Annotated in this window: 48 protein-coding genes and 2 riboswitches (1 of these 50 running past the window's edge); of the genes, 33 read left to right on the top strand and 15 right to left on the bottom strand. The window is 68.4% G+C overall.

What is annotated here, in order from left to right; all coding sequences use genetic code 11:
- From DIE12_RS33340 to DIE12_RS33390, 11 genes are all read right to left on the bottom strand, one after another.
- Positions 1-179 (bottom strand): ATP-binding cassette domain-containing protein (locus DIE12_RS33340; protein ID WP_124529840.1); only part of this gene is annotated, 179 nt, incomplete at its 3' end.
- 40 nt (positions 180-219) lie between these two features.
- On the bottom strand, positions 220-876 hold the full coding sequence (locus DIE12_RS33345) for an amino acid ABC transporter permease (protein WP_124522730.1): 657 nt from the start codon (positions 874-876) through the stop codon (positions 220-222).
- Entirely contained in the window at positions 873-1637 is a 765-nt protein-coding gene (locus DIE12_RS33350; RefSeq protein WP_124522732.1) for an amino acid ABC transporter permease, read from the bottom strand. The genes DIE12_RS33345 and DIE12_RS33350 overlap by 4 nt, the downstream gene beginning before the upstream one ends.
- 43 nt (positions 1638-1680) lie before the next feature.
- A complete protein-coding gene (locus DIE12_RS33355) occupies positions 1681-2499 on the bottom strand; it encodes a transporter substrate-binding domain-containing protein (protein WP_124522734.1) in 819 nt (272 codons plus the stop codon).
- A gap of 40 nt (positions 2500-2539) precedes the next feature.
- Complete coding sequence (locus DIE12_RS33360; protein ID WP_124522736.1) at positions 2540-3613, bottom strand: ABC transporter ATP-binding protein; 1074 nt, start codon at positions 3611-3613, stop codon at positions 2540-2542.
- Positions 3614-3653: 40 nt separating this feature from the next.
- The gene (locus DIE12_RS33365; protein WP_124489563.1) at positions 3654-4496 is read right to left on the bottom strand and encodes an ABC transporter permease; all 843 of its coding nucleotides are present in this window, start codon (positions 4494-4496) and stop codon (positions 3654-3656) included.
- Complete coding sequence (locus tag DIE12_RS33370; RefSeq protein ID WP_124551508.1) at positions 4493-5419, bottom strand: ABC transporter permease; 927 nt, start codon at positions 5417-5419, stop codon at positions 4493-4495. Before DIE12_RS33370 ends, DIE12_RS33365 begins: the two co-directional genes overlap by 4 nt.
- A 4-nt stretch (positions 5420-5423) precedes the next feature.
- Complete coding sequence (locus tag DIE12_RS33375; RefSeq protein ID WP_124522739.1) at positions 5424-6521, bottom strand: PotD/PotF family extracellular solute-binding protein; 1098 nt, start codon at positions 6519-6521, stop codon at positions 5424-5426.
- A gap of 148 nt (positions 6522-6669) precedes the next feature.
- Positions 6670-8142, bottom strand: a complete 1473-nt coding sequence (locus tag DIE12_RS33380; protein WP_124522741.1) for an aldehyde dehydrogenase family protein — start codon at positions 8140-8142, stop codon at positions 6670-6672.
- Positions 8139-9833 (bottom strand): 5-guanidino-2-oxopentanoate decarboxylase, encoded by a 1695-nt coding sequence (locus tag DIE12_RS33385; RefSeq protein WP_221623424.1) that lies wholly within the window; start codon positions 9831-9833, stop codon positions 8139-8141. Before DIE12_RS33385 ends, DIE12_RS33380 begins: the two co-directional genes overlap by 4 nt.
- 331 nt (positions 9834-10164) lie before the next feature.
- Complete coding sequence (locus DIE12_RS33390; RefSeq protein ID WP_124522743.1) at positions 10165-11187, bottom strand: ABC transporter substrate-binding protein; 1023 nt, start codon at positions 11185-11187, stop codon at positions 10165-10167.
- Positions 11188-11325: 138 nt separating this feature from the next.
- A riboswitch (guanidine-I (ykkC/yxkD leader) is annotated at positions 11326-11447 on the bottom strand.
- Between the two features lie 457 nt (positions 11448-11904).
- A riboswitch (guanidine-I (ykkC/yxkD leader) is annotated at positions 11905-12038 on the top strand.
- Between the two features lie 57 nt (positions 12039-12095).
- Here DIE12_RS33390 and DIE12_RS33400 point away from each other — a divergent pair.
- The 22 genes from DIE12_RS33400 (at position 12096) to DIE12_RS33505 (ending at position 39890) form a co-directional block, all read left to right on the top strand.
- Positions 12096-12851 carry an urea amidolyase associated protein UAAP1 gene (locus DIE12_RS33400; protein ID WP_124489568.1) on the top strand — a complete coding sequence of 252 codons (756 nt, stop codon included), beginning with the start codon at positions 12096-12098 and terminating at the stop codon, positions 12849-12851.
- Between the two features lie 11 nt (positions 12852-12862).
- The gene (locus DIE12_RS33405; RefSeq protein ID WP_044848699.1) at positions 12863-13519 is read left to right on the top strand and encodes an urea amidolyase associated protein UAAP2; all 657 of its coding nucleotides are present in this window, start codon (positions 12863-12865) and stop codon (positions 13517-13519) included.
- Between the two features lie 37 nt (positions 13520-13556).
- Positions 13557-17147 (top strand): urea carboxylase, encoded by a 3591-nt coding sequence (gene uca, locus DIE12_RS33410; RefSeq protein WP_124522745.1) that lies wholly within the window; start codon positions 13557-13559, stop codon positions 17145-17147.
- A complete protein-coding gene (gene atzF / locus DIE12_RS33415; protein ID WP_124522747.1) occupies positions 17144-19141 on the top strand; it encodes an allophanate hydrolase in 1998 nt (665 codons plus the stop codon). Before uca ends, atzF begins: the two co-directional genes overlap by 4 nt.
- A 65-nt stretch (positions 19142-19206) precedes the next feature.
- Positions 19207-20181: an ABC transporter permease gene (locus DIE12_RS33420; protein WP_044848741.1), complete on the top strand. Its 975-nt coding sequence runs from the start codon at positions 19207-19209 to the stop codon at positions 20179-20181.
- A 45-nt stretch (positions 20182-20226) separates the two neighbouring features.
- Positions 20227-21138 carry an ABC transporter ATP-binding protein gene (locus tag DIE12_RS33425; protein ID WP_044848696.1) on the top strand — a complete coding sequence of 304 codons (912 nt, stop codon included), beginning with the start codon at positions 20227-20229 and terminating at the stop codon, positions 21136-21138.
- Between the two features lie 690 nt (positions 21139-21828).
- Positions 21829-22332 (top strand): inclusion body family protein, encoded by a 504-nt coding sequence (locus tag DIE12_RS33430; protein ID WP_124489572.1) that lies wholly within the window; start codon positions 21829-21831, stop codon positions 22330-22332.
- A 64-nt stretch (positions 22333-22396) separates the two neighbouring features.
- Entirely contained in the window at positions 22397-22915 is a 519-nt protein-coding gene (locus DIE12_RS33435) for an AidA/PixA family protein (RefSeq protein ID WP_124489573.1), read from the top strand.
- 509 nt (positions 22916-23424) lie between these two features.
- Positions 23425-24285 (top strand): transporter substrate-binding domain-containing protein, encoded by an 861-nt coding sequence (locus DIE12_RS33440; protein WP_044845555.1) that lies wholly within the window; start codon positions 23425-23427, stop codon positions 24283-24285.
- An 85-nt stretch (positions 24286-24370) separates the two neighbouring features.
- The gene (locus DIE12_RS33445; protein ID WP_044845491.1) at positions 24371-25093 is read left to right on the top strand and encodes an ABC transporter permease; all 723 of its coding nucleotides are present in this window, start codon (positions 24371-24373) and stop codon (positions 25091-25093) included.
- Between the two features lie 12 nt (positions 25094-25105).
- Complete coding sequence (locus tag DIE12_RS33450; RefSeq protein WP_124489575.1) at positions 25106-25852, top strand: ABC transporter permease; 747 nt, start codon at positions 25106-25108, stop codon at positions 25850-25852.
- 28 nt (positions 25853-25880) lie between these two features.
- Complete coding sequence (locus tag DIE12_RS33455; RefSeq protein ID WP_124489576.1) at positions 25881-26672, top strand: ABC transporter ATP-binding protein; 792 nt, start codon at positions 25881-25883, stop codon at positions 26670-26672.
- 7 nt (positions 26673-26679) lie between these two features.
- A complete protein-coding gene (gene hutH / locus DIE12_RS33460; RefSeq protein WP_124522749.1) occupies positions 26680-28173 on the top strand; it encodes a histidine ammonia-lyase in 1494 nt (497 codons plus the stop codon).
- Positions 28174-28223: 50 nt separating this feature from the next.
- Complete coding sequence (hutC, locus tag DIE12_RS33465) at positions 28224-28979, top strand: histidine utilization repressor (RefSeq protein WP_124522751.1); 756 nt, start codon at positions 28224-28226, stop codon at positions 28977-28979.
- A 212-nt stretch (positions 28980-29191) separates the two neighbouring features.
- Positions 29192-32695, top strand: coding sequence for an adenylate/guanylate cyclase domain-containing protein (locus DIE12_RS33470; protein WP_124522753.1), 3504 nt, complete (start codon positions 29192-29194; stop codon positions 32693-32695).
- Between the two features lie 93 nt (positions 32696-32788).
- Positions 32789-33838 (top strand): patatin-like phospholipase family protein, encoded by a 1050-nt coding sequence (locus tag DIE12_RS33475; RefSeq protein WP_124489580.1) that lies wholly within the window; start codon positions 32789-32791, stop codon positions 33836-33838.
- Between the two features lie 63 nt (positions 33839-33901).
- Positions 33902-34522, top strand: coding sequence for a hypothetical protein (locus DIE12_RS33480; RefSeq protein WP_124522755.1), 621 nt, complete (start codon positions 33902-33904; stop codon positions 34520-34522).
- 265 nt (positions 34523-34787) lie between these two features.
- Positions 34788-35687, top strand: a complete 900-nt coding sequence (locus DIE12_RS33485) for a LysR substrate-binding domain-containing protein (RefSeq protein WP_124522783.1) — start codon at positions 34788-34790, stop codon at positions 35685-35687.
- 162 nt (positions 35688-35849) lie between these two features.
- On the top strand, positions 35850-36599 hold the full coding sequence (locus DIE12_RS33490; RefSeq protein ID WP_124522757.1) for an SDR family NAD(P)-dependent oxidoreductase: 750 nt from the start codon (positions 35850-35852) through the stop codon (positions 36597-36599).
- A gap of 74 nt (positions 36600-36673) precedes the next feature.
- Complete coding sequence (locus DIE12_RS33495) at positions 36674-37999, top strand: MFS transporter (protein ID WP_124522759.1); 1326 nt, start codon at positions 36674-36676, stop codon at positions 37997-37999.
- Between the two features lie 50 nt (positions 38000-38049).
- Positions 38050-38895 (top strand): transketolase, encoded by an 846-nt coding sequence (locus DIE12_RS33500; protein WP_124522761.1) that lies wholly within the window; start codon positions 38050-38052, stop codon positions 38893-38895.
- Complete coding sequence (locus tag DIE12_RS33505; protein ID WP_124522762.1) at positions 38892-39890, top strand: transketolase family protein; 999 nt, start codon at positions 38892-38894, stop codon at positions 39888-39890. Before DIE12_RS33500 ends, DIE12_RS33505 begins: the two co-directional genes overlap by 4 nt.
- A gap of 160 nt (positions 39891-40050) precedes the next feature.
- Here the strand turns inward: DIE12_RS33505 and DIE12_RS33510 are convergent, their stop codons facing one another.
- Both DIE12_RS33510 and DIE12_RS33515 read right to left on the bottom strand, forming a co-directional pair.
- Positions 40051-42459 carry a hypothetical protein gene (locus tag DIE12_RS33510; protein WP_124522764.1) on the bottom strand — a complete coding sequence of 803 codons (2409 nt, stop codon included), beginning with the start codon at positions 42457-42459 and terminating at the stop codon, positions 40051-40053.
- A 38-nt stretch (positions 42460-42497) separates the two neighbouring features.
- A complete protein-coding gene (locus tag DIE12_RS33515) occupies positions 42498-44060 on the bottom strand; it encodes an anion permease (protein ID WP_260427362.1) in 1563 nt (520 codons plus the stop codon).
- A gap of 158 nt (positions 44061-44218) precedes the next feature.
- Between DIE12_RS33515 and DIE12_RS33520 the strand changes: the two genes are divergently transcribed.
- The 11 genes from DIE12_RS33520 (at position 44219) to DIE12_RS33575 (ending at position 55959) form a co-directional block, all read left to right on the top strand.
- Positions 44219-44959, top strand: a complete 741-nt coding sequence (locus DIE12_RS33520) for a GntR family transcriptional regulator (protein ID WP_124522766.1) — start codon at positions 44219-44221, stop codon at positions 44957-44959.
- Positions 44960-45143: 184 nt separating this feature from the next.
- Positions 45144-45947, top strand: a complete 804-nt coding sequence (locus DIE12_RS33530) for a transporter substrate-binding domain-containing protein (RefSeq protein WP_059496937.1) — start codon at positions 45144-45146, stop codon at positions 45945-45947.
- Positions 45948-45951: 4 nt separating this feature from the next.
- Positions 45952-46686, top strand: a complete 735-nt coding sequence (locus DIE12_RS33535) for an ABC transporter permease (protein ID WP_124522768.1) — start codon at positions 45952-45954, stop codon at positions 46684-46686.
- Complete coding sequence (locus DIE12_RS33540; RefSeq protein ID WP_044848614.1) at positions 46683-47450, top strand: ABC transporter permease subunit; 768 nt, start codon at positions 46683-46685, stop codon at positions 47448-47450. The genes DIE12_RS33535 and DIE12_RS33540 overlap by 4 nt, the downstream gene beginning before the upstream one ends.
- A 21-nt stretch (positions 47451-47471) precedes the next feature.
- Positions 47472-48851, top strand: coding sequence for an LLM class flavin-dependent oxidoreductase (locus DIE12_RS33545; protein WP_124522770.1), 1380 nt, complete (start codon positions 47472-47474; stop codon positions 48849-48851).
- Between the two features lie 112 nt (positions 48852-48963).
- Positions 48964-50517 carry a sugar ABC transporter ATP-binding protein gene (locus DIE12_RS33550; RefSeq protein ID WP_124522771.1) on the top strand — a complete coding sequence of 518 codons (1554 nt, stop codon included), beginning with the start codon at positions 48964-48966 and terminating at the stop codon, positions 50515-50517.
- Complete coding sequence (locus tag DIE12_RS33555) at positions 50514-51569, top strand: ABC transporter permease (protein ID WP_124522772.1); 1056 nt, start codon at positions 50514-50516, stop codon at positions 51567-51569. Before DIE12_RS33550 ends, DIE12_RS33555 begins: the two co-directional genes overlap by 4 nt.
- Before the next feature lie 166 nt (positions 51570-51735).
- Positions 51736-52806 carry a substrate-binding domain-containing protein gene (locus DIE12_RS33560; protein ID WP_044848611.1) on the top strand — a complete coding sequence of 357 codons (1071 nt, stop codon included), beginning with the start codon at positions 51736-51738 and terminating at the stop codon, positions 52804-52806.
- Positions 52807-52866: 60 nt separating this feature from the next.
- Positions 52867-53397, top strand: a complete 531-nt coding sequence (locus DIE12_RS33565; protein ID WP_124522773.1) for an OsmC family protein — start codon at positions 52867-52869, stop codon at positions 53395-53397.
- A 349-nt stretch (positions 53398-53746) separates the two neighbouring features.
- Positions 53747-54466, top strand: a complete 720-nt coding sequence (locus DIE12_RS33570) for a response regulator transcription factor (RefSeq protein WP_124489193.1) — start codon at positions 53747-53749, stop codon at positions 54464-54466.
- Positions 54466-55959 (top strand): HAMP domain-containing sensor histidine kinase, encoded by a 1494-nt coding sequence (locus tag DIE12_RS33575; RefSeq protein ID WP_124522776.1) that lies wholly within the window; start codon positions 54466-54468, stop codon positions 55957-55959. The genes DIE12_RS33570 and DIE12_RS33575 overlap by 1 nt, the downstream gene beginning before the upstream one ends.
- A 221-nt stretch (positions 55960-56180) precedes the next feature.
- On the opposite strand, the gene DIE12_RS33580 is transcribed toward DIE12_RS33575, so the two are convergent.
- Positions 56181-56570, bottom strand: coding sequence for a hypothetical protein (locus DIE12_RS33580; protein ID WP_124522777.1), 390 nt, complete (start codon positions 56568-56570; stop codon positions 56181-56183).
- Between the two features lie 145 nt (positions 56571-56715).
- Positions 56716-57671 carry the 3' portion of an AraC family transcriptional regulator gene (locus tag DIE12_RS33585; RefSeq protein WP_124489190.1) on the bottom strand. The gene runs 145 nt beyond the window's last position, so 956 of the gene's 1101 nt are visible here — the last part of the coding sequence; the start codon falls outside the window, past its right edge — the gene reads right to left on this strand; its stop codon occupies positions 56716-56718.

Genomic DNA, 57671 nt, shown 5'->3' on the forward strand with positions numbered 1-57671 from the left:
ACGAGGATCTCGCCCTGCTGGAACGGCTCGAGGCCGTTCACGGTCTTGATCAGCGTCGACTTGCCCGAGCCGGACGGGCCGCAGACGACGACCACCTCGCCTTTCTTGACCTCGGTCGTGCACTCGGCGAGAACCTGAAACTGGCCGTACCACTTGGAAACGTTGCTGATGGAAATCATGAAAGTCCCTGCATCGTAATGAGGCGCGCGCGGCGCCGGTTCAGCGCGCCTTCGCGACGCGATAGCGGCGCTCGAGCGTGCGCGCATACCACGTCAGCGGGAAGCACATCGCGAAGTACAGCAGCGCGACCATCGCGTAGATCGGAAACGGCTTGAATACCGCGTTGGTGATGATGTTGCCGGTCTTGGTCAGTTCGGTCAGCCCGATGATCGACGTGAGCGCGGTGCTCTTCACCGCCTGCACGAGGAAGCCGACGGTCGGCGCGAGCGCGATCTTCCACGCCTGCGGCCACACCACGTAGCGCAGCCGCTGGGTCCACGTCATGCCGAGGCTGGCCGCCGCGTGCCACTGGCCGTGCGAGACCGCGTCGACGCAGCCGCGCCAGATGTCGGCCAGACAGGCGCTGGCGTTCAGCGTCAGCACGACCGACGCCGCGACCCACGGCGTCACGTCGATGCCGACCAGCGGCAATCCGAAGAAGCCGAGGAACAGTTGCATCAGCAACGGCGTGCCCTGGAACAGTTCGATGTACAGGATCACGAAGCGGCGCAGCGCCGGCACGGGCGAGATGCGCATCGCCAGCAGCGCGAACCCGGCGAGGCCGCCGCCGGCGAACGTGATCAGCGACAGCAGCACGGTCCAGCGCGCGGCGAGCAGCAGGTTCCATGCAATGTCCTGGAAGGTGAATTCGATCATCGCGCACGTTCCGTCGGCAGGTGCGTTTCAGGGGAGCGGGCGCGCCACGTGAAGCGGGCAACCCGCGTGCGCCGCGGTGCGGCAGCCGCGCCGTGGCGCGTGCGACCGGCGAACAGCCGCCGGCCGACGCGATTGAGCAGCATGCGCAGCGCGATCGACAGCAGCAGGTAGATCGCGGTCACGACGATGTAGATCTCGAACGCGCGGAAGTTGCGCGACTGGATGAAGTTGGCCGCGTAGGTCAGGTCGGGCACCGAGATCTGCGACACGACCGCCGAGCCGAGCATCACGATCAGGACCTGCCCGAGCAGCGCGGGGTACACGTTCGCGAGCGCCTGCGGCAGCACGACGTGGCCGAACACCTGCCGGCCGTGCAGCCCGAGCGCCCGCGCGGCCTGCACTTGCCCGTGCGGCACCGATTCGATCCCGGCGCGCAGGATCTCGACCGCATAGGCACCCAGGTTGACTGTCATCGCGAGCACGGCCGCCTGCGCTTCGTCGAGGTGTACGCCGAGTGCGGGCAGCCCGAAGAAGATGAAGAACAACTGGACCAGGAACGGCGTATTGCGGATCAGCTCGACGTAGGACGCGACGAGCGCGCGCGCCCAGCGCGGGCCGGCGAGCGCGATCCACGCGCCGCCGGTGCCGAGCAGGCCGCCGAGCACGGTCGCGGCCGCGGTCAGGGCGAGCGTCACGCCGACGCCGCGCGCGAGCATGCCGGCGTAGAGACCGAAATCGCTGAAGTCGAACACGTAGCTCATCGCGATGCCTTGGGTCGAGCGTGCGGGGCGAAGGCGCTGCGCATCACAGATCGGCCGGCAGGGCAGCGTGCAGCCACTTCTGCGACAGGGTGTTCAGCGTGCCGTTCTTCTTTGCGCCGGCGATCGCGTCGTTGACCTTCTGCATCAGGCGCGGCTCGTTCTTGTTCAGGCCGACGTGGTCGGGCGAGCTGAACAGCGAGAACTTCTGTTCCGGATCGATCGACGGATGACGCGCGATGATCGTGGCGCCCACGTCGTTGCCCACCACCAGCAGTTGCGCCTGTCCCGACAGGAACGCCGCGATCGCGCCGTTCGGGTCGTCGAAGCGCTTGATCGTCGCGCTCGGCGGCGCGACCTTGCTGATGCTCAGGTCCTCGAGCGTGCCGCGCGCGACCGCGACCGATTTGCCGGCGAGATCCGCGTTGCCCTTCACGGCGAGCGACTTCGGGCCGAATACCGCGAGGTAGTACGGCGCATACGCGTTCGAGAAGTCGATCACCTTCGCGCGCTCCGGCGTCTGTCCGACCGACAGCAGCATGTCGGTCTTGCGGTCGGCGAGATACGCCATCCGGTTGTCGCCGGTGACCTGCACGAGTTCGACCTTCGCGTTGAGCGCCTTGCCGATCAGGTTCGCCATGTCGATGTCGTAGCCCTGCGGCTTCATGTCGGGGCCGATCGAACCGAACGGCGGGTAGTCCTCGAACACGCCGATGCGCACGACGCCCGATTTGGCGATCGTGTCGAGCGCGTCGGCGTGCGCGAGCGGCGCGACGGCGGCCACGCCGGCGGCGCAGGCGCAGAGGAGGGCGGTGCGGGCGAGCAGGCGTCGCACGAGGCGGTTGGCTTGGGTCGATGCGTTCATGGCGGGATCCTTGTTGCTGCGTTGGGGAACGAAAGGAAAATCAGACGCCGCGTGCGGCGATCAGCTTGCATGCGTGTGCCGGCAGTTCGGCGGCAACCGGCATGCCGACGTGCAGGTCGGGTGTCTCGCGCGGCGTGGTCGCGGCCGTCAGCGTGAAGCCGCGGCAATCGATGGTCGCCTCGATCGACGCGCCGACGTCGCGCACGAACGTGATCGTGCCGGCGAGCGTGTTCGGCGCGCCCGACGCCGTCGCGCCCGGCCGCACGCATACGTCCTCGGGACGAATCAGCAGGCGCACGGCGTCGGGCGCGCGTGGCGTGTCGGGCGCGCGCCCGATCGAGAGGCGCTGTCCGCCCGGCAGGACGATCGCGTCGTCGCCGTCGCGCGCGACCGGCAGGATGTTGCCGAGGCCGATGAAGTCGGCGACGAATTCGTTGACCGGGTCGCGATAGATGTCGAGCGGCCGGCCGACCTGCTGGATGCGGCCTTTCTCCATCACGACGATCTCGTCGGCCATCGTCATCGCTTCGCGCTGGTCGTGCGTGACCATGATGGTCGTGATGCCGAGCCGTTGCTGCAGCAGCCGGATCTCGACCTGCATCGCCTCGCGCAGCTTCGCGTCGAGCGCCGACAGCGGCTCGTCGAGCAGCAGCAGGCGCGGCGACGACGCGATCGCGCGCGCGATCGCGACGCGCTGGCGCTGCCCGCCCGACAACTGCGTGACGAGCCGGTCGGCCATGTGCGGCAGCTGGATCAGCTCCAGCAGCTCGGCGACGCGCCGCGCCTGCGCGGCCCGGTCCGTCTTGCGCAGCCGCAGCGGGTACGCGATGTTCTGCGCGACCGTCATGTGCGGAAACAGCGCGAGCGACTGGAACACCATGCCGAAGTCGCGCCGGTTGGCGGGCACGTGCGTGAGGTCGCGGCCGGCGAACGTCACCGTGCCGGAGGTCGGCGTGTCGAGGCCGGCGATGATCCGCATCAGCGTGGTCTTGCCGCAGCCGGACGGGCCGAGAAAGCAGACGAGCTTGCCGTCCGGCACCGACAGGTCGACGTGATCGACCGCATACGCCTGGTGGAAGCGCTTGGTCACGTTCTGGAGGATGAGCTGGGTCATGACGGTTCCTTGCATGGTCGAGGGCGGGGCCGTGCGCGCATTAGAGCGCGACGCCCTTGTCGCCGACGAGTTTTTCGAGCATCCAGATCAGCGCGAAGTCGATCGCGACCGTGAACACGGCGAAGCAGAACACGGTCGGGTCGAGCGACGACACGGTGCGGCTGTAGAGCCAGACCGGCAGGGTCATCGTGTCGATGCTGTACAGGAAGAACGTCACCGTGAATTCGTTGAACGACACGATGAACGCGAACAGCATCCCGGCGAGAATCCCGGGCCGCATCAGCGGCAGCACGACGTCGACGAGCGCGCGCCGCGGGCTCGCGCCCATCACGCACGCGGCTTCCTCGAAGTCCGGGCCGATCGACGCAACCGAGGCGGCGCAGTTCTTCACGGTGAACGGCAGCGTCAGGATCACGTGCGCGACCACGAGCCGCACGATGCCGAGCTCGACCGGCAGCGCGTTGAACACGATCAGTAGCGCGAGGCCGAGCATCACGAGCGGATAGACGATCGGCAACGCGACGAGCTGCTCGACGAGCGCCTTGCCGCGGAAGCGGCAGCGCGACAGCGCGTAGGCCGCGGGCACCGACACGGCGGTCGCGATCAGCATCGTCGCGACCGCGACGACGAGGCTGGTCGTCAACGCGGCGCCCATCGACTGCGCGCTGCCCGCATCGGACGACACGAACGTCTGCCAGGCGGCGCGATACCAATGCAGGCTGAACTCGCGCGGCGGGAATTCGAGCGTGCCCGATGCGCCGAACGACATCGTGATCATCGTCAGGATCGGCAGTGCGGCGAGCAACAGCACGAGCGTCGCGAGCGTGCCCGTCGCGCGACCGAGGCGGCCGGGCAGGGGCGTACGCAAGAGCAGGGTATTCATCGGCTCACCTCGCCGGCACCTTGCAGGGTGCGCACGAGGCGCTGGGACACCGCCATCACGACGAGCGTCGCGGCCATCAGCACGACGCCCGATGCCGACGCGGCGGGCCAGTTGAGCAGCGGCGCGACCTGGTCGTGCACGAGCACCGCGAGCATCGGCACGCGTCGGCCGCCGAGCAGCAGCGGCACCGCGAATGCGCTGGCGTTGTATGCGAACACGAGCAGCGCGCCGGCGACGAGGCCGGGCATCGCGAGCGGCAGCGTCACGTGCCGCAGCGTCTGCCAGCGGCTCGCGCCGAGCGTCGCGGCGGCTTCGTCGTATGCGCGGGACACCGCACGCAGCGCGCTCGACAGTGGCAGCACGGCGAGCGGGAACGCGGTCTGGATCAGCCCGAGCAGCACGCCGTGCTCGCGGTACAGCAGTTGCAGCGGCCGGTCGACGACGCCCGAGGCCAGCAGCGCGCGATTGAGCAATCCCGCCGGGCCGAGCATCACGAGCCAGCCATAACCTTGCAGCAGCAGGTTCACGAGCAGCGGCAGCAAGACGCCGGCGAGCATCAGCCGGCGCGCGAGCCGCGATTCGGTGCGCGCCATCGCGAGTGCGACCGGGATCGCGAGCAGCACCGCGCACACCATGCTCTGGAACGCGAGGCGCAGCGTGAGCCACAGCGATTTCGTGAAGTACGGGTCCGCGAGATCGGCGTAGTTCTGCAGCGTGAAGGTCTGCCATTCGTCGCCGGATACGCCGACGCTCATGCGCAACACGGTGAGCGTCGCGGCGGCGAGCACCGCGAGGAACGCGAGGATCGGCGCGAGCAGCAGCCACGGCGGCACGCCGGCCAGCGCGGGCCCGGCGTCCGAGCCGGCGCCGGCCGGTGTGCCGGCGGCCGGCGCCGCGTCGCGGGGGGAGGACAGGGAGGCCATGTCGTTACGCCGCGAAGAGGGCCGTGTAGCGCTTGATCCACGCCGGCTGGACGACGGCGAGCGCCTTGTCGTCGTGCAGCACGGCCTTCTCCGCGATCTGCTGCGGCGACGGCACGAACGCGCGGCTTTCCGCGGGAATCACGGCCTTCCCGTTCACGGGCCCGTTCAGCACGTCGGCCGCCATCCGGCCCTGCACGCCCGCGTCGAGCGAATGGTTGATGAACGCGTGGATCAGGTCGAGGTCGCCCGGATGCGCCTTCGGGATCACCGTGAACATCAGTTGCGTCGCGAAGCCTTCCTTCATTCCGTACGTCACGCCCATCTTGTAGTCGGGCTTGCGGATCTGGTCCGGGAAGAACGCCGGCGAATAGATGCCGCCGATGTCGAGCGAGCCGGTGCGGAACAGGTCGGCGACCTGGTTCGGGTTCTCGCCGAGGGTCATCACGCGATCCTTGAGCTGCGCGAGCTTCCTGAACCCCGGATCGATGTTCTGCTGCGAGCCGCCGGCCAGCTTCGCGGCGATGATCGCGAGGTCGACCGCTTCGGCCCACTCCGGCGGCGGCAGGAACAGCCGCCCGGCATATTTCGGATCCCACAGTGCCTCGTAGCTCGACGGCGCGCTCTTCACGGTCGCCGTGTTGTAGATCAGCCCGTCCGACCACAGCAGGTAGCCGATGCCGAAGCCGTTCGCGCCCGTGCGGTATTGCGGCGCGACGTCCTTCAGGTTCGGCAGCCGGTTCAGGTCGGGCTTCGCGAGCAGGCCGGCGTCGGCGAGGCCGGCCGCGCCGACGCCCGCGAGCGTGATGACGTCGTAGGTCGGCCGCTCGCCCGCGGCCTTGACCTTCGCGACCATCCCCGACGTGCCGTCTGCGCGATCGGCGATCACGCGCGCGCCGGTCTGCTTGCTGAAGGTTTCCGCGATGTTGCGCAGCGCGGCCGCGCCGGTATCGTCGGACCAGGTGAGCAGGCGCAGCGTCTTGCCCGCGAAGCTTCCCGACTGAGCCTTCGCAGTCCTGATGAACGGCATCGGAATGGCGGATGCGGCGAGTGCCGTGCCGAGGGTTTTGATCACCTGCCTTCTGCCCGCCTTGAAGTGTTGCATGGCCGTCTCCTGATGAACGATGCCGGGTGGTTCGATGCCGGTCGCCGGATGGCGGCGCGGGTGTGGATGAACTGTAGGGAGGTCAAATTTCCGCAACAAACGAAATATCCGCATGCGCGCCATGACATAAACGCATGGGTCGCCGGCCTCAGCGGGCCGCCGTCATGACCTGCTTGATCTCCTGGAAGGCGGCCAGTCCGAACGGGCCGAGCTCGCGCCCGACGCTGCTGCGCTTGTAGCCGCCCCATGAGGTTTGCGGATAGATCAGTTGCGGCGTGTTGATCCACACGACGCCCGCCTCGAGCGCATTGGCGACCCGCCTGCCGCGCGCCGCGTCGCGCGTGACGACAGTTGCGACGAGCCCGTATTCGGTATCGTTGGCGGCCGCGATCGCGTCGTCCTCGGCGTCGAACGCGCGCACGCACAGCACCGGCCCGAAAATTTCGTCGCGCCATAGCGCGCAGCCGGCCGGCACGTCGGCGAACAGCGCGGGGCGGATGAAGTAGCCGGGGCCGGCGAGCGCGTCGCCGCCCGTCACGAGCCGCGCGCCGTCGGCGCGGCCCTGTGCGATGTGGCGCTTCACGCGTTCGTATTGCGCGCGGTTCGTCAACGGGCCCATCTGCACGCCGGGTGCGAACGGCGGGCCGACGACGGTCGTCTCGATCCGTTGCGCGAGGCGCGCGATCAGGTCGTCGGCGAGCGGGGCGGCCACGAGCACGCGCGAGGTCGCCGAGCACATCTGCCCGGCGTTGAACAGGCCGCCGCCCGCGATCAGTTCGACCGCGTGATCGAGGTCGGCGTCGTCGAACACGACGATCGACGATTTGCCGCCGAGTTCGAGACCGACGCCCTTGATCGTGTCCGCGGCCGTCTTCATGACCTGCGCGCCGACTGCCGTGCTGCCGGTAAACGACACCTTCGCGACGAGCGGATGCGCGCACAGCCGGGCACCGACCTCGTGGCCGGTGCCCGTCACGACGTTCAGCACGCCGGGCGGCAGGCCCGCTTCGGCGACGATCGCGGCGAGTTCGAGCTCGGGCAGCGGTGTGATCTCGGACGGCTTCAGCACGACGGTGCAGCCGGCGGCGAGCGCGGGCGCGAGCTTCCATGCGGTCGTGACCATCGGGAAATTCCACGGCACGATCAGCGCGGCGACGCCGGCCGGTTCGCGCCGGATCCACGCGCGATGGTCGCCGCCGGGCAGCGCGATCTCGGTTTCGCCGTCGGTGTCGAGGGTATCAGCGAGGCCCGCGTAGTAGTCGAAGGTGGCGATCACGTCGGCGACGTCGATCTCGGCTTCGGCGAACGGCTTGCCGTTGTTGAGCGACTGCAGTGTCGCGAGCCGCGTGCGCCGTGCGTCGACGCCGCGCGCGATGGCACGCAGCAGCGCCGCGCGTGTGGCGCCGGTCGTGCGTTTCCAGTCGCGAAACGCGCGCGAGGCGGCTTGCACGGCATGCTCGACGTCTGCCTCGCCGCCCGCGCTGACGTCGGCGATGACCATTTCCGTCGACGGGTCGACGACGGGCAGCGTCGCGCCGCCGACGCTCGTGCGCCACGTGCCGTCGATGAAGTGGCGCGTGTGCAGCGGCGGATCGAACGCGAGATCCGGTGTCGTGCTCATCGCCGCACCTGTTCGAACCAGGTTGCCTCGTCGATTTCGATCACGGTCGGCATCGGACGTGCCGTCGCATCGCGCAGCGCGTCGGCCAGCGCGTCGGGCGTCGCGGCCGCCTGCGCCGCGCAGCCGAAGCCGCGTGCGAGCGTCTGGAAATCGGGCGTATACGGATCGACGCCGACCGGCGTGATGTCGCGCTCGACCATGTATTTGCGGATCTCGCCGTAACCGCGGTTGTTCCAGACGATCACGATCACCGGCACGCGAGCCTCGACCGCGCTCGCGAGCTCCGGCAGCGTGAACTGCAGGCCGCCGTCGCCGATCAGGCACACCACGGGCCGCGCAGGCGCGGCGAGCTTTGCGCCGATCGAGGCGGGCAGCCCGTAGCCGAGCGTGCCGTAGCCGGTCGACGAGTTGAACCAGCTGCGCGGTGCCGGCGCATCGTGCGTGAAATTGCCGACGTAGACGGGGCTCGTCGAATCGCCGGCGATGATCGCGCCGGGCAGCGCGGTGACGATGGTGTCGATCAGCCGTGCCTGGGCACGCGCGGCGCCGTCGTGGCCGGCCGCGATCGCGGCACGCACGGCGGCCACCCGCGACGCGCCCCAGCCGGGCTCGGGTGCCGGCGCCGGCCGTTCGTGCAGGCGGGTCGACAGCGCGCCGAGCGCCAGCCGCGCATCGCCGGCGATGGCGATTTCGGCGCGCGCGTTGCGCATCAGCTGTTGCGCGTCGATGTCGATGCGGATCAGCCGGCCGTCGATCGCGAAGCCGCCGTCGAACGTGACGTCGTAATCGGTTTCGCCGAGTTCGGTGCCGACCGCGAGCACCACGTCGGCCTCGCGGATCGCCGCGCGCGTGGCCGGTAGCGACTGGGTGGAGCCGATCAGCAACGGGTGGCCGGCCGGCAGCAGGCCCTTCGCGTTGATCGTCAGCGCGACGGGCGCGTGCAGGCGTTCGGCGAGTTCGCGCAGTTCCGTCGCGGCGTGGATCGCGCCGCCGCCGGCCAGGATCAGCGGCCGCCGGGCCTGCGCGAGCAGGTCGGCGGCTGCCGCGAGCGCGTTCGCGTCCGGCGCGGGGCGCGCGGGCAGCGCGAGCGGCGCGGCGGGCAGCGCGGGCGCCGGCATCACGATCACGTCGAGCGGGATCTCGATATGCACGGGCCGCGGACGCGCGCTTTCGAACACCGCGAAGGCGCGCGCGAGGACCTGCGGCAGGTCGGCCGCGTCGAGCAGCGTGTGCGAGAACGCGGTGAGCCCCGCGAACACGTCGCGCTGCGACGGCAGCTCGTGCAGGCGGCCGTCGCCGCTGCCGAGCTCGCGCCGCGCGTTGACGCTCGAGATCACCAGCATCGGAATCGAGTCCGCGTAGGCCTGTGCCATCGCGGTCGCGATATTGGTCATCCCCGGCCCGGTGATGATGAAGCAGACGCCCGGCCGGCCGGTGACGCGGGCATAGCCGTCGGCCATGAATCCGGCCCCCTGTTCGTGGCGCGGCGTCACATGACGGATCGACGATGCGGCGAGGCCGCGATAGAGCTCGACGGTATGCACGCCGGGAATGCCGAACACGCATTCGACACCCTGGCGTTCGAGAAGATCGACGAGCGCTTCGCCGCAGGTGCGGGGGCGCGCATGGAACGGTGCCGCCGTGGCCGCGCAGGCCTCGGCAATGCAGGAGACAGGGGCGGGATGGTTCATGGATCGTGACGTGCCGATTGGGAGGGGGAGTGGCCCGTACCGCAAGCAACGGGCATGAAGCGGATTGTCGGGGTCGATCGGCGCTGCCAACAATCGATTAGTTTTCATGCAGCGCATGAGCGCCGTGCATGGCGGCGTCGATGCTTGCCGACGGCCCGACGCTTGCCGCGGCGAGTGGTCGGCATGCGCGCGAACCGTTCGGCCCGCGCACGATTCCCGCGTACTGCTGCTTCGATTTCCATCGGGCACGCGCGTGCCCGGATGTTCGTGGTTGGCGGGCCGGACCCGTCACCGGCATGCCCGGCCCGGCCTGCAGGCGAACCCGCGACGGTCAGTGCGGCTCGGTGAAGCGCGGATCGATATACGCGTCGACGTCCTGCGACTGTTTGTACACGGCGTTACGCACGTTGAACGCATTCGCGTTGCGCGTCGAGCCATAGATCGAGTCGAGCCCGTCGCCCTTGCGGAACGCACGCTTCGCGGCAGCCTGGTCGAGCAGGTGCGTGCCCTTCAGCAGCGGAAGGTATTGTTCCGGCGCGAGCCCGACACGCGCGGACATGATCCTGACCGCGTCGGCCTGCGTCTTCGGGTCGTTGATGTACGCGACGCAGCGGTACCAGACCTTGACCACCTTCGCCCAGTCGGCCCGGCGCGCGGCGAGGCTCGCGGGCGCAACCGTGATCGCATCGTAGATCAGCCCCGGCGCATCGGCCGACGTGAAGATCGCCCGTGCGCCCGGTGCGCGCTTCAGCGCCTCGCCCGCGTTCGGCTGCCAGGCGGCCACCGCGGCGATGTCGGACGACGAGCCGAGCACCTGCGGCAGTTCGTTGGTTTTCGCATTCACGAGCGTGACGTCGCCGTCCTTGAGCCCGTGCTTCTGCAGCGCGGTTTCGAGCAGCAGGTGATCGACCAGGCCGAGCTCGACGCCGACCTTCTTGCCCTTCAGGCCTTCGACGGTGCGCAGCGGCGGCTTCGCGACGATCATGTCGTTGCCGGCCGAATAGTCGGTCAGCAGGATCATCACGTTCTTCGCGCCGGCCGCGCCGGTGACGAGCGCATCGCCGTTGGTCGCCGCGACCGCGTCGAGCTTGCCCGCGGAAAACGCGTCGAGCGACGCCGAATAATCGAACCATTCGAAGTCGACGTCGACGCCGGCTTCCTTGAACCAGCCCTTGTCGAGCGCGACCTGGAACGCGACCCAGCCAGGCCAGTCGCTGTAGCCGATCTTCAGCGGCGCGGCCGCGTGCACGGCGGGCGCCGTCAACAGCGCGGCGGCCGTGACGGCGGCCCCCAGTGCATGACGGACGAAACGGAGGGACGGCAGGCGGCGGAGCGCCAGGGCGGGACGGGTCATCGTTGTTCTCCAGGAGACCGGGATCGGGATCGTCGATTCGGACCGCGCCTGTGCGCGGTCCGGCCGCGTGGCCGGTTCCTGCGGATGCGGAACGAACGAAGCGGCCACGGAGAGGCGCGACGGCCGTTGCCATCGCCAATCTCCCGGGCTTTTGTCCCGCCGTGTAGCGCGAGTGCGTCCGGTCTCGCGATCGGACGCACCCGCGCCGGGCTGCTCTCGGACCAGACGTTCGATGAACCGGAACCCTAGCACCCCTAAGATGCGACGCTGCCGCACCTCTCGGCGTCATGCCGAGCGAGAAGCGTGCCAATGGCACGCGGTCACGCGATTCAACGGCGCCGCGCGGCGCGCTGAAGTTCGATGAAGCGGGCGGAGAACAGCGCGCTCAATGCGCGCCGGAGCAGGTCGAGCTTGTTCATGACGCGTGAGATATCGAGTGACGATGCATCCGTTCAGCAATGCCCATGCCATTGCCGAACGCGCGGCGCAGGTGCGCACGATCCGCACTGCGCCGGTGCGCGATCGCATGCGCATGGTGCGCCGCACGCCCGCTGCGAGGGCAAGCCGTCGTCGCCGCCGACTCGTGCATGCCGCGGGTCGTCGCGCCGTCGTGCCGCGTCGTGCGGTCGTTGCGCGGTCGTCGTGTGGTCGTTGCACGGCGGCTGGCACGCAACTCGCTAGATTGACGCTCGAGAGGTGCGAAGCAATTTGCATCATCTTCAGGATCGCTAGGGTTCCGGTCGTGCGGCGTTCGCGTCGCGCGATGACTGGTCCGAGAGCAATCCGGTCTTGCGTTCGCCTCGATTCGAGGAAACGGCGAGGCTCCACGGAGGGATAAAAGCCCGGGAGGTCGCGATGTCGTTCGGTCGCCCTCTCACGCCTTTTGTCCAACCCTCCACGGAGCCGCCATGTCGCCGAGCCCCCAAGCCCTCCTTGCCCCGCCGCCGCACGTCGTGTGGGAAACGCTGATTCCCGCGGGAACCCACTGGTCCGGTATCCTGCGCCGCGGCCTCGCGCTGCGCCTCGTCGACGTCGACGGCGGCGCGAACCTGTCCGCCGTGTTTCATCGCCAGGAAGACCCGCTCGAACGCTACAACATGGCCGATACGCTGAAGGCGCAGCACACCGCGCATCTCACGCGCGGCCATGCGCTGTACACGGACATGGGGCGCGTGATCGCGTCGATCACGGCCGACACGCTCGGCTGGCACGACCCGCTCGGCGGCGTCGGCGATGCGCGGTTGTTCGCGCACAAGTACGGCACGAGCTCGTACCAGGCCGATCGCAACGCGATGATCCGCAACGGCCGCGACAGCCTCGTGCTCGAGCTCGCGAAATACGGACTATCGGCGCGCGATCTCGCCGCGAACGTCAACTTCTTCAGCCGGCTCGACACGCGCGACGACGGCACGCTCGATTTCGTCGCCGGACATTCGCCGGCCGGCAGCGCGCTCGACCTGCGCTTCGAGATGAACACGCTCGCGGCGTTCTCGACCGCGCCGCATCCGCTCGATCCGCGTACCGACTATGCGCCGAAGCCCGTGAAGCTGATCGCGTACCGCGCGTATCCGGCGGACGGCGCCGCGCCCGAGGACGACCCGTGCCGGCGCGCGTGCGCCGAAAACATGCGCGGCTTCACCAACACCGACCGCCTGTTCGCGTAAGGAGCCGGACCATGCCGATCATCGAAAGCCGTCTCGACCCGCGCGACGCGATCCACGACACCACGCTGAACGCGGGCGAACCGTGGCTGCACGACCTGAAACGCGGCCAGGTCTTCCGCATCCTCGACCTGGAAGGCAACCAGGCGGTCGACACGTTGTTCTACCGCACCGACGACACCGAGGAGCGCTACAGCGCGCAGGACACGATTCGCGCGCAGCGCAACCTGTACCTGAGCGCGGGCAGCGTGCTGCTGTCCAGCCGGGGCAACCCGATGGTGACGATCGTCGCCGACACGTGCGGGCGCCACGACACGCTCGGTGGCGCGTGCGCGGCCGAGAGCAACACCGTGCGCTATGCGCTCGACAAGCGCTACATGCACAACTGCCGCGACAGCTTCCTCAACGCGATCGCGCACTGCACGTGCGGCGCGGGTGCGCGGCTCGGCAAGCGCGACCTCGTCGGCAACGTCAACTTCTTCATGAACGTGCCCGTCACGCCGCTCGGCGGGCTCACGTTCGAGGATGGCATTTCCGCGCCCGGCAAGTACGTCGAGATGCGCGCGGAGATGGACGTCACGGTGCTGATCTCGAACTGCCCGCAGCTCAACAACCCGTGCAACGGCTACAACCCGACGCCCGTGCGCCTCACGATCTGGGAGGCCGAATGAACCACGCCCACGCTCGCCATCGTTCGCGGGAGGCCGCATGAGATTCGCCAAAGTCCTCGTCGCGAACCGCGGCGAAATCGCATGCCGCGTGATCCGCACGCTGAAGCGGCTCGGCATCGCGTCGGTCGCGATCTATTCGGACGCCGATCGCGACGCGCGTCACGTGGCGCTCGCCGACGAAGCCGTGCGGGTCGGGCCGGCGCCGGCCGCCGACAGCTACCTGAACGTCGCGGCGATCCTCGCCGCCGCGCGCGAGACCGGCGCGCAGGCCGTGCATCCCGGCTACGGCTTCCTGTCCGAGCATGCGGGCTTCGCCGATGCATGCGAAGCGGCGGGCCTGCGCTTCATCGGCCCGCGCGGCGATCACATGCGCGCGTTCGGCCTCAAGCACACCGCGCGCGCGCTCGCCGCCGCACAGGGCGTCGCGCTGTTGCCGGGCACGGGCCTGCTCGACGACGTGGCGACGGCGCTCGCCGAAGCCGGCACGATCGGCTATCCGGTGATGCTGAAAAGCACCGCGGGCGGCGGCGGGATCGGCATGTCGCTCTGCCGCGATGCCGCGCAGCTCGAGGCAGCGTTCGAATCCGTCGTGCGGCTCGGCAACGCGAACTTCGCGCATGCGGGCGTCTATCTCGAGAAGTTCGTCGAACACGCGCGGCACATCGAAGTGCAGATCTTCGGCGACGGCCGGGGCGGCGCGATCGCGCTCGGCGAACGCGATTGCTCGGTGCAGCGCCGCAACCAGAAGGTGATCGAGGAAACGCCCGCGCCGGACCTGACCGATGCCGAGCGCGACGCGCTGCACGCGAGCGCGGTGCGGCTCGCCCGCGCGGTCGGCTACGCATCGGCCGGCACCGTCGAATTCGTGTTCGACGCGAACGCGCGCCAGTTCTATTTCCTCGAGGTGAATACGCGCCTGCAGGTCGAGCATTGCGTGACCGAAGCGGTGACGGGCGTCGATCTCGTGGAGTGGATGATCCTGCAGGCCGAAGGCGACCTGCCGCCGCTCGACACGCTCGCCGTCGCGCCGCGCGGCGCGAGCATCCAGGTGCGGCTGTATGCGGAGGATCCGCACAAGCAGTTCCTGCCGAGCGCCGGCCTGCTCACGCACGTCGCGTTTCCGGACGACGTGCGCGTCGACGGCTGGATCGAGGCGGGCACCGAGATCAGCGCGCATTACGATCCGCTGCTCGCGAAGCTGATCGTGCGCGGCGATACGCGGCGCGACGCGCTGGCCGCATTGCAGGCCGCGCTCGCGCGTACCGAGCTGTACGGGATCGAGACCAACCTCGACTACCTGCGCGCGATCGCCGGCTCGGACACGTTCGCGCGCGGCGCGCCGACGACGGCATTCCTGTCGCGCTTCGCGTTCGCGCCGCACACGATCGACGTGCTCGACGGCGGCGTGCAGACCACCGTGCAGCAGGCCCCGGGGCGCGTCGGCTACTGGAGCGTCGGCGTGCCGCCGTCCGGGCCGATGGACGATCGCGCGTTCGACCTCGCGAACGCGCTGCTCGGCAACGCGCGCGACGCGGCCGGGCTGGAATTCACGATGGTCGGCGCGACGCTGCGCTTCAACACGGCGACGCTGTTCGTGCTCGGCGGCGCGCCGCTCGCGGCCACGCTCGACGGCGAGCCCGCGCCGTTCTGGCAGGTGCTGCGCGCGCGGCCCGGTGCGGTGCTCAAGCTCGGCGGCGTGACCGGCGCCGGCGTGCGCGCCTGCCTGGCCGTGAAGGGCGGGCTGCAGGTGCCCGACTATCTCGGCAGCAAGGCGACCTTCACGCTCGGCCAGTTCGGCGGCCACGCGGGGCGCGCGCTGCGCAAGGGCGACGTGCTGCATCTGCACGCGGACGCGGGGCGCGGCGGCGCGGGCGCGACGCTGGCCGCGGCCGAGGTTCCCGCGCTGACGCACGCATGGACGCTCGGCGTGCTCGACGGTCCGCACGGCGCGCCGGACTTCTTCACGCCCGACGACATCGCGATGCTCTACGGCACGCAGTGGACGGTCCATTACAACTCCAGCCGCACCGGCGTGCGGCTGATCGGCCCGAAGCCGCAATGGGCGCGGGTGGACGGCGGCGAGGCGGGCCTGCATCCGTCGAACATCCACGACAACGCGTATGCGATCGGTGCGGTCGATTTCACCGGCGACATGCCGGTGATCCTCGGCCCCGACGGCCCGAGCCTGGGCGGCTTCGTGTGCCCGGTGACGGTCGTGCGCGACGAGTTGTGGAAGCTCGGGCAGTTGCGCCCGGGCGACACCGTTCAGTTCGTGCGCGCCCGCGTGTCGCCCGCGCCTGCCGCCGCCGCGGTCGTGCCTGCGGCTTGCGCCGGCGCGCCGGACGATTGCGTGCTGCATCGCGATCCGGCGGCCGGCGGCGGCATCGGCGTGGTGTACCGGCGCTCCGGCGATCGCAACGTGCTGGTCGAATACGGGCCGCTCGTGCTCGACCTGAACCTGCGCTTTCGCGTGCATGCGCTGATGTGCTGGCTCGACGCGCACCGGCTGCCCGGCATGCTCGACCTGACGCCGGGGATTCGTTCGCTGCAGGTGCAGTTCGACGCGCGGACGCTGCCGCTCGCCACGCTGCTCGCGCATCTGCAGGCCGCGGAGCGCGAACTGCCCGACGTGGCCGACATGCGCGTGCCGAACCGCATCGTGCATCTGCCGCTGTCGTGGGACGACCCGTCGACGCGCATCGCGATCGAGCGCTACATGCAGTCGGTGCGGCCCGATGCGCCGTGGTGCCCGAGCAATATCGAGTTCATCCGGCGCATCAACGGGCTGGCGAGCATCGACGACGTCAAGCGCATCGTGTTCGACGCGCGCTATCTGGTGATGGGGCTCGGCGACGTCTATCTCGGCGCGCCGGTCGCGACGCCGATCGATCCGCGGCACCGGCTGGTGACCACGAAGTACAACCCCGCGCGCACCTGGACGCCGGAGAACGCGGTCGGCATCGGCGGCGCGTATCTGTGCGTGTACGGGATGGAAGGGCCCGGCGGCTACCAGTTCGTCGGCCGGACCGTGCAGATGTGGAACCGCCACCGCACCACGCGCGAATTCGAAACCGGCAAGCCCTGGCTGCTGCGCTTCTTCGACGAGATCCGCTTCTACGAAGTCAGCGAAGCCGAGCTGACCGCACTGCGCGCGGATTTCATCGCGGGCCGTGCGGCGCTGAGGATCGAGGAATCCGTGTTCGATCTTGGCGCATACAACCGCTTCCTGCGCGACGAGGCGGATTCGATCGCGACGTTCAAGGCCGCGCAGCAAACCGCGTTCGAAGCCGAGCGCGAGCGATGGCGGGCGGCCGGGCAGGCGGAATACGTCGGCGAAGCGGAGCCGGGCGACGGGCAGGCGGCGCGCGCGGCGGGCGTGCTCGACGACACGCAGCGGGCGATTGCCGCGGACGTGTCGGGCAGCGTGTGGAAGGTGCTGGTCGAAGCCGGCGAGCGCGTGACCGAAGGACAGGTCGTCGCGATCGTCGAGTCGATGAAGATGGAGGTGGCGGTGACGGCAACGGAAGACGGCACGATCGAGACGATCGATTGCGCGCCGGGCGCGGCGGTGGTGCCCGGCCAGCGGTTGATGGTGATGCGCGCGGGTGCTGCCGAGGAGGTCGCATGAACACGACGGAACGCTCCCTCCTGCCCGGGCTGCGCTCGATTGCCGCGCTGCGCGCGCGCTATGAAGCGGGCGACCTGACGCCGCATGCGCTCGTCGACGCGATCGCCGCGCATTTGGACGCGGGCGACCCGCATCACGCGTGGATCCGGCCGCTGTCGCGCGCGGAGATGACGCGGTATGCCGACGCGCTCGCCGGGCGCGACATCGCGACGCTGCCGCTGTACGGCGTGCCGTTCGCGATCAAGGACAACATCGACCTCGCGGGCATCCCGACGACGGCGGCCTGTCCGGCTTATGCGTACATGCCCGCACGCAGCGCGCCCGTCGTCGAGCGGCTGATCGCGGCCGGCGCGATCCCCGTCGGCAAGACCAATCTCGACCAGTTCGCGACCGGGCTCTCGGGGCAGCGCTCGCCTTACGGCGCATGCCGCAATGCGCTCGATCCGCGCTATGCGTCGGGCGGGTCGAGTTCCGGGTCGGCGGTGGCGGTCGCGCTCGGCGTCGCGACCTTCTCGCTCGGCACCGACACGGCCGGCTCCGGACGCGTGCCGGCCGCGTTCCACGGCCTCGTCGGGCTCAAGCCGACCCGCGGCGTGGTGAGCACGCTCGGTGTCGTGCCGGCCTGCCGCTCGCTCGATTGCGTGTCGGTGTTCGCGCACTCGCCGGCGGATGCGCGGGCCGTGTTCGACGTCGCGCATGGCGTGACCGAAGGCGATCCGTACGGGCGCGCGTGGCAGCCGCTGCCGGGCGCCAACGGACTGCGCGCGCATCCGGGGCGGCCGCTCGCGCAACTGCGCTTCGGCGTGCCGCGTGCCGATCAGCTCGAGTTCTTCGGCGACGAATCGTATCGCGCGGCGTGGGGTACTGCGCTCGAACGCCTGCGCGCGACCGGCGCGCGGGTCGTCGAGATCGACTTCGGCCCGTTCCTGGCCGCCGCGCGGCTGCTGTACGAAGGCCCGTGGGTGGCCGAGCGGCTCGCCGCGATCGGCGCATTCGCCGCGCGGGAACCCGATGCGCTGCATCCGGTGATCCGCGAGATCGTCGGCGGTGCGTCGCGTTTCAGCGCGGCCGATGCGTTCGCGGCATTCGACCGGCTCGCGACGCTGCGCGTCGAGGCCGATCGCGCATGGGGCGGGCTCGATGCGATCGTGATGCCGACCTCGGCGACGACCGCGACCGTCGACGCGCTCGAAGCCGACCCGATCGGCGTCAACTCGCGCTTCGGCTACTACACGAATTTCGTCAACCTGCTCGACCTGTCGGCGATAGCGGTGCCGGCCGGCACGTGCGAAAGCGGACGGCATGCGGGCTTGCCGTTCGGGATCACGTTCGTCGGCCGCGCGCACGACGATGCGCGGCTGCTGGATCTCGCGCAGGCGTGGGTCGGTGGCGCCGTCGCGGGCGGCGATGCGGGCGGCGATGCGGGCGTCGGCGATGCGGTTGTCGGCGATGCCGGGGCGTCAGCGCCGGCGGCGCCTGCGTCCGGCGCATCGTCCGGTGTGTCGTCCGATGTGTCGTTTGGCGCATCGTCTGGCGTGTCGTCCGATGTGTCGTCGGGCGTGTCGTCCAACGCGTCGTCAGGTGTCGTGCGCGTGGCCGTCGTCGGCGCGCATCTGCGTGGCGAGCCGCTGAACGGGCAGCTCACGGATCGGGGCGCGCGTTTCGTCGCCGCGACGACGACGGCCGCCGCCTATCGCCTCTACGCGCTGTCCGCGGCGGCCAGCGGCGGCGTCGCCAAGCCGGGCCTCGTGCGCGTGCCGGACGGTGGCGCGTCGATCGCGGTCGAGATCTGGGAGATGCCGGTCGATGCCTACGGCAGCTTCGTCGCCGGGATTGCGGCGCCGCTCGGCATCGGCACGCTGGCGCTCGCGGACGGCTCGCGGGTGCAGGGTTTCCTGTGCGAAAGCGCGGCGCTCGACGATGCGCAGGACATCACGCGCTTCGGCGGCTGGCGGGCTTACCGCGCCCAGGCCGCCGGCGGCGCATTGCAATGAACGCCCGGTCGCGCGTGGCCCTTGGGCGGCGCGCGACCGGCACCCGCAACGATACGGAGATTCCCATGTCAATGACCCGCAACACGACCGGCTGGCTGGCCGTGCGCCGCGAACTGACGACGCGCGGCAAATGGACGCTCGGCCTCGCGTCGTTCCTGCTGCCGTGCGCCGTCTGGTGCCTGATCAGCTATGTGCCGTTCGTCTGGCATCCGCAGATGCGCATCACGAATCCCGGGAGCGTCGACTATTTCCAGGCCGGCATGCAGATCGACCGCGACGTGTTCGACGACGAGCTCGCGCATGCGCGTGCGACGCACGCGGCCGTGCCCGAAGGCGTGCGCGCGAACCCGGTCTACCTGCCCGCGCCGCACCAGGTGCTGCGCGCGTTCTACACGGCGTTCACGACGCCGCCCGCATCGCGCGACGGCGTGTGGCTGCACGAGAGCCTGTGGCACAGCATCCGGATCATCTTCTGGGGCTTCGTGATCTCGTCCGCGATCGGCGTGCCGCTCGGCATCGTCTGCGGCACCTTCAGTGCGCTCGCGCGGCTGCAGGAGCCGTTCCTGGAGTTCTTCCGCTACCTGCCGGCGCCGGCGTTCGGCGCGCTGATGGTCGCGATTCTCGGCATCTACGACGCGCCGAAGATCGCGATCATCGTGATCGGCACGCTGTTCCAGCAGGTGCTGATCATCGCGAACACGACGCGCAAGCTCGAATACGGGTTGTTCGAGGCCGCGATGACGCTCGGCACGAAGAAGCTGAAGCTGCTCACGCACGTCGTGATTCCGGGCGTGCTGCCGGACCTGTATCGCGATCAGCGGATCCTGCTCGGCTGGGCGTGGACCTACCTGATCGTCGCCGAACTCGTCGGCACGAGTTCGGGCATCACGTGGTACATCAGCCAGCAGGCCCGCTACCAGCATTTCGACAACGTATACGCGGCGATCCTGATGATCGGGATCATCGGCCTCGGCACCGACATCGTGCTCGGGCTGCTCGGCCGCAAGCTGTTTCCGTGGGATCGCACGCTGAAGGCGTGACACCCGTCGACGCGCATCCATCGACCGATTTTCGCAGAGGGCATCATGCAGAATCCGCAGACCGTTCCCGATTACCTGATTCAATCCGACGCGGTGCGCGAGCGCTTCGCGCGGCTGAAAACCCGCGACGTGATTCTCGACGTGCGCCATGTCGGCAAGCGTTTCGCGACGCCGCAGGGCGAGTGCGTCGCGCTCGACGACATCAGCTTCCGCACGCACCGGCGCGAGTTCGTGTGCGTGATCGGCCCGTCCGGCTGCGGCAAGTCGACGTTGATCCGCATCCTGGCCGGGCTCGACGCGCAGACGAGCGGCGAGGTGCTGCTGGACGGCAAGCCCGTGCAGGGGCCGGGCGCCGACCGCGGGATGGTGTTCCAGGGCTATACGCTGTTTCCGTGGCTCACCGTGAAGAAGAACGTGATGTTCGGCCTGCGCATGAACGGCAGCAGCAGCGGCGAGGCCGAGCGCGAGGCGCTGCAGTGGCTCGATCTCGTCGGGCTGACGCGTTTCGCCGACGTGTATCCGCACCAGTTGTCGGGCGGAATGAAGCAGCGCGTGGCGATTGCCCGCGCGCTCGCGAACCGCCCGCGGATCCTGCTGATGGACGAGCCGTTCGGCGCGCTCGACGCGCAGACGCGTGCGCGGATGCAGACCCACCTGCTCGACATCTGGCGCAATATCGACGTGACGATCCTGTTCATCACGCACGACCTCGACGAGGCGATCTTCCTGGCGGACCGGATTCTGGTGCTGAAGGCGAACCCGGGCGGCGTGCAGGAACTGATCGAGGTGCCGGTACCGCGACCGCGCGATTATGCGCAGGTCAATACGCCCGAGTTCATTGCAACGAAGGCGCGGCTCGAAGCGCTGATCCATCCGAAGGAAGCGGTGGCCGCGGACGACGAAGGCGTCAAGCCGCACATGATCCGGATGACGGACGTCGCGGACAATGTCGAGTAGCGGGGGAGCCGGGCGCGCGTGCGCGCCCGGGATCTCGTACCGGGCGTGATCCGTGCGACTGCATGACGGGATCCCGGCCACGCACGAGTGCGAACATTTGTCGTCAGTCGTTTTGCTGCGGATTTTTTCTTGATCTATCGCGGTGGAATGCGAGATGAAATAATGCCGTTACACGTGTGGTTCGGTAATGGCGAAGTTGGGCGCGATTCGCGCAAGTCTTTTTGTTTCTGTTTTTGCGTGAAATGCGAGATTCAATTCAAATATATGCGCATCAAGGTCGCGCGTTCGTCCCGGAAAATGGCGGCGTTAATAAAAATATTATTGAAACGCTGAAATACTCCTTATTGGGTCTGCGCCCCGCCTGACGCGTGCTTGCCGCATTTGAACCGCGCTCCCGCGTATCCGGCGAAGGCTTCGCCCCGGGTGCGCCGATTTTGCAGTATTGAAAATCGTGTGAAATATCGATTCAATCCGGAATATTGTTTTCGAAAATTGATGTCCTTATAAAAAATAATCGAGAACTGTCAGCATTTACAGGTTCATTGGATTAACCGCTCGATGTAAATTCGAGTCGCGGGACAAATTGATGTTTTCAAGGTTTCGTGCGAATCGATCACCCGATCGGTGATCGAAGGTCGCATGGAACGGTGTCCACGCACCGGCAACCCATCTACCTGAACGGGAGCTTCTATGTCACGCGTTACCGATGTGCTCGTCTCGATCGATACCGAAACCATTCTCCAGAAATATCCGAATCCCAGCCGGGATCCGAAAAACCCGACGCTGATCGACTGGAAGCACGTCTACATGGTCACGAACCAGGACAACGTCGTGTCCGGGCAGGCGGGCGGCGAACTCGACCTGAAAGCCCAGGTGGGCGACCTGATCCGATGGCGTGAAACGAGCCTGTCGCTGGGCTTCGAGAAGCAGGTCGTGTTCTACGGCTTCATCGCCAACCAGGGCCGCGACCTGATTTCGACGCCGACGCCGCGCAAGGCCACCGCATCGATCCCGATTCCGAACCCGAGCTCGCCGTCGACGCCGACCTGCCAGAAGGTGGACAACTACTACTGGTCGTCGGAAACGCTGTCGGAAGGCCGCGTCACCTACCACTTCTACTTCCAGATCATCGACCGCAATTGCCAGTCGCTGGGTTGCTATCAGTGGGACCCGTTCATCTCGATCCACAACTGATCTCGGCAGGCGGGCGACCATGCGACGGTCGCCCGCGTCATTGTCCCGTTCCGGAGGAAGCGCCATGCCTGGTCTTCGTTGCGACGTGCTTGCGATCGTCGATGCCGTCACGCTGCTGTCGGCCTGTCCCGATGCGAGCCGGAACGCGGATGCGCCGACCGTGATCGACGGCCGGCACATCTACGTGGTGAGCCCCGGCGACACCGGGCCGCTCGGCCGCAACGACAGCCGGCTCTTTGCCGGCCTGTCGCCGGGCGACCAGCTCCGCCTGCGCGAAACGGCGCTGGCGCTGCGTGCCGAAGTGAGCGTCCTGTTCATCCGGTTCGCCTTGCGGGACGCCGGCATCGTCGCGCCGATCGAAGCGCAGGTGCGCGACGCCGCGACGCCGGTGCCGTCCGACGACGACCTGCTCCATCCGCAGTGCCGGCCGATGCCGGACCATTACTGGCGCAGCGACGTGCTGGCTGCGGGCGCCACCACGTGCACGGCCGATTTCGCCGTGCTCGACCGTGGCGGTGCGGTGTCCGGCTACTTCCGCTGGGAGACGTCGATCGAGATCGCCGGCGGCCGCGCGGATTCGTAGCAGCCCGATTGCAAGCCGTCGCCGGACCGCGACGGCAACGTCGACCTTGTGTCCGATACCGGCTTCGGGCGATCTTCTGCGCGAATGCCGATTTCAGGCAGGATGCCGAACCGTTTGACTCACGGGCCGCTCGTGTTTCATCGGCAGCCGGCCCGCCCGAATCAGTTTCGTTCCCGTTCGAGCCAGCGTCGTTGCGAGGCGTGACCACCCGAGCGCGCCGCGTCCGTCGCGGCCCGGGTTCCCCGCATTGCCGCCCGCTGATCCAATCCGGAATTTGTCTAGTCATCCTTGCGAATGGATCGTACGAGATGCACCAAACGCGTGCCTGAATTCCCCACGACGAGGCACGTCAGAGCCCCGAAATTAGGGGATTTCCCGCGTTTCACCGGTTTTTTTTGATCGCTGCTTGTCGCGCTGTTTTTCTTCTTGCATGCTTGTATAGACAAATTCCTGAGGCGGCTTGCTGCAGCACCGAAGGGATGACGAACCTCAACGCAAGGAGAAATCTCGTGAACGGCAAGCGGATCAAGTGGGCAATCAGGACGATCGGTGTCATCGCGGCTGCGGCGGCAACGCTCGCGGCGCCGGCGCAGGCGAAGGAATGGAAGACGGTGACGGTCGCGCTCGAAGGCGGCTACGCACCGTGGAACCTCACGCTGCCGGGCGGCAAGCTGGGCGGTTTCGAACCGGAGCTGCTCGCCAACGTGTGCGAGCGGATCAAGGTGCAGTGCAACATGGTCGCGCAGGACTGGGACGGGATGATTCCCGGCCTGCAGGCCGGCAAGTTCGATATCCTGATGGATGCGATCTCCATCACGCCGGAGCGCGAAAAGATCCTGCTGTTCTCGCGTCCGTATGCGGCGACGCCCGCGACGTTCGCCGTCACCGATACCAAGATCCTGCCGAAGGCCGCGCCCGGCGCGCCGATGGTCAAGCTGACGGGTGACGCGAACGCGGACAAGCCCACCGTCGACGCGCTGCGCAAGCAGCTGAAGGGCAAGACGATCGGCATCCAGTCGGGCACCGTCTATACGAAATTCATCAACGACAGCTTCAAGGACATCGCGTCGATTCGCGTGTACAAGACCTCGCCCGAACGTGACCTCGACCTCGTCGCCGGGCGCATCGATGCGTCGTTCGACGACGTCACGTACTACGCGGCGAACAACACGAAGAAGGACACCGCGTCGATCGTGCTCGCGGGGCCGAAGCTCGGCGGGCCGATCTGGGGGCCGGGCGAAGGGCTCGCGTTCCGCAAGCAGGATGCCGACCTGAAGACGAAGTTCGATACGGCGATCGGCGCGGCACTCGCGGACGGCACGGTGAAGAAGCTGGCCGACAAGTGGTTCAAGACCGACGTCACGCCGTAAGCACGCCGCCGCCGCGCGAGCGACCCGAACGACGCGCGGCGGCAGGCATCCTGCCGATTCACTCAACGCTTGCCGGGAGGCACGCATGGCGATTCTCGAAATGCTCGGCTTCGGAACCGAAGGCTGGGGCGGTGTGCTGCTGCTCGCCGCACTGATGACGGTCGCGCTGACGCTCGCCGCGCTCGCGGTCGGCGCGGTGATCGGCGCGGCGATCGCGGCGGCGAAGCTGTCGCGCTACCGCAGCGCCCGCCTGCTCGGCGACCTGTACACGACGGTATTTCGCGGCGTGCCCGAACTGCTCGTCATCTATCTGTTCTACTTCGGCGGCTCGACGCTCGTCACGGCCGTCGGCCAGTGGTTCGGCGCGGAAGGCTTCATCGGCGTGCCGCCGTTCGTGATCGGCGCGCTCGCGGTCGGCATGATCTCGGGCGCCTACCAGGCGGAGGTGTATCGCGCGGCGGTGCTCGCGGTGTCGAAGGGCGAGCTCGAAGCGGCGCGCGCGATCGGCATGCCGCGCAGCATGGTGCTGCGGCGCATCCTGGTTCCGCAGGTGCTGCGCTTCGCGCTGCCCGGGATCGGCAACGTGTGGCAGCTGAGCCTCAAGGACTCGGCACTGATCTCGGTCACCGGGCTCGCCGAGCTGTTGCGCACGAGCCAGATCGCCGCCAACTCGACCCACCAGTACTTCGTGTTCTTCGTCGCGGGCGGGGCGTTGTATCTGCTGATGACGGGCGTGTCGAACCGCGTGTTCAACCGGGCGGAAGCGATCGTCGGCCGGTCGTTCCGCCGCAATTTCGCGCGCAACTGACGGAGAACGTGCATGTCCCTCGATTTCGCTTTTCTCTTCGATACGCTGCGCCAGCTGCTCGCGGCCGTACCGACCACGCTCGGCCTGTTCTTCGCCTCGCTCGTGCTCGGCGGCCTGCTGTCGCTCGTGATCGTCACGATGCGCGTGTCGCCGCGCTGGCTGCCGAACCGCTTCGCGCGTGCCTACATCCTCGTGTTTCGCGGCTCGCCGCTGCTGATCCAGATGTTCCTCGTGTATTACGGGCTCGGCCAGTTCGGCGTGATCCGCGAAAGCTTCATGTGGCCGCTGCTGCGCGAGCCGTACGTCTGCGCGGTGCTGTCGCTCGCGCTGTGCACGGCGGGCTACACGGCCGAGATCCTGCGCGGCGGGCTGATGGCCGTGCCGGTCGGGCAGATCGAGGCCGGCTATTCGATCGGGCTGTCGGGCTTCGCGCTGCTGCGGCGCGTGATCGGCCCGATCGCGTTGCGCCAGTGCCTGCCCGCGTATTCGACCGAAGCGGTGCTGCTCGTCAAGTCGACCGCGCTGGCGAGCCTCGTCACGGTATGGGAAGTGACGGGCGTCGCGCAGCAGATCATCCAGCAAACCTATCGGACGACCGAGGTGTTCGTCTGCGCCGCCGTGATCTATCTGGGCCTGAACTTCATCGTCGTGCGCCTGCTCGGCGCGCTCGAATGGCGGCTTTCCGGGCACTTGCGTGCGCCGAAGCCCACCGGTGCGCCCGCCGCGGCGACGCGCAATCCTCAACGCGTCGCGCCCTGAGCGTCCCCGTCCTTTCCAGGAGAATCCGATGAACACCGCTGCTCCCGTTGCGCTGTCGGTCAAGAACATCCACAAGTCGTTCGGCGACCATCATGTGCTGAAGGGCATTTCGCTCGACGCGCATGAGGGCGACGTCATCTCGATCCTCGGCGCGAGCGGCTCGGGCAAGAGCACGTTCCTGCGCTGCCTGAACCTGCTCGAGACACCCGACGACGGCTCCGTCGCGCTCGCCGGGGAAACGCTCGCGATGAAGCGCGCGCGCGACGGCAAGCTGCATCCGAGCGACCGGCGCCAGGTCGACCGGATCCGCTCCCAGCTCGGCATGGTCTTTCAGAACTTCAACCTGTGGTCCCACATGACGGTGCTCGACAACCTCGTCGAGGGGCCGCTGCGCGTGCAAAAGCGCAGCCGCGCCGAAGCGGTCGAGGAGGCCGAGGCGCTGCTGGCGCGCGTCGGTCTCGCCGACAAGCGCGGCTACTATCCGGCGCACCTGTCGGGCGGCCAGCAGCAGCGCGTCGCGATCGCCCGCGCGCTCGCGATGCATCCGAAAGTGATGCTGTTCGACGAACCGACGTCGGCGCTCGATCCGGAGCTGGTCGGCGAAGTGCTGCGCGTGATGCGCTCGCTGGCGGAAGAGGGGCGCACGATGCTGGTCGTCACGCATGAAATGGGCTTCGCGCGGCACGTGTCGAATCGCGTGCTGTTCCTGCATCAGGGCGAGGTCGACTCGGACGGGCCGCCCGACGCGCTGTTCGGCGGCCAGTGCTCGGAGCGCTTCCGGCAATTCGTGTCGAGCCACCACGACCGCACCACCAACTGAGGCTGCCATGACCGTATTCCGTGCGGCCCGGCCGCTCGACTGGCGACAGGTTGCGGCGGTGGCGGCCGGCGAGCCGCTGGCGCTGGCCGACGAGGCACGCGCGCGCGTCGTTGCCGCGCGCGAACTCGTCGACGAGATCGTCGCGCGCGGGATTCGCGCTTACGGCGTCAATACCGGCGTGGGCGCGCTGTGCGACGTGATCGTGTCGCCGGCACAGCAGAGCACGCTGTCGCGCAACATCCTGATGAGTCACGCGGTCGGCGTCGGCATGCCGCTCGGCGCGGCCGAAACGCGCGCGATCATCGCGGCCGCGATCAACAATTTCGCGCACGGGCATTCGGGCGTCCATGCCGACGTCGTCGACCAGCTCGTCGCGCTGCTCGAGCATGATTGCCTGCCGGAGGTGCCGGCGCACGGCTCGGTCGGCTATCTGACCCACATGGCGCACGTCGCGCTCGTCTGCATCGGGCACGGCCATGCGCGCCACCGCGGCGAACGCATCGGCGGCGCCGAGGCGCTGCGCCGCATCGGCCGCGAACCGCTCGTGCTCGGTGCGAAGGAAGGGTTGAGCCTGGTCAACGGCACGCCGTGCGTCACGGGGCTCGCCGCGCTCGCGCTGGCCCGCGCGGAACGGCTGCTCGACTGGGCCGACTGGATCGCGGCGGCGAGCTTCGAGAATCTCGGCGGGCAACTCGCCGCGTTCGACCCGGCCTCGCTCGCGTTGCGGATCTCGCCCGGCATCGGGCACGTCGGCGCGCGCTTGCGGACGATGCTGGCCGACAGCCCGATGCTCGCCGCGGCGAGCGGGCGGCATACGCAGGATCCGTTGAGCCTGCGCACGATTCCGCACGTGCACGGCGCGGCGCGCGACGTGTTCGCGGTCACGGCGGACGTCGTCGATCGCGAGCTCGCGTCCGTCACCGACAATCCGATCGTCGCCGGTACGCGCGATGCGCCGGCCGTTCATTCGCAGGCGCATGCGGTCGGCGCGGGCATCGCGCTGGCGATGGACAGCCTCGCGGCCGCGATGGCGCAGGTGGCGGCCATCGCCGAGCGGCGGCTGGACCGTCTCGTCAATCCGCTCGTGAGCGGCCTGCCGGCGTTTCTCGCGGCGCCGGGCGGCACGTGTTCGGGCTTCATGATCGCGCAGTACACGGCGGTCGCGCTGGTCGCGCAGAATCAGCGGCTCGCGGCGCCGGCGAGCCTCGACGGCGGCATTACGTCGGGGCTGCAGGAAGATCACCTGTGTCATGCGACGCCGGCCGCGCTGAAGGCGCTCGACATCATCGAGAACGCGACGCGCGTGCTCGCGATCGAGCTGCTCGCCGCCGCGCAGGCATACGACTTGCAAGCGAACGAAACCGGGCGGGCCGCGTCGACCGACGCGCTGTGGCGACACGTGCGCGAACGCGTACCGGCGTATCGCGACGACCGGCCGCTCGCGGACGACATCGCGATCGCGGCCGGCATCGTCGGGGGGGCGCCGCCGCCGTTGCAGTGACGACCGGCGACGACGGGCGGATCATCCATTATTCATTCGGTCGAGGGTGCATGAACGAGACGGAGCGACAACTTTCCGCACGACCGGCGAGGGCATCGGGCGAGGCCGTGCCGGCGCGCGCACTGCCGGCCTATCAACAGATCAAGCGCTACGTCGTCGAGCGGATCGCGAAGGGCGACTGGAAACCCGGCGGCGCGATCCCGACCGAGGCCGAGCTGGTCAAGGAATTCGGCGTGGCCCGGATGACGGTGTCGCGCGCGCTGCGCGAACTGACGAACGAACGCGTGCTGACCCGCATCCAGGGTGCCGGCACGTTCGTCGAGCGCCGGCATTACGAGTCGACGGTCCTGGAGATCCGCAACATCGCGGACGAGATTGCGGAACGGGGGCATCGGCACAGCGCGCGCGTCGTGCTGATCGAGCGCAGCATCGACCCGGATGCGATCGATGCGCTCGGGCTTCGCTCGGGGCCGGTGTTTCATTCGCGCATCGTGCATTTCGAGGAAGACGAGCCGATCCAGTTCGAGGATCGCTACGTCAATCCGGCGTTGTTTCCCGACTACCTGGAGCAGGATTTCACGATCGAGACGCCGAACCACTACATGGTGCGGCTCGCGCCGATCCAGCGCGCCGAGTTCCGGATCTATGCGGAGAAACCCAATGCGCAGGTGCGCCGGCATCTCGTGATGGAAATCGGCGAGCCGTGCCTGGTGTTGAAGCGCCGCACCTGGGTCGGCGAGCACGTCGCGACGTCGGTCAGGCTGTGGCATCCGGCGTCGCGGTTTCACCTGGCGGGGAAGATGTAGGGACGCGGCGGGCGGCGCGGATCGAGCCGAGGCAATCGGCGTGGATGTCCTGCACGTCGGCGAATGATGCGGCCGCTGATGCCACCGGCCGCGCCCATCAAACCGTTCGTTCCTTCGCTCGTCGGCATGCGTACGCGCATTCACCGACCTGAATGCCGGCAGAGAGTGGCGCATAATGTTTCGAGGTCGACCCTTGGCTGGAAGAGGGTTTTATGCGCTGCACAATTTGCGGATCGGAGAATCCTCCCGGTGCGGGGTTCTGCCAGGAATGTGGCGCCGTGCTGTCCCGCACCTGCCCGCAGTGCGGGCATGACGCAGCGCCGACAGCCCGCTTCTGCAGCCATTGCGGTGCGCCGCTGGCGACACCTGCCGCCATGCCGCCATCGTCCCGACCGCCGGCTCAAGCACCGTCGCCCACCCCGATTCATTACACGCCCGATCATCTGGCCGAGCGCATCCGTGCCGAACACGCGGCGATGGAAGCGCGCGGCGAGCCTGCCGGCGAGCGCAAGACCGTTACCGCGCTGTTTGCCGACATGGCCGGGTCGACCGCGCTGATCCACGACCTCGATCCCGAAGTGGCGCATCGCCTGATCGTGCCGGTGGTCGAGCTGATGATGGAGGCGGTCCACTACTACGAAGGGTACGTCGCCAAATCGCTCGGCGACGGTATCCTCGCGCTGTTCGGCGCACCGATCGCCCACGAGGACCACGCGCAGCGCGCGCTCTTCGCCGCATTGCGCATGCAGCAGGCGATGCGCCAGCACGGCGACCGGATTCGGCTGCAGGAGGGCATTCCTCTGCAGATTCGCGTCGGCGTGCATACCGGCGAGGTCGTCGTCCGTTCGATCCGCACCGACGACTTGCACACCGAATACGACCCGCTCGGGCATACGATCCACATCGCGTCGCGGATCGAGGGCATCGCCGCGCCCACGTCGATTCTCGTCAGCGAATCCACCCACAAGCTGGCCGAAGGCTATTTCGAGTTCAAGGCGCTCGGGGCCACGCAACTCAAGGGCATTCCCGCGCCGCTATGCGTCTACGAAGTGCTGGGGCTGGGTGCGTTGCGCACGCGCCTGCAGCTGGCGGCGCACCGTGGTCTCGCGCGGTTCGTCGGGCGCGAAACGGAACTGGAGCACCTGAACCGGGCCCTGGAGACCATGCGGGCCGGGCACGGGCGCGTGGTCGGCGTGGTCGGCGAGGCCGGCGTCGGCAAGTCTCGTCTGTTCCACGAGTTCAAGGAGCGTTCACGGCGCGGCGCGCTGGTGCTGGAGACGTTTTCGGTATCGCACGGCAAGGCGTTTTCCAATTTGCCGCTGATCGAACTCCTGAAGAACTATTTCCAGATCACGCCGCAGGACGACGAGCGGCGCTGCCGGGAAAAGGTGATCGGCAAGGCGCTCGCGCTGGAGCGCGGTTTCGAGGACCTCGTGCCGTACGTCCTCTATCTGCTCGGCATCGGCGAGGGCGGCTCGGTGCTGGTCGAGATGGACCCGCAGATCCGGCGCGAGCGCACCTTCGACGCGATCAGGCAGTTGCTCGTGCGCGAGAGCCAGAATCAGCCGGTTCATTTGCTGTTCGAGGATCTGCAATGGCTGGACCGTGAAACGGAAGCATTCCTGAGCTACCTGATCGACCACGTGCCGGACGCACGCATCCTGCTGTTGGTGAACTACCGGCCCGAGTATCGGCCGGCGTGGGCCGGCGTGGTTCATTGCAGCAGGATCCGGCTCGAGCCGCTCGGCCCGTCCGATGCGCAGGGGCTGCTCACGGCGCTGCTCGGCGAGGATCGCACGCTCGTGCCGCTGAAGCAGCTCATTCTGGAGAAGACGGAGGGCAATCCGTTCTTCATGGAGGAAGTGGTCCAGACGCTCGTCGAAGAGAAGTCGCTGCTCGGCGATGCCGGGCGTTATCGCATCGTGGAGACGCCGGCGACGCTGCATATCCCGACCACCGTGCAGGGCGTGCTGGCGGCCCGGATCGATCGGCTTCCCGTCGAGGAAAAGGAACTGCTGCAGGCGCTTGCCGTGATCGGCCACGAGTTTCCGTTCAGCCTGATCCGGCGCATCTGCGGCGAGGTGGCGGCGCGGGACGACGAACTGCGTCGCCTGCTCGCGCATCTGGAAGCCGCGGAGTTCATCTACGAGCGGCCCGCCTTTCCCGAGGTCAATTATTCGTTCAAGCACGCGCTGACCCAGGAAGTGGCCGGGCGCTCGTTGCTCACGGAGCGGCGCACCGCGCTGCACGAGCGCACCGCGCAGGCGATCGAGGTGCTGTTCCCGACGCGCATCGCCGATTACTGCAGCGAACTCGCGCATCACTACGGTCAGAGCGGCAACATTCCGAAGGCGGTCGAATACCTGCATCGTGCGGCCCAGCAGGCGCTGCGCCATGCGGCTCATCACGATGCGATGAATCACCTCGGCGCGGCGCTTGCGTTGCTGAAGGGCTTGCCGGACACACCGATGCGCGCGCATTGGGAACTGACGCTGCTGCTGTCCCTCGGGCCGGTCCTGATGGATGTGCGCGGGTATGGCGCGACGGAGGTGGGCGCCACCTATACGCGCGCGCTCGAGTTGTGCGAGCGCACGGGCGAGGTATCGCAACGCTTCGCGACGCAGCTGGGATTGCGGATGCACCACGTGGTGCGCGGCGAATATGCGCTCGCGACCGACCTGGGCCGGCAGATGCTCGGTACGGCCCGCGATGCGAACGACCCCGGCTTTCTCATCGAGGCCCATAGCGCGCTGGGTTCGTGCTTCTTCCTGCAGGGCGATTTCACGGCCGCCCGCACCCACCTGGAACAGGCGATCGCGATCTACGATCCGGAGCAGCATCAGGCCCACGTGTTCGCGCACGGGGTCGATCCGGGCATCCGGGCGCTCAGTTTCCTGGTGTTGACCCTGTGGATCCAGGGGTATCCCGACCAGGCGCTCAGGCGCAGCGTCGAAGCACTGGCGCTCGCACGGCACCTTTCCTATGGGCCGTCCCTGGCGTTCAGCCTGACCTACACGGCACACCTGCATCAGCTGCGGCGCGAGCCGACGCTTGCCGCCGAGCGCGCGGAAGCGGTCATTGCCGTATCGACCGAGCACGGCTTGCCGTACTGGCTCGCATGGGGGACGCTCCTGCGGGGCTGGGCGATGAGCGCGCAAGGCAACATCCGGGACGGCATCGCGCAGATGCGGCTGGGCCTCGATGCGCAGCGGGCCGCCGGCGGCGAAGACCAGCGGCCCTATTCCCTCGCGCTGCTGGCCGACAGTTACTGGCGCGCGGGCGACCGGCGGGCAGCGCTGGACCTGCTGGAAGAGGCGACGACGCTCGTCGAGCAAACCGGTGAGCACTGCTTCGAGGCCGAGCTGTACCGGCTCACGGGCGTCTATCTGGCCGGCGGGGCGAGCGAGCAGGGGGCCGTCGCGGCGAGCGAAGAGGGGGCCGTCGCGGCGTGCGACGAAGGGGCGGTCGCGGCGCGCGACGACAAGGCCACCGGCTGCTTTCACCGGGCGATCGAGCGCGCGCGCCGCCAGGGTGCCCGAGCGCTGGAATTGCGGGCGGCGTCGGACCTTGCGCGGCTCTTGCAGCGGCAGGGGAAAACCGTGGAGGCGAGGCGAGCGCTGTCCGAGGTGCTCGCCTGCTTCACGGAAGGTTTCGATACAAGCGACCTGCGCGACGCGAAAGCGCTGCTGGATGCATTGGACGCGCGCGCAGGATGAATGGAACAACGGCGCACGGCGACGGATCGCGTGACGACGTGCGCTCGATGACCTGCCGCTGCTCCGCCTGCGCGGAGCGCCGAGGAGACGGGCATGGCAACCACGCACGCAAGACGCGGCAACGATGGCCCGCGCAAACCGATCGCGCTCGCGTTGCAGGGCGGCGGAATGCACGGCGCCTTCACCTGGGGCGTGCTCGACCGCATGCTCGAAGACGGCCGGCTCGACATCGAAGGCGTCAGTGCAACCAGCGCCGGCGCGATGAACGCCGCGGTACTCGCATACGGGCTGCACAAGGGCGGCGAAGACGGCGCGCGTCAGGCACTGCACGACTTCTGGCACGCGGTCGCGCAATCGGCGGAGCGCTACAACCCGCTGCGCTGGATGCCCTGGCTGAAGGGCACGCACAGCTTCGGGCTCGATCATTCGCCGCTGTATGCGTTCGCCGACATGATGCTGCGGGTCTTTTCACCCTATCAGTTCAATCCGAACAACCTGAATCCGCTGCGCGAGGTGCTCGAAAGCCAGGTCGATTTCGACGCGCTGCGCAAGCACTGTCCGATCCGGCTGTACGTGTGCGCGACCAACGTCGAGACGGGGAAGATCCGCCTGTTCACCGGAGCGGACCTCAGTGCCGACGCGGTGCTGGCATCGGCATGCGTGCCGACCCTGTTCCAGGCGGTCTCGATCGACGGCGAGTACTACTGGGATGGCGGGTACATGGGCAATCCTGCCATCTATCCGCTCATCTACAACTGCGCGACGCGCGACGTCGTGATCGTGCACATCAATCCGCTCGTGCGTCGCGGCGTGCCGATCACCGCCGCGGAAATCCTCAACCGGATCAGCGAGATCAGTTTCAATTCGTCGCTGATGCGCGAGATGCGGGCGATCGCGTTCGTCACCGACTTGATCCAGCAAGGCACGATACAACGCGGCGAGATGAAGGAAATGCTGATTCATTCCATTCGCGCCGACGATGCGCTGTCCGCGCTGAGCGTATCGAGCAAGTACAACGCGGATTGGACATTTCTGAGCGAACTGCATGACCACGGGCGACGCGAGGCGGATGTGTGGCTCGCGCATCACTACGGAAACATCGGGCAGCGCTCGAGCATCGACATCCGCAGGGAATTTCTCTGAGCGCATCGCAGTCATGTCGGCATGGGGCGATTCCGCGCGGACGCCCCGGTCCAAGGAGCGAACGTGAACCGGATGCAGGCGCGGTTCGTCGCGTTGTGGTCGTGCAGCGGCGGGACCCATGCCGAGGAGGTCTATCGCAGGCTCGCGCAATGCTATGCGGAGCCGGTGCGCCATTACCATACGCTCGTGCATGTACGGCGATGCCTGCGTCATCTCGACCTGGCGCGCGACGCGATTCCCGCGCCGGACGCCGTCGAACTCGCGCTCTGGTTCCATGACGTGATCTTCGTGCCCGGCGCGAAGGACAACGAGCAGCGTAGCGCGGACTGGTTCCGGCACCAGGCCGGGGGGCGAATCCGCGCGTGCGACCCCGTCTGCGCGATGATCCTCGCGACGACCCACGCGGGCATTGCCGCGCAACCGGATACCCGCTTCACGTGCGACATCGACCTGGCCGCGCTCGGCGCTTCCCGCAGCCGGTTTCGCGAAGACGGCCGGCGTTTGCGGGCAGAGCGTCCCGATCTCGACGACCGGGCCTACGATTTTCATGAGCGGAACATTCTGCGCGGGCTGCTCGTGCGTCCGCGCATCTATCTGACGGAATTCTTCTACGCGCGCTGCGAGAGGCAGGCGCGCAGGAACCTGAGCTGGCGGCTGGGGTTGCCGGTTCCTGAACCGGAATGACGACCCGCCGCGCCGGCGCAATGATCGATCGAAGCGGTGCCCGGGCGCCAGGGCAACCTGACCCGACAGGGCCGCCGCGCGTGCGTCGCGCGCCAAGGGAACCGGTGCGCGCCCGCCGGTCGGGACCACGTTGCAGCGAACGGCGGCCCTCGGGCACTCTAGAATTGGCATGTAACGTATTGCAGTGGCCTGGCCCGGACAATGTTCCAGGTGTCGTTTCGATATCGCTTTGCCAGGCGATCTGCTCATTCCAACGGATACCAACATGCGCATCCCGCCGCTCAAGGCAATCATCGCGTTCGAAAGTGTCGCCCGGACCAAAAGCGTCAATCGTGCCGCGGAAGAACTGGGCCTGACCGCGTCCGCCGTGAGTCACCAGCTCAGCAACCTCGAATCGCAGATCGGCCAGCCGCTGTTCCAGCGATCAGGGCGCGGGCTCGTCCTCACGCCGACCGGCGAGCGCTATCTGGCGGACGTCACCGGCTCGCTGGCCGACCTGAGCCGCGCCACCGAGCGCGCGTCGAGCCGCGCCGAGGTCGATATCCTGCGCGTGCATTCGAGCCCGAGCTTCGGGCTGATGTGGCTGTTGCCGCGGCTGTCGTCGTTTCAGGAAGCGAACGGCGATATCCAGCTGAACCTGGCGTGTTCTTACGAAAACGTATCGTTCTCGAACGGCTTCTACGATATCGACGTCCGCCACGGCTACGGCAACTGGGACAACCTCGAGGTGAAGACGATGCGCGGCGAGTTCATCGCGCCGCTCGCGTCGCCGCAATACCTCGAACGGCATCCGGTGAACGCGCCGGAAGACCTCCTCGCGCATCGGCTGATCTATTCCGAAACGCCGCTCGTGCAGTGGAAACAGTGGTTCGGCCGGGCCGGCGTATCGCTCGCGGCCCGCAAGACCTTCGACTTTTCGTTCGACCGGTCGTACATGTCGCTCGAAACCGCCGCGCTCGGCCTCGGCATCGCGCTCGAAAGCCTGATGCTCGCGTCGGTGAAGATTCGCGAAGGCGCGCTGGTGCCCGTGTTCGACGAGACGCATGCGGTGGAAGTCGGTGCGCATCATCTCGTTTACCCGCGGCAGAACGGGGAACTGCCTCGCGTGAAACGCTTCCTTGCGTGGATCGAGCGGGAAGTCGCGGCGCAGCGCCGCGCGAACTGAGCGTCGCGCGTCCGGGCCGCGTGCAATATTGCGTTGCAGCACGCCGTGACGGCCCGCGCGGCGTCATCTGAAATTTTCTCAACCATGCCTGAGCGTTTCCGCGTTGATGCGGGTGTCCGGCGAGCCGACACTCTGCACACACATCAACACAGGAGACGAACGATGTTGCTCGACAACAGGACCATCATCGTGACCGGCGCGGCATCGCCGCGCGGTATCGGCAAGGCCACGGCCCGCACGCTGGCCGCCCAGGGCGCGCGCGTGGCGATTCTCGACCTGCGTCGCGAGGACGCCGAAGCGGCCGCCGCCGAGCTCGGGCCCGACCACCTCGGCCTGGCCTGCGACGTGACCGATCGCGACGCGTGCGTGGCCGCGGCCCGCGCGACGCTGGCGCGTTATGGCCGTATCGACGGCCTCGTGAACAACGCCGGCATCACGCAGCCGGTGCGCACGCTGGACATTTCCGGGCGCGACTTCGATGCGATCGTCGACGTGAACCTGCGCGGCACGCTGTACATGTCGCAGGCGGTGCTGCCGGCGATGAAGGAGCAGCGCGGCGGCAGCATCGTGTGCATGTCGTCGGTGTCCGCGCAGCGCGGCGGCGGCATCTTCGGCGGCCCGCACTACAGCGCCGCGAAGGCCGGCGTGCTCGGCCTCGCGAAGGCGATGGCGCGCGAGTTCGGCGCCGACCGTATCCGCATCAATTCGATCACGCCGGGCCTGATCCAGACCGACATCACCGGCGACAAGCTGACGCCCGACATGCGCGAGGAGATCGTCAAGGGCATTCCGCTCGGCCGCCTCGGCGATGCCGTCGATGTCGCCAATGCGTGCCTGTTCCTGCTGAGCGACCTGTCGAGCTACCTGACGGGCATCACGCTGGACGTCAACGGCGGGATGCTGATTCACTGAGAACGGCGCCGCGACACGCGCGGCGCCGACCATCATGCACCCGGGACAACCCGGGGCCATGGCAGGAGACAAAGATGAGAGCAAAGTACCCCGCCTCGCCGGTTCAGGGCGAGCTGCTGCAACGGGACGACGCGCAGACGTTCGAAGCGGCGACCTATGCGAAGGTCGCGCGACGGCTGATCCCGTTCCTGATGTTGTGCTATCTCGGTGCGTATCTCGACCGGGTCAACGTCGGCTTCGCGAAACTGCAGATGCTCAACGACCTGCGTTTCAGCGAGACCGTGTACGGGATGGGCGCAGGCATTTTCTTTCTCGGCTACTTTCTGTTCGAAGTACCGAGCAACCTGATCCTGCATCGCGTCGGCGCGCGCCGCTGGCTCGCGCGCATCATGCTGACGTGGGCCGTGATTTCCGCGAGCTTCGTGTTCGTGAAGTCGCCCGCCGCGTTCTACGTGCTGCGGTTCCTGCTCGGCGTCGCCGAAGCGGGCTTCGCGCCGGGCGTGATCCTGTACCTCACGTACTGGTTCCCGTCGGCGCGTCGTGCCAAGGCACTGTCGTTGTTCTTCATGGCGATTCCGCTGGCGGGGATCATCGGCGGCCCGCTGTCGGGCGCGATCATGCATTCGCTGCACGGCGCGATGTCGATGGCGGGCTGGAAGTGGCTGTTCCTGCTCGAAGCGTTGCCTTCGTTCGTGCTGGGCTTTGCGATCCTGCTGTATCTCGATGACGGCATTGCCGGCGCGAAATGGCTGACCGATGCCGAAAAAGCCTTGCTGGCGCGCAACGTGTCGGCGGACGCCGAGCACACGACCGCCCACCTGTCGATTCGTGCGTTCGTCGCCGACCGCCGCCTGTGGTTGATGGCCGCGATCTACTTCTGCGTCGTGCTCGGCCAGTACGGCCTCACGTTCTGGCTGCCCACGATCATTCGCAAGGCCGGCGTCGCCGATCCGCTGTGGGTCGGCCTGTTCACCGCGATTCCGTATGCGTGCGCGATCGTCGCGCTGCCGCTGATCGGCATGAGCGCGGATCGCCGCCGCGAGCGCCGCTTCCATCTCGCGGTGCCGATGCTGATCGCGGCGGCGGGCTTCGCGACGTTGCCGATGCTCGGCAGTGTCGGCGCGTCGATCGTGTGCCTGAGCATTGCGTCCGCCGGCATTCTCGCGTCGTCGTCGCAATTCTGGTCGCTGCCCACGGCGCTGCTCGGCGGGATGTCGGCGGCGGCGGGCATCGCCGCGGTCAACTGCTTTGCGAACCTCGCGGGCTTCTTCTCGCCGGCGATCGTCGGCTGGCTGAACGACCTGACCGGCAAGTCCACCGCCGGACTCCTCTTCATCTCCGTCGCGATTACGTTCGGCGCGCTGCTGGTGTTCCTCGTGCCGCGCTCCGTCAATCGCTGATCACCGCCGATTCGACCTGCATGCCTTCCGATCCAATACTGGAGCCAACGATGGATACCGAAACCATTCATGAAGCGGTCACGCTCGCCGAGCGCGCGTACCGCATCCGCAGAAACGCCGTGCTGATGGGCGAAGTCCAGGGGCAGGGTTATGTCGGCCAGGCGCTCGACATCGCCGACGTGCTGGCCGTCGCGTATTTCGGCGCGATGCGCTATCGCCCCGACGATCCCGAGTGGGAAGGGCGCGACCGCTTCCTGCTGTCGAACGGCCACTATGCGATCGCGCTGTACGCGGCGCTGTTCGAAGCCGGCATCCTGCCGGCCGAGGAGCTCGAAACCTACGGCAGCGACGACAGCCGTTTGCCGATGTCGGGGATGGCGAGCTACACGCCCGGCATGGAGATGTCCGGCGGTTCGCTCGGCCAGGGCCTGACGATCGCGGTCGGCCGTTGTCTCGGGCTCAAGCGCAACGGCTCGGACGCGCTCGTCTATACGCTCTTTTCGGATGGCGAGCTCGACGAAGGCGCGATCTGGGAAGGGCTGATGTCGGCCGCGCACTGGAAGCTCGACAACCTGATCGCGATCGTCGACGTGAACAACCAGCAGGCCGATGGCCCGTCGACGCAAGTCATGGCGTTCGAGCCTCTGGTCGACAAGCTCGAAGCATTCGGCTGGTATACGCAGCGAGTCGACGGCAACGATATCGACGCGGTAAAGCGCGCGTTCGACAACGCGCGCCGACATGACAGGCCGCAGCCGCGGATCATCGTCTGCGACACGAAGATGGGGTGCGGCGTGCCGTTCCTCGAAGCACGCGAGAAGAGCCATTTCATCCGCGTCGATGCGCACGAGTGGAAGCTCGCGCTCGACGCACTCGAAGCAGGGAGACACGCATGAGCACCGTCGACAACAAGCCGCGCCTGAAGACTTCCGCGATGATCGCGTCCATCGCGACCGAGGGGCAGGCGACCCGCGCCGCGCCGTTCGGCCATGCGCTCGCGAAGCTCGCGCGCACGAACGGCAACGTGATTGGCATGACGGCCGATCTCGGCAAGTACACCGACCTGCACATTTTCGCGAAGGAATTTCCCGAGCGTTACTACCAGATGGGCATGGCCGAGCAACTGCTGATGGGCGCCGCCGCCGGCTTCGCGCACGAAGGCGCGCAGCCGTTCGTCACGACCTATGCGGTATTCGCGACGCGCCGCGCGTACGACTTCATCCATCAGGCGATCGCCGAGGACAATCTCGACGTGAAGCTGGTGTGTGCATTGCCGGGCCTCACGACCGGTTACGGGCCGAGCCATCAGGCGGCCGAGGATCTGGCGCTGATGCGCGCGATGCCGAACATGACCGTGATCGATCCGTGCGACGCGCTGGACATCGAGCAGATGGTGCCGGCGATCGCCGCGCACCAGGGGCCGGTGTACGCGCGCCTGCTGCGCGGCAACGTGCCGGCCGTGCTCGACGAATACGATTACCGTTTCGAACTCGGCAAGGCGAAGCTGCTGCGCGACGGCAACGACGTGCTGCTGATCTCGTCCGGGATCATGACGATGCGTTCGCTCGAGGTCGCGAAGGCGCTTGAAGCCGACCGCATCGATGCAGCCGTGCTGCACGTCCCGACGATCAAGCCGCTCGATACGGCGACCATCGTTCGGGAGGCGTCGCGCAAGGGGCGCATGGTGATCGTCGCCGAGAACCATACGGTGATCGGCGGACTCGGCGAAGCGGTGGCGACTGCCTTGCTTGCGGCTGGCGTCGCGGCGCCGTTCCGGCAGATCGCGCTGCCGGATGCGTACCTCGCTGCCGGCGCGTTGCCGACGCTGCACGACCGTTACGGGATCTCCGCCGGCGCGATGCGGGCGAATATCAGGACGTGGCTCGGTTGATCGTTTCAAAGCGCCTCTGCCCGCTCGGCGGGGAGTATTCCATCGGCAAGCCGGGCGGGCCGGCTTCAGGGTGGCGCACCGGGCGCCCGGCCATGCGCGGCCATGCGCGGCCGACCCGTCGGCAACGCCGCCGGCACGGCGCTCGGATCGCGCATGCGCGTCACTCGAACGTGATGAACTGGGCAGACGACCACACCTTGCTGTCGTTGCGCTGCCGCCCGAAGAAATAGACGGGGCGGAATCCGAACGACGCATTTTCCGCCGCGACTTCGATGCTGCCCGCGAGATCGACGGGAAGCGTCTGGTCCGTCAACCGTTCGACCGCGACGAACAACTCGGTGCCGCCCAGCGCATGCGTGGCCGTTCCTTGCGCGAGCAGGTCCGCGCCGCTGATCTCGAAGCGGAACGTCGGCGCATGCACGAACGGATTGCGCTGCAGCGGATCGCCGACCTTCGCGAAGCTGTCGATCGTGCCTTCGACCACGATCGTCGCGTCGGCAAGATTGCCGATGTCGAGCTCGATGCTGTCCGCATCACCATAGGTGTCGCTGCGGAATTCGACGTCGGTCGCGCCGGTACGCCATGCCGACTCCTCGACATGCTCGAAGCCGTTCGATCCGAAACGGTGGATCGTGCCGTTGACGACGCGGATCCGGCCGCGCCACGCGGCCCAGCGATAGCGGTCCCGGATGCGGGCGCCGCCCCAGCGCACGCGGATCAGGCGATCCGCGTAGCCGAGTTCCGCATGCAGGTTGCGTTCCCACACCCGTCCTTCGTGATCGTACGCGGCCACGTATTCCCACCCGGACTGGCCGAGCAGCCGGTAGTCGAGCCGCGCCGGCCCGCGATGCGCGAACGCATCGCCTTGCCAGTGATCGCCGCAACGCACGAGCAGCGCACTGTGCTCGCCGGTGGTCGCCCATGTGCGGCGCGCGCGCAGCGCCTCGCCGACGTGCTTGCGATCGAGCACGTCGGCGAGCACACCCGTCAGCCCGCCGTGCACACCGAACACCTGCACGCCGGGCGCGCCACCACCCGGCCGGCCGCGATGTTCGTCGCCGCTGGCCGCGACGCCGAGCCGGTAGCCGCGTGCGATCACGTCCTGGTACAGCCAGCCGAAGTGCCCCCACGACGACGCGATCTCGACCAGCCGTTCGAGCTCGGGATGGTGCCAGTCGGGAATGTAGCGGCGGCCGCCCACGTGCGGCATCACCAGATGCTGCGCGGCAGCGTCGGCATACGCGTCCCACAGTTCCTCGACGGGCCAGCGGCCGAGCTCGACCGCATGACCTTTCATGTCCTCGTTCCAGACCAGCGTACGGTTGTGTTCGCCGCGCGCGTTGTACGGAAAATCCGGCCGCGCATCGCCGAGGAACACCACGTTATGGTCGCCGCCCGCGGTCGAGCTGCCGCACCATTCCTGCACCGGGTACACGACGAAGCGGCCCGGCTCGTTGAAGCGTTCGACCGCGTCGACGCCGAGCTGCCAGTTCTCGTCGGTGATCTGGAAATCGTTCGCGGTATAGCCGAGCACGTCGATGCCGCCGATGTCGCGTGCGTAGCGTGCGTTGTACTCGGGGCTGTTGGTGCCGACCGTGTCGTGCGCATGCACATGGAGATCCGCATACAGCGCGCGCGATACCGGCAACGACGCGTCGAGCGTCAGCCACGCTTCGGCCGCACGCACGTCCGGCCGCGCGGGCACGTCGGCCACGATGCGCAGCGTGCCGGCGTCGACCGGCAGGTCGTCGACCGCGCAACTCGCGAATCCCGCCTCGGGCAGCGCATGTTCGCGCCGGTAGACGGCTTCGCCTTGCGCGTCATATGCAACGACGCGCGCGGTGCCCCCGACGTCGCGGCACGCATTGCCCCAGCGATCCTGCAGCGACAGCCGGAATGGCGCGCGGGTGCCCGGCCGCACGAAGCGCGGGCCGTTCAGCAGCACGTCGGACGGCGCGCCGGCGCGGATGTCGATCGAGACGTCGCCGGGCACCGCGACGAAACGCGACGTGCCCAACGGATCGACGTAGAGCCGGAACCGGAAGTTGTCCTCGGCGAAGGTCTGCACGCGCGTGCCGGGGCCGCGACGGCGATCGCCGAGACGGATCACGATCCGGTCGCCGGCGTTCACGTAGCCGTCGACGACGTCGACGATCACCGCCTTCTGGAACGGCCGCTCGTGCCCCTTCTGGTCGAAGCGCACGTTCAGCGCCTGCACGGTGGCCGGGCTCTGCCCCGGCACGAGCGGCGCCGCATGGTATTCGGCGCTGATGTAGTTCGCCGCGGCCGGGTCGCTCGTCTGGAACAGCGCCCAGTCGGAATAGAACTTGAAGGTGGCCTTCAGCCAGCCGCCGTCGGCGATACCGGACGAGCCGACCTCGTAGTCGAGCACGATCTCGCTCCACTCGCCGGCTTCGAGGCGCGTGACGTTGCAATGCACGCGCCCGGCGAACGGCAGGCGCTTGTGGCGTTCGTACAGGCCCGCGGGTGCGACGTGCGGGCCCAGGCGGTCGCGCAGCGCGGCGGCGCGGGCTGCGACGGAATCGGGAGCGTCCGTGGATTCGTTCATGAGGGATGCAACATGATGTCGTTGGAAAGCGGCGCGCTTCAATGCGCGAACGGCCAGGGCGCGCTCGCGTCCCAGACGGGGATGCCCATGTACGCGTACCACGGCGCGATCACGCAGAGGCCATAGACGATCGCGATCAGCACCGATACCGCGCCGACCTTCGCGTAGTCGGCCGTCGAGAACGCGCCGCTGCTGTACGCGATGACGCCGGCGGTGATCTGCGTGGGCAGCAGATAGGCGAAGCTGTCGGTATCGCTGACGAGCATCGTGAACGCGACCGGATGCAGCCCGAGGCGCGGCGCCAGCGCGAGCGCGATCGGCGCGATCATCGTGACGGCCGCGACGTTGGACAGCATGCCGATGCGGATCACGTGCGTGCCGAGCATCACGATCGCGATCGCGAGCCACCAGCCGTGCCCGCGCGCGGCGACGTAGATGTGATCGGCGGCCCAGTTCGCGAGCCCGGACGCACTGATCGCCGACGACAGCGACAGCGCACCGGCCAGCAGGAACAGCGTGCCCCAGATCGTCCGCTGCTCGACCTCGGCCCAGCCGAAGCGCAGCACGCCGGGTGCGAACAACAGCGCCAGCGCGATCAGCGCGACGATTTCCGACGGCAGGTGATGGAGCGGCTCGGTCGCCCACAGCACGGCGACGGCCGCGAACAGCGCGAGCACGGCCCAGTCGTTGCGGGCGGCGGGCGGTTGCGTACGGCGCATCGCCGCGATCGCGCCGGGGCCGCCGGGAAGCGCGACGGCGCGCGAGCGGAAATGGAACTGCACCCAGCCCTGCGTGATCGCGAACATCCCGAGATACGGCCACTGCAGCTTCAGCCACGTCAGGTAGGAGATCCGGATGCCGAGCTGCTTCTCGAGCAGGCCGGACACGACCATGTTCGGCAGATGCGCGGTGAGGATGCACATGCCGCTGATCATCGCGCCGTACACGAGCGTCTGGATCACGATCGCCTTGCGCGCGGCGCGTTCACGCGGCGATTCGCCGAACAGCCGGACGATGCCGTTGGTGACCGGCAGCAGCGTGGCGGCGCGTGCGTTCGCGGCCGGCACGACGAGCGCCATCACGCAGTTCACGGCGAACATCGCCCAGATCACGCCGTTGGCCGTGCGCACCTTCAGGCGATCGAGCAGCAGCAGGGCGATGCGCCGGTCGAGCCCGCTCGCCTGCATGATCGCGGAGAACAGGAACGCGGCGAGGCACAGGAACACGACGGGCGCGGCGAAGCCGCTGGCCGCCTTCGGAAACGACGGGCTCGCATGCGACAGCACGAGCAGCATCGGCAGCAGGATGCCGCTCACGCCGACGGGAATCGCCTCGGTGATCCAGACGATCGCGACCCACGCGACGACCGCGAGCGTCGCCCGGCCCTCGGCGGAAAGATGCGCGGGCGCGGGCAACCACCAGGCGATCGCGAAGAACGCCAGCCACGCGGCGGCAAAACCGATCGCGGCACGCCGCTGCGCGCCGCGCGATCGTCCCGCCGCGTGCGGATCGGTGCGTGGCGCCGTGGCCGCTTCGGCCCGTGTCGGCCGGCTGCCCTGCACGCCATCGAGCGGCGGCGTGCCGATTGCGTTTTCAGTCACTGGTATGCTCCCCGGGGCATCGGGACCCCGAATCGCGGCCCCGACCGTCTGTCGAGATGTAATAATACGTATTAATACAAGTTGAGCATTCCAATTGCTTTTCATATCGATATCGGGAAACGCGCATAGCGCGAACCCAGCACGACGAGGAAGGATCGATGACGCTGGTGCGTGACGACACGACATCGCTTTACGAGCAGCTTGCGACGACGCTGCGCGACGAGATCGAGCGCGGTGTGTACGAGCCGACCGGCAAGCTGCCGTCCGAGGCGCAGTTGAGCGAGCGTTTTCAGGTGAGCCGCGTGACCGTCAGGCTCGCGCTCGATCGGCTGAGCGACGCGCGCATCGTCGAGCGCAAGCAGGGAAAAGGGACGTTCGCCGCGAAGCAGCGGCTGCGGCATCGACTCGATGTGCTGCGCGGGCTGCACGATTCGATCGCCGCGCAGGGCGCGCGGGCGCGGATGGAATTGCTGCGCATGGAAGCGTGCGACGTGCCGCCGGGCTTGCGGCACGCATTTGCCGCCGACGTCACGCGCTGCATCTATCTCGAACGGCTGCACTGGGTCGACGACGAACCCGTCGCGCTCGCGCAGACCTGCCTGCTGCCCGACGCCGGCGCCGTCACGTTCGAGCAGGCCGAGCGCATGTCGACCTACGAGGTGCTGGAGAGCCTGCTCGGCTGGCGCATCACGGATGCCGACATGTCGGTGACGGCCATGGCCGCGCCGGACGATATCGCGGCCCGGCTCAACGCCGACAAGCACGCGCCGCTGCTCGTGCTGCGGCGCACGTCGCGCCTCGCGGACGGCCGCACGTGCGAATCCACGGTGTTTCACATTCGGCCGGAACGGTTCGACCTCGTCGTGCGCAGTGGCGTGGAGGCGAAATTCGTCGGCTGAGCCCGCAATGGCGACGGCAGCGCACACGATCTGAAATTCCTGGCACAGCGTCGATCGGTATATCGCGCGATCAGATATCCATCGAAAAAATAACCATTTGGTACACGCTTGCGCGCGCTTTACAGTCTGGCCTCCTGCCGGCTGCGACGCCGGTCGTTTCGACGTTATTTCAGAAATGCGCCACATGAATCGTTTGATGCGTTCCAGGGTCCGCCGTGCCGCGGCCGCGCTGTTCGTACTCGGCCTCGTGCCGGCTTCCCATGCAGCCCAGCCGACGTTGCGCGTCGGCATCGACGCCGAGTCGTATCCGCCATTCTTCTCGAAGGACGCGGCCGGCAAGTGGAAGGGCTGGGAAATCGACCTGCTCGATGCCGCGTGCGGCAAACTGAACGTGCGCTGCGAGCTCACCGACATTGCGTGGGACGGCCTGATTCCGGCGTTGCAGAACCGCAAGATCGACGTGATCTGGTCGTCGATGACGATTACCGGCGAACGGCAGAAGGCGATCGATTTCAGCCGTGCCTATTACGAGTCGCCGACGGTGTTCGTCGGCGCGAAGAGCGACCGGCGCCGTGTCGATTGCGCGGTGCCCGCGAGCTTCAAGGGCCGCGTGATCGGCGTCGAGGCCGGCACGAACTTCTCGGCGTTCCTCGACTCCCGCTTCAAGCCGGACGCGCAGATCAAGGCCTTCGACAAGTTCGACAACGCGCTCGCGGATCTGGTGTCCGGCCGGGTCGACTACGTGCAGGAAGGCAAGGGGCTGTTTACGGCATTCCTCGCGTCGCGCGACGGCAAGGACTTCGAGGTCAAGGCGACCTGCGCGGACAATCCGGTGCTGGGCCTCGGCATCGGCGCGGGCGTGCGCCAGGGCGATGCGCTGCGCGGCAAGCTGTCGACCGCGATCGCGCAACTGCAGCAGGACGGCACGTGGGATGCGATCACCGCCCGCTATCCGAACCTGAAGGGCACGATCGAGAAGGGCCGCTGACCCGATGGCCGCGGACGATTCGCTGCTCGCGTTGCTCGCATTCGGCGACGGCGGCTATGGCCGCGTGTTCGCGGGCGCGTTCGCGCTGACGTTCGGCGTCGCGGCAGCGTCGTTCGGCACCGGCGTGCTGCTCGGCATCGCCGGCGCGCTCGGCAAGCTGTCGCGCCACGCGCCGCTCGCGTGGCTCGCGCGGCTCTACACGACGCTGGTGCGCGCGCTGCCCGAGCTGTTGTGCCTGCTGCTCGCGTTCTATGCGCTCGCGCCCGCCGTCGAGGCCGCGCTGCACCGCGGCGGCCTCGCGCCCGACGACTTCGCGTTCCCGCCGTTCCTCGTCGCGGCGCTGTCGCTCGGGTTCATCCAGGGTGCGTATCTGACCGACATCTTCCGCGCGGCGCTCGTCAACGTGCCGGCCGGGCAGATCGAAGCCGCGCACGCGTACGGGATGACGCCGTGGCAGACGTTCGCGCGCATCCGGCTTCCGGCCGCCGCGCGGCTCGCGTTGCCGGGCACGGGTAACGTGTGGCTCAACGCGACCAAGGATGCGTCGTTCATCAGCGTGCTCGGCTCGTTCACGGATCTGCTGAAAGCGAGCCAGCTCGCGGCCGGCGCGACACGCCACTACGTATTCTTCTATCTCGTCACGGCCGCGTTGTTCCTGTTGCTGAGCATCGCGTCGACGGGACTCTTCGCGGCGCTCGAGCGCCACGCGAACCGTGGCACGAGGCGCGCGACCGCATGATCTTCTCGCTGCCATTCCTGCTCGACACGGTGATGCCGAAGCTGCTCGCCGCGGTGCCGACGACGCTCGCGCTGACGCTCGTGTCGGGCGCGGCCAGCGTGCTGCTGGGCGTGCCGCTCGCGCTCGCCGCCGGCGCGCGCCATGCGCCGCTGCGCTGGTCCGCGCGCGGCTGGCTCATGCTGATTCGCGGCACGCCGCTGCTCGTCCAGCTCTATTTGCTTTACTACGGATTCGGGCAGATCGTGCCGCGCGAATGGATGCGCGACAGCTGGGCGTCGCCGCTGCTGCGCGACGCGTTCTGGTACGCGATCGTCGCGTTGAGCGTGAACGAGAGCGCGTATGTCGCGACGATCCTGCGCGGCGCGATCGCCGGCGTGCCGGCCGGCGAGATCGAAGCCGGGCACGCGTACGGCATGACGCGCGTGCAGGTGCTGCGCCGCATCGTCGGCCCGCGCGCGTGGCGGCTCGCGCTGCCCGCGCTCACCGGCGAGGCGATCCTGCTGCTGAAATCGACCGTCCTCGCGTCGACCGTGACGGTGTTCGACGTGATGGGAACGGCCAATACGCTGCGCTTCGAGACGTTGCGCGTGTACGAGCCGCTGGTCGGCGCGGCTGTCGTCTATGTCGTGCTGGTCGCGCTGCTCACCATTCCGGCCGCTCGTCTCGAGAGGCATGTCAATCGCCACCTGACGCGCACCCCCGACGCTCGCGTCCCCGTACGCCGCCGCCGCGCGTCGCCGGACGCGTGGGCGGCCCCCAACTGATTCCTGGTAACGAACCTGACGATGTCCGATCCTCGCCCCTTGCTGTTTTCCCTGTATGAACAAGCCAGCGTCGGCTGCGGCGGCGCGCCGAGCCTGTGGACCCATCCCGCCGACGAACGGCTGCGCGCGAATACGCTCCCGTTCTGGTCGAACCTCGCGCGCACGGCCGAGCAGGCCGATCTCGACATGCTGTTCTTCGCGGACGTGCTCGGCCTGTACGACGTCTATGGCGGATCGGCCGACGCAGCGGTCCAGTGGGCGGTCGAGGCGCCCGCGAACGACCCGATGATGCTGATTCCGGCGCTCGTCGCGCAGACCGAGCGACTCGCGTTCGGCGTGACGGCGAGCACGACGTACGAGCACCCGTTCGCGCTCGCGCGCCGCTTCAGCACGCTCGATCACCTGAGCAACGGCCGGATCGGCTGGAACATCGTGACGTCCTACCTGACGAGCGCGGCGCGCAACTTCGGGCTCGACCGGATGATCGGCCACGACGAACGCTACGCGCGCGCGGAGGAGTTCCTCGACGTCGTGTACAAGCTGTGGGAAGGGAGCTGGGCGGACGATGCGGTGGTCGCCGACAAGCAAGCGCCGCGCTATGCGCGCGGCGACCGCGTGCGGCCGATCGCGCACGAAGGCACGCACTACCGCGTGCAGGGGCCGCACGTCTGCGCGCCGTCGCCGCAGCGCTCGCCCGTGCTGATCCAGGCCGGCTGGTCCGGGCGCGGGCGCGAGTTCGCGGCGAAGCACGCGGAGGTGGTGTTCGTCGCGAAGTCGAATCCGCACGAGATTCGTGCGGGCCTCGACGAGATTCGCCGGCTTGCGACGGAGCGCGGCCGCGCGGCGGACGACGTGAAGTCGCTGACCGTGCTGCGGATCGTGACCGCGCGCTCGTCGAGCGATGCGAAGGAGAAATACCACACGCTGCAGCAGCACTATCACCAGCACGCGCAACTCGTCAGCTATGCGGGCGACACCGGCATCGACATCGACCGCTATGCGGACGACGAACCGCTGACGACGCACACGGAAGGGCTCACGTCCTACGTGGTGCGGCCCGACGGCAGCGGCAAGCCGCTCACCGCCGGCGACGTGCGGCGCAAGTTCGCGAGCGTCACGCGCGGCACCGACCTGATCCTCGTCGGCTCGCCCGACGAGGTCGCCGATCAGCTCGCCGAGCATGCGCGCCAGTCGACGACGAGCGGCTACATGCTCAATCCGCTGATCAGCCCGGGCACGCTCGACGATTTCGCCGAGCTGATCGTGCCGGAACTGAAAAAGCGCGGCCTGTACCGCACGACGGCGCCGGCCGGCACCTTCCGCTCGCGGCTGAGCGGCCGCGACCGCCTGCCGGACACCGCGCACGGCGCGTCGTTCCGGCAATCCGCCATCCGCATCTGACGGACGGTGACGCGCCGGTCGATACGGAACGACTATCAGGGGAGGGGCGTGACGTGAACCACGACGTGCTGTTCCGGCTGCAACCGCGCCGTGCCCGACAGGGGCTTCCGGCATGAATTCGACGGCGAACGAGAATGCCGGTTCGGTGCGCGAAGGCCGAACAAGTCGATCGGCGTCGTCGCCCGTCCTGAGCGTCGCCGGCATCGCGAAGCGTTTCGACGCGACCGTCGCGCTGTCGGCGTTGAACCTGACGATCGACGCGGGCGAAGTGGTCGCGCTGATGGGCGCGAACGGCGCGGGCAAGTCGACCTTCGTCAAGATCCTGAGCGGCGTGCTGCGGCCGGACGGCGGCACGCTGACACTGCGCGGCCGACCGTACCGGCCGGCGTCGCCGCACGCGGCCAAGCGGCTCGGTGTCGCGACCGTGCACCAGTCGGTCGCCGACGCGGTCGTGCCGACGCTGTCGATCGCCGACAACCTGCTGCTCGACCGGCTGTGCGATCGGGCGTCGCCGTGGCGCGCGACGCCGGCCGCGCGGCGTGTCGCGGCGCGACCGCTCGCCGCGCGGGTCGGGCTCGACGTCGACCTGGCCGCGCCGCTCGCGTCGCTGTCGCTGGCGGACCAGCAACGCGTGACGCTGGCGCGCGCGCTCGGCGCTCAGCCGTCGCTGCTGATACTCGACGAGCCGACCGCCAGCCTGTCCGCACCGGAGGCCGAGCGGCTCTTCGCGCTGCTGGACGCGCTGCGCCGCGATGGCGTGGCAATCCTGCTGGTGTCGCATCGGCTCGGCGATTTGCGGCGCATGGCCGATCGCGTGGCGATCGTCCGCGACGGCCGCATCGTCGCGGATCTGCCCGCGCCCGTCGATCTGGATGCGGCGGTGCAGACGATGATCGGGCGGCCGTTGCCGAACACGCGTGAGCCGGTGCCGGCCCGCGCCGCGCCGCGCGAACCGGACGCGGCATTCAGCATGCGGCGCATCCGGCTGACGCCGGCCAGTACGCCGTTCGACCTCGACGTGCGGCGCGGCGAGATCGTCGCGATCGCGGGGCCGGTGGGCGGCGGCAAGTCGCGCCTCGCCAATACGATCTTCGGCGCCGCGCGCGCGGTGGCCGGCGACATGACGCTCGACGGGCGGCCGTGGCGGCCGCGTTCGCCGGCGGATGCGATTCGCGCCGGCGTCTTCCTGGCCGGCGAGGACCGCTGGCGCACGTCGCTGTTTCCCGACAGCGTGCCGTTCGCATCGATCGCGGGCACGATCGGCTTTCCGTTTCTGGCGCGCTGGTTCGCGCGCGGCCCGGTGGGCAGGGCGCGCGAACGCGCGGCCGCCGCGGCGGCGATCGCGCGGTTCGGCATCCGCTGCACCGGCCCGGACGATCGCGTGGCTCACCTGTCCGGCGGCAACCAGCAGAAAGTCGTGCTCGCACGCTGGCATGCCGAACCGGCGCGGCTGTTGCTGCTCGACGAACCGTTTCAGGGCATCGATGCCGGCGCGCGGGCCGATATCGTCGATATGTTGCGGCGTCATGCGCAGGCGCGCGCGACGATCGTGTTCGTCAGCGATCTCGAGGAAGCTGCCGAGATCGCGGATCGTATCGTGCGGTTCGATCGCGCGACGCTCGATGACCCGCCTCCGACGTCCTCCACCTTGCGTGACTGCTCATGAAAACCGTGACTTCTTCCGCCGGGCACGATGCCGCGCCCGTCGAACGATCGCGCGCCGCGGCGGCCCGCGTCCGCGACGCACTCGAGCGCACGGGCATCCTGCTCGTGCTGATCCTGCTGGTGATCGGGTTTGCGCTCAGGGAGCCTGCGTTCCTGAACGTCGACAATCTGTTCAGCATCCTGCAGTCGGTGTCGATCGTCGCGTTGCTCGGCATCGGCGTGACGATCACGCTCGCGGCCGGCGGTTTCGACCTGTCGGTCGGCAGCGTGGCCGCGACCGCGCAGATGGCCGCCAGCTATGTGCTGGTCGTGTGGCACGGCGGCACGCTGGCGGCGGTGTTCGCCTGCGTGACGCTCGGCGTGGCCGCCGGGTGGTTCAACGGCGTGCTGATTACGCGCCTGCGCGTGCCCGACCAGCTCGCGACGCTCGGCACCTTGTTCCTGATGGCCGGCCTGCAATTGATTCCGACCGGCGGCCGTTCGCTCGCGACCGGCTCGGTGCTGCCCGACGGCACGGACGCGACCGGCGTGTTCCCCGACGCCTTTCTCGCGCTCGGCCGGCTGCGCGTGTTCGACGTGGTGCCGCTGCCGGTGCTGCTGCTCGCAGCGGTCACGGCACTGGCCTGTGTCGCGATGGAGGCCACCCGATGGGGCCGCGTGATCTACGCGATCGGCGGCAACGAAACGGCCGCGCGGCTCGCCGGCGCGCCCGCCGCGCGCTACCGGGTCGCCGCGTACGTCGTATCGGGGGCGATCGCGTCGCTGGGCGGCGTATTGATCGCCGCGCGGGTCGGTCGCGGCGACGTGAGCGCGGGCCACTCGCTGCTGCTCGACGCGGTGGCCGCCGCGCTGATCGGTCATGCGGTATGGGGCGCGAAGCGGCCCAACGTGTTCGGTACGGTCGTCGGCGCGGTATTCGTCGGCGTGCTGCTCAACGGGCTGACGATGCTGAACGCGCCGTACTACATGCAGGATTTCATCAAGGGCGCGCTGCTCGTGCTCGCGCTGGCGTTCACGTTCGGCATCGGGCGCCGCACGGATGCGCGAGCGTGATGCGCATGCCGCGATGCGCCGCAGCGGCTCGCTTTGATCGGCCGGCTCACGGAGCCGGAACGGTTTGTCGTCCTAAGTCATATCTATTTCCGAATCGCTCGGTTTGAGTTTGCGTGCGGCGCTGATAGATTGGGCCGATATCGTCCTATCTGGAGACAGGCCCGCCATGCGCTCGTTGCTTCGCCGGAAATCGCGCGTCGATCTGAAGATCGGTGCATGCATGCTGTGGTTCGCGACCGCGCTGGGCGTGCCCGCCGCGCAGGCCGGTCCGCTCAAGGGCGCGCCCGCGCCGTTCGACAAGGGCGGCGTGAAGATCGCGCTGGTCAACTATCTGTCGACCGGCGACTTCTTCCAGGCCTACGAGGCCGGTGCGCAGAAGCAGGCGCGTGCGCTCGGCGTCGATCTGCGCATCTACGAGGGCCGGCAGGATGCGGCCGAGCAGCGCGAGCAGATCCAGCAGGCGATCAGCGTCGGCGTGTCCGCGATCATCGTCAATCACGGCCTGCCGGAATCGCTGAAGGACGTCGTGCAGCGTGCGCTGGACAAAGGCATCAAGGTCGTCGCGTTCGACGTCGACCTCGGCAACCCGAAGGTGCCGCAGATCGAGCAGAACGATCGCGACCTCGCGAACCTGCTGCTCGGGCAGGCCGTCAAGGACAACGGCGACGCGTTCTCGGCCGGGTACGTCTACGTCGCCGGTTTTGCGCCGCTCGACCGGCGCGATGCCGCGTGGCGCGACTTCAAGCGCGCGCACCCGAAGGTGCGGGAGAAGGCGCGCTGGGGCACAGTCGACAATCCGATCGCGCAGTCCGTCGCGAATCAGGCGGCCGCCGCGTATCGCGCGAATCCGGATATCCGTGTCGTCTTTGCGCCTTACGACGAGTTCGCGCGCGGCGCGAAGCTCGCCGCGGACGAAGCGAAGCTGGCGTCGAAGATCCGCATCTACAGTGCCGACATCTCGACGGCCGACATCGAGGCGATCCGCGCGCCGAACAGCGCGTGGGTCGCGACGGCCGCGACCAATCCCGCGGTCGTCGGCGCCGTGTCGGTGCGCGCGGCGGCACTGCTGGTGGCCGGCCAGGACCCGGGCGCGCGCATCGCGGTCAAGCCGACGCTGATCACGCGCGACGATCTCGTGAAAAACGACATTCGCACCGTGGCCGAACTCGGCGCGAAGTTTCCTGCGTTCCGCGCAAGCGACGCGGCGACCGCCGCATGGATTCCGGCGGCCGACTGATGGCCTCGGCACGCGGCGAATCGATCCGTCGCCCGCGTGCAGCCTACCCCTGACTCGACCATGACGACACTCAACGACTATCTCGCACAAAAACGCGATGCGTGGCACGCGAAGCAGCAGGCAGCCCGCAACGATCCCGATTTCAAGGCGACGCCGCTGAAGGCGACCGTGCGCGCGCTCGGTCGCAGCGGCGTGCGCGAGATCCGGATTCGCGACTTCCAGGTGATCAGCGACAGTCCGTCCGACTTCGCGGGCTACAACCTCGGGCCGGCGTCGCCGGAGCTGCAGCTTGGCGTGCTCGGCAGTTGCCTCACGCATATCACGTTGATCCAGGCGGCCGAGCGCGGCCTGAAGATCGATTCGATCGCGGTCGAGGTCACCGGCGACCAGCATCCGCTCGCACAGCAGCCGGGGTTCGAGCATGTCCCGGTATTCCCGCACAACATCCGCTATACGCTCGACATCGTGTCGCCCGAGCCGTCCGAGGCCATCCGCGCGTTGCATCAGGCGGTCGAAGCGGTCTGCCCGATCTTCAACCTGCTGAGGCTGCCGCAGGAGATCGACGGCGAATTGCGGCATACGCAGGGTTGACGCGCGGGAGCGGCGATGCGTCTGCGGGCCATTCCTGCTGTCTGATTTGCCTTCAGCATGAAGCAAGAAATCTGGCCCGATTTTTAACGTCCATTGGGTGTTCGGGGGGGACACCGCAGATCCTGGGTTGGAGGACGGGGCGGCAAGCCTTGCGGGCATTGGCTCACGGGACGGGCACGATCCAAACTTAAACGATTTGTGACCCCTTTCCGCCGCAAAATTTTGCACAATGGCGGCAGCGCGGCATTGCGCCGCGATTCGCCCCGGGCGGGCCGGCTTGCCGGACCTGGCCGGCCGGAACCGCCGTTCGAGACCGAAGACCGCCGCCGCCGTGCCGCCGCCGACCGCCATGGACCACCCCAAACGCATCCTGATCGTCGAAGACGACGCCGACATCGCCGACGTGCTGAGCCTGCACCTGCGCGACGAGCGCTACGAAGTCGTGCACAGCGCGGACGGCACGGAAGGGCTGCGCCTGCTCGAACAGGGCAACTGGGACGCGCTGATCCTCGACCTGATGCTGCCCGGCGTCGACGGCCTGGAAATCTGCCGGCGCGCGCGCGCGATGACGCGCTACACGCCGATCATCATCACCAGCGCGCGTTCGAGCGAGGTGCACCGGATCCTCGGCCTCGAACTCGGCGCCGACGATTACCTGGCGAAGCCGTTCTCGGTGCTCGAACTCGTCGCGCGGGTCAAGGCGCTGCTGCGGCGCGTCGACGCGCTCGCGCGCGATTCGCGGATCGACGCCGGCACGCTCGACGTCGCCGGGCTGTCGATCGACCCGATCGCGCGGGAGGCCGCCGTCGACGGCACGCGCATCGACCTCACGCCGCGCGAGTTCGACCTGCTGTATTTCTTCGCGCGGCATCCGGGCAAGGTGTTTTCGCGGATGGACCTGCTCAATGCCGTGTGGGGCTATCGGCACGAAGGCTACGAACACACGGTGAACACCCACATCAACCGGCTGCGCGCGAAGATCGAGGCCGATCCGGCCGAGCCCGTGCGGATCCTCACCGTGTGGGGGCGCGGCTACAAGCTCGCCGCGCCGGACCAGCGGGACACGTGATGAAGCTGACCCTCACCCAGCGGCTGTCGCTCGTGTTCTCGATCCTGCTGCTCGCGTGCTCGGGTGCGTCGGCGTGGCTGCAGATCCGCGCGAACGACATGCGCGAGAAGGAAGTCGTGCAGGGCCTGTCGCGCGATCTCGCCGCGCACATCGCCGGCAGCACGCCGCTGATGGACGCGAATGGGCTGCGCCCGGACGCCGTGCGCACGCTGTTCGGCCAGTTGATGGGCGTGAACCCGAGCGTCGAGGTGTACCTGCTCGACAACGCGGGGCGCATCAAGGGCGACGACGCGCCGCCCGGCCACGTGAAGCGCGAGCGCGTCGATCTCGCGCCGGTGCAGCGCTTCATCGCGGGCGAGCCGCTGCCGATCCTCGGCGACGATCCGCGCAGCCCCGACGCGCGCAAGGTGTTCAGCGCCGCGCCGCTGCAGCGCGCAGGGCAGCCGCCGTCCGGCTATATCTACGTGGTGCTGCTCGGCGAAGCGCACGACCGGCTGGCCGCGCGCGTCGACGCCGGCAACGTGCTGCGCACGACGCTGTGGTCGATGGCGGTCGTCGCGTTGCTCGGCCTGCTCGCGGGCCTGATCGCGTTCAGCTTCATCACGCGCCCGCTGCGCCGGCTGACCGACGCGATGCGCCGCTTCGACGCGAACGCCGCGCCCGATGCGCAGCCGCCGGTGCCGCGCTCGCCGCCGGGGCGACGCGGCGACGACATCGCGGTGCTCGAATCCGCGTTCGCGCAGATGGCCGACCGGATCGGCGACCAGTGGCGCGCGCTGACGCGCCAGGACCAGCAGCGGCGCGAACTGATCACGAACATCTCGCACGACCTGCGCACGCCGCTGACGTCGCTGCACGGCTATCTGGAGACGCTGTCGCTGAAGTCCGACACGCTCGCCGAACCCGAGCGCCGCCGCTACCTGTCGATCGCGCTCGCGCAGAGTTCGAAGGTCGGCCGGCTCGCGCAGGCGCTGTTCGAGCTCGCGCGGCTCGAGTCGGGCGGCGTGCAGGCCGAGCGCGAGCCGTTCTCGCTCGTCGATCTCGTGCAGGACGTATTCCAGAAGTTCGAACTCGCCGCGCAGTCGCGCGGCATCGCGCTGCATGCGCGGATCCCGCCGCGCGTGCCGGTCGTGTCGGCCGATCTCGGGATGATCGAGCGCGTGCTGACCAACCTGCTCGACAACGCATTGCGGCACACGCCGCAGCACGGCGAGGTCGAGGTCGCGCTGACGCCGCTCGACGATCGCGTGGTGGTGACCGTGTCGGATACCGGCGAAGGGATTCCGCCGGCGCGGCGCGAAGGGCTGTTCCGGCGGCCGCAGCGGCCGATCAGCGGCGGCGCGGCGACGAGCGGCGGGCTCGGGCTGCTGATCGTGCACCGGATGCTGGCGCTCAACGGCAGCGGCATCCGGCTCGTCGATCGGGACGGGCGCGGCGCGGTGTTCGAGTTTGCGCTGGCGGTGGCGAATCCGGCGGCGGGTGACGCGCGCTGAAGCCGACTGAAACCGACTGAAGCCGACCCGCGCCGTTGGTGCGATTTCCGCCCGAATGCATGCGCGGAAATCGCGGCGGGCTGCCCCCGGCTCGTCGGTCGTCCGTGGCTTCGGACGATGGGGCGATCAACGCGTTTCGGTCGGACGATGTCGCGATTTCAGCATCAGGATGTCACGCTGAAAGCGCTCGGTGCCGAGCGCTGCCGTGCGAGTCGCCAGCGTCAAGGCATCCTGAGCAATCGCTCGAATTCCGCCGGTATGGCCTCAAACTTGTTCACGCCGTCTGGCGGCCACGAATCGGGGCTGCAATCGCCGAGATCCACTTGGGATGGCGTCGCGGCGGGCCGGTAGCCGCGCAGGGTCAACGGCAAGTCGGTGCCGTCGCAGCGCAGGCGTGCAAGCAAGACGCCGGTACGCTTGTTCACCACCGCAGCCTCCCAGCATTCATCGGCACAGCCGCGCGACTGGTAGACGAGCTTCTCGCCTGGATGGGTCCACTTCAGTTCGAACGGCCCGGAAGTCTGCGCATGCGCGGATGCGCAGACGAGCAGCCAGGCAACAGACTTGACGCCACCGAGAAGTGCCAGGCAACGGCTATGCAACGGTTTCATGATTCGCCCTGTTCAACGCGCAAGATCGGCACGGCGGCTGGCGAAAGCGCGCCTTCTTTCGGCTGAAAAAAGGAACACGGTCGGTTTGCGCTGCCTCGGTGACGACTTCACCGATCCTGGTCCACGCCACCGGCGGTGCTCGCCGTCACCCGCCACGCTTGCGCCGCACCTCGCTCGGCGTCGTGCCGGTCCAGCGCTTGAACGCGTGGCGGAACCCCACCGCGTCGCTGAAGCCGAGCGTCAGCGCGATGTCCTCGGTGCTGAGCGTGGTGGTGCTCAGGTAATCGATCGCGAGCGCCTTGCGCACACTGGTCAGCAGTTCGCTGTACGACGAGCCTTCGGCGTCGAGCTTGCGGCGCAGCGTGCGCGACGTCATGCACAGGGTATCGGCGATCGCGTCGATGTCCGGAAACTGCCCGGGCGTGCGCGTGAGTTCCTGGTAGACGCGCCGCGTGACGCCGGCCTGGCTGCGCAACTCGTCGAGCAGGCGCGCGCAGTGCGACGACACCTGCGCGGCGGTGATCGGGTTCGCGAGCTGCGGCGCGCGCGCGAGCCACGCGGCCGGGTAGCTCAACGCATGGTGCGGCTGGTCGAACGCGATCGGGCATTCGAGCGCATCGGCGAGCTGCGCCGCGTGCGCCGGCTCCGGCTGCGCGAACTGCGCGCGGGCCGGCACGCACCACGCGCCCATCACGTCCTTGATGATCGTCACGTGCAGCGCGAACTGCATGTCGATCAGGAAGCGGTACAGCGGCAGGTCCGGCCCGGGCAGCGCGGCTTCGTGCGGATCCGGGAACAGCCACGACGCGGTGTCGCCCTGTTCGACCCAGCGGATCGCGAGCATTCCGTTGGCCAGCTGGTGATATTTGACGGCGGAATCGAACACATGCGCGAGCGATTCCGAGCACAGCATCGCGTAGCCGTACATCCCGTAGCTCGACGCATGCAGCCGGCGGCCGACCTGCACGCCGAGATCGGTGCCGTCATAGCGGCCGATCGCGTTGCGCGCGGCGGTCAGGAACTGCAGCGGCGACGTGAGCGTGAACGGGTCGGCGACGGCGTCCGGCGCCAGGCCGGTGCCGTCGAGCACCGCGGCCGGGT

This window comes from Burkholderia sp. Bp9015 (genome assembly GCF_003853505.1).
In the GTDB taxonomy this organism is placed as follows: domain Bacteria; phylum Pseudomonadota; class Gammaproteobacteria; order Burkholderiales; family Burkholderiaceae; genus Burkholderia.

Excerpts from the sequence above, each read along its gene's own strand:
- DIE12_RS33350 (WP_124522732.1), bottom strand. The coding sequence starts at position 1,637 with ATGAGCTACGTGTTCGACTTCAGCGATTTCGGTCTCTACGCCGGCATG.
- DIE12_RS33370 (WP_124551508.1), bottom strand. The coding sequence starts at position 5,419 with ATGGCCTCCCTGTCCTCCCCCCGCGACGCGGCGCCGGCCGCCGGCACA.
- DIE12_RS33540 (WP_044848614.1), top strand. The coding sequence starts at position 46,683 with ATGATCTTCTCGCTGCCATTCCTGCTCGACACGGTGATGCCGAAGCTG.
- DIE12_RS33365 (WP_124489563.1), bottom strand. The coding sequence starts at position 4,496 with ATGAATACCCTGCTCTTGCGTACGCCCCTGCCCGGCCGCCTCGGTCGC.
- DIE12_RS33405 (WP_044848699.1), top strand. The coding sequence starts at position 12,863 with ATGCCGATCATCGAAAGCCGTCTCGACCCGCGCGACGCGATCCACGAC.
- DIE12_RS33500 (WP_124522761.1), top strand. The coding sequence starts at position 38,050 with ATGGATACCGAAACCATTCATGAAGCGGTCACGCTCGCCGAGCGCGCG.
- DIE12_RS33545 (WP_124522770.1), top strand. The coding sequence starts at position 47,472 with ATGTCCGATCCTCGCCCCTTGCTGTTTTCCCTGTATGAACAAGCCAGC.
- DIE12_RS33445 (WP_044845491.1), top strand. The coding sequence starts at position 24,371 with ATGGCGATTCTCGAAATGCTCGGCTTCGGAACCGAAGGCTGGGGCGGT.
- DIE12_RS33450 (WP_124489575.1), top strand. The coding sequence starts at position 25,106 with ATGTCCCTCGATTTCGCTTTTCTCTTCGATACGCTGCGCCAGCTGCTC.
- DIE12_RS33555 (WP_124522772.1), top strand. The coding sequence starts at position 50,514 with ATGAAAACCGTGACTTCTTCCGCCGGGCACGATGCCGCGCCCGTCGAA.
- DIE12_RS33475 (WP_124489580.1), top strand. The coding sequence starts at position 32,789 with ATGGCAACCACGCACGCAAGACGCGGCAACGATGGCCCGCGCAAACCG.
- DIE12_RS33505 (WP_124522762.1), top strand. The coding sequence starts at position 38,892 with ATGAGCACCGTCGACAACAAGCCGCGCCTGAAGACTTCCGCGATGATC.
- DIE12_RS33550 (WP_124522771.1), top strand. The coding sequence starts at position 48,964 with ATGAATTCGACGGCGAACGAGAATGCCGGTTCGGTGCGCGAAGGCCGA.
- DIE12_RS33425 (WP_044848696.1), top strand. The coding sequence starts at position 20,227 with ATGCAGAATCCGCAGACCGTTCCCGATTACCTGATTCAATCCGACGCG.
- DIE12_RS33565 (WP_124522773.1), top strand. The coding sequence starts at position 52,867 with ATGACGACACTCAACGACTATCTCGCACAAAAACGCGATGCGTGGCAC.
- DIE12_RS33490 (WP_124522757.1), top strand. The coding sequence starts at position 35,850 with ATGTTGCTCGACAACAGGACCATCATCGTGACCGGCGCGGCATCGCCG.
- DIE12_RS33435 (WP_124489573.1), top strand. The coding sequence starts at position 22,397 with ATGCCTGGTCTTCGTTGCGACGTGCTTGCGATCGTCGATGCCGTCACG.
- DIE12_RS33570 (WP_124489193.1), top strand. The coding sequence starts at position 53,747 with ATGGACCACCCCAAACGCATCCTGATCGTCGAAGACGACGCCGACATC.
- DIE12_RS33510 (WP_124522764.1), bottom strand. The coding sequence starts at position 42,459 with ATGAACGAATCCACGGACGCTCCCGATTCCGTCGCAGCCCGCGCCGCC.
- DIE12_RS33530 (WP_059496937.1), top strand. The coding sequence starts at position 45,144 with ATGAATCGTTTGATGCGTTCCAGGGTCCGCCGTGCCGCGGCCGCGCTG.
- DIE12_RS33385 (WP_221623424.1), bottom strand. The coding sequence starts at position 9,833 with ATGAACCATCCCGCCCCTGTCTCCTGCATTGCCGAGGCCTGCGCGGCC.
- DIE12_RS33380 (WP_124522741.1), bottom strand. The coding sequence starts at position 8,142 with ATGAGCACGACACCGGATCTCGCGTTCGATCCGCCGCTGCACACGCGC.
- DIE12_RS33420 (WP_044848741.1), top strand. The coding sequence starts at position 19,207 with ATGTCAATGACCCGCAACACGACCGGCTGGCTGGCCGTGCGCCGCGAA.
- uca (WP_124522745.1), top strand. The coding sequence starts at position 13,557 with ATGAGATTCGCCAAAGTCCTCGTCGCGAACCGCGGCGAAATCGCATGC.
- DIE12_RS33455 (WP_124489576.1), top strand. The coding sequence starts at position 25,881 with ATGAACACCGCTGCTCCCGTTGCGCTGTCGGTCAAGAACATCCACAAG.
- DIE12_RS33345 (WP_124522730.1), bottom strand. The coding sequence starts at position 876 with ATGATCGAATTCACCTTCCAGGACATTGCATGGAACCTGCTGCTCGCC.
- DIE12_RS33375 (WP_124522739.1), bottom strand. The coding sequence starts at position 6,521 with ATGCAACACTTCAAGGCGGGCAGAAGGCAGGTGATCAAAACCCTCGGC.
- DIE12_RS33360 (WP_124522736.1), bottom strand. The coding sequence starts at position 3,613 with ATGACCCAGCTCATCCTCCAGAACGTGACCAAGCGCTTCCACCAGGCG.
- DIE12_RS33470 (WP_124522753.1), top strand. The coding sequence starts at position 29,192 with ATGCGCTGCACAATTTGCGGATCGGAGAATCCTCCCGGTGCGGGGTTC.
- atzF (WP_124522747.1), top strand. The coding sequence starts at position 17,144 with ATGAACACGACGGAACGCTCCCTCCTGCCCGGGCTGCGCTCGATTGCC.
- DIE12_RS33560 (WP_044848611.1), top strand. The coding sequence starts at position 51,736 with ATGCGCTCGTTGCTTCGCCGGAAATCGCGCGTCGATCTGAAGATCGGT.
- DIE12_RS33390 (WP_124522743.1), bottom strand. The coding sequence starts at position 11,187 with ATGACCCGTCCCGCCCTGGCGCTCCGCCGCCTGCCGTCCCTCCGTTTC.
- DIE12_RS33430 (WP_124489572.1), top strand. The coding sequence starts at position 21,829 with ATGTCACGCGTTACCGATGTGCTCGTCTCGATCGATACCGAAACCATT.
- DIE12_RS33355 (WP_124522734.1), bottom strand. The coding sequence starts at position 2,499 with ATGAACGCATCGACCCAAGCCAACCGCCTCGTGCGACGCCTGCTCGCC.
- DIE12_RS33580 (WP_124522777.1), bottom strand. The coding sequence starts at position 56,570 with ATGAAACCGTTGCATAGCCGTTGCCTGGCACTTCTCGGTGGCGTCAAG.
- DIE12_RS33495 (WP_124522759.1), top strand. The coding sequence starts at position 36,674 with ATGAGAGCAAAGTACCCCGCCTCGCCGGTTCAGGGCGAGCTGCTGCAA.
- DIE12_RS33520 (WP_124522766.1), top strand. The coding sequence starts at position 44,219 with ATGACGCTGGTGCGTGACGACACGACATCGCTTTACGAGCAGCTTGCG.
- DIE12_RS33535 (WP_124522768.1), top strand. The coding sequence starts at position 45,952 with ATGGCCGCGGACGATTCGCTGCTCGCGTTGCTCGCATTCGGCGACGGC.
- hutH (WP_124522749.1), top strand. The coding sequence starts at position 26,680 with ATGACCGTATTCCGTGCGGCCCGGCCGCTCGACTGGCGACAGGTTGCG.
- DIE12_RS33485 (WP_124522783.1), top strand. The coding sequence starts at position 34,788 with ATGCGCATCCCGCCGCTCAAGGCAATCATCGCGTTCGAAAGTGTCGCC.
- DIE12_RS33575 (WP_124522776.1), top strand. The coding sequence starts at position 54,466 with ATGAAGCTGACCCTCACCCAGCGGCTGTCGCTCGTGTTCTCGATCCTG.
- DIE12_RS33400 (WP_124489568.1), top strand. The coding sequence starts at position 12,096 with ATGTCGCCGAGCCCCCAAGCCCTCCTTGCCCCGCCGCCGCACGTCGTG.
- hutC (WP_124522751.1), top strand. The coding sequence starts at position 28,224 with ATGAACGAGACGGAGCGACAACTTTCCGCACGACCGGCGAGGGCATCG.